The sequence below is a fragment of the Synechococcus sp. OH30 genome, from assembly GCF_047462175.1.
Taxonomy (GTDB): Bacteria; Cyanobacteriota; Cyanobacteriia; order Thermostichales; family Thermostichaceae; genus Thermostichus.
In genome coordinates, this window is sequence record NZ_JANSIP010000003.1 from 53,750 (window position 1) to 109,916 (window position 56,167).

Sequence of the window (56,167 nt, forward strand, 5' to 3'; positions counted from 1 at the left end):
CTACCCCTTCCCGCGCCTGTCTAACCCCAACCGGGTGAACTTGGCCCCCAGTTCCGGCCTCACCTTCGATACTCCCGGCAGCGAACAGGATGCTCTAGCTCGCTACCTGCGGCAGATCGGGGTGTTTACCCAAGCCGACACACCGGCTGCCCAGGATACCCGCATCCAGAACCTCTCGGTGCGCCAGGACACAGTGCTGCAAGGTCTGTAGTTTGAGCCGTTGTCCAGCCAGTTGCCCCTCTCCTTCGTGGGGGAGGGGTGTTGGCTTGGGAGAAGGACTTTTCCGGTTGTCGGAAAGACTTGATTCCTACCACCTTGTTGACAGATTTTGGGCAAGGATTGGAACTACACTACTAGCGAGAGAAATTGACATTTTTTTTGTATGACGCTGGAAACGTTTTTCACGCAGCTCAACACCAACGGCCCAACAATTGCCATCTTGCTCTTTGCCGCCCCCTGGTTGGTTTGGGTTCTCTGCCACTGGATCCCGGGGCAGTGGGAAGAGCCTTTTTTGCTTAGCTTAAACCTTGGCCTAGCAGCAGTAAGCCTTGTCCTCTGGGCTGGCTACCTGGCCTACGCCACCAACACAGCTAGCTGGCAGGCAGTGGTCAAGCAGGCGGATATGTTCCTGTTGCTGGTGCCTCCCTACTATTTTCTTGCCTCCATCTGGGTGGCCCGCCAGCGCATGCCGCTCTCGCGGGTGCCGGCTTTCCGCACTCTGCAAGGGATCGGCCTCGTGGCAGCGGCCTATCTCATTCTCTCTTGGCTTAGCCGCCGGGTCTATGTGATCTTTTTTTCCTATCTGCCCTTCTCGACCTTCTTGTGGATTCTAGCGGGGCTGGTGGGGGTGGCCTACATCGGCTATCGCCTCATCTTTGGGGATCCGCCCCAGTACCCGCCCGAAAGCTGAGGGGACTAAGATATCGAGGAAGACCTTCGGCAACTGGGCAATGGTAGCTGTGCCTCTGATTTCGGCCCTGAACATCGACTACCGGCCTTTGCAGGAGCTGTTGTTGGCAGGAGCCTGGCGGGAGGCGGATCGCCTAAGTCTACAATTGCTGTGTCAAGCAGCAGGAGAGGGGGCACTGCGGCGGGGCTGGTTGTACTTTTCTGAGGTAAGCCGGATCCCAGTGGAGGATTTGCGCACCATCGATGCCCTGTGGCGGGCGGCTTCTGGGGATCGCTTCGGCTACTCGGTGCAGCGGCAGCTGTGGCTGGGGGTAAATCGCAATTGGGAGCGCTTTTGGTCGCTCATTGGCTGGAAGCAAGGCTACCACTGGACCCGCTATCCTGAGGAGTTTACCTGGGATCTCTCTGCTCCCAAGGGTCACCTGCCCCTTTCCAACCAACTGCGGGGGGTACGGGTGCTGGAGGAGTTGCTCACCCACAGGGCTTGGGAAGAGTCGTCCGGCTAAGTGTCTTCTAGTGGGATTGGACTGTGGCCGAGCACCTACAACTAACCCAATTTCCCCACTTGCCTGTCGACCTGGCCCAGGCCTGTGAGCAGGCCATTCAGGCCACGCAGCTGGCCATACAGGCGGGGTATCGCCGTTTGCTCATTGAGCTTCTTGCTCCTGAGATTAAACCAGAGGTCTTGGCCCGGCCGTTCTTGCAGCTGCTCCAGCCACCAGCTTTGGTGTTGTTTAGCGATGCCGGCGGAGCAGCCCTAGCCCAGCGGGAGTGGGGATCCCTTCCCGAAGGAGTGCAACTGCAGAGCCTGACTGCCCGCACCCAACCTACACCAGAACAGAGCCTCCTTTTCGTCATGCCAGCAGTCTACAACTTGGACCAGGTGGAGCGGGTCTGCCAGGCGGTCAGCGGCGGGGATCCGGCCAAAGGCCGGGATCCCAAGCCTGTTGTGCTCCTCAACCCCCAGCTTCAAGACGCCGCCACGGTGGGAGTGGGGTTGGCGGGCCGGCGGCTGCGGCAGCGCTTCCTGAGTACCTTTGAGACCAGCTACTATCTGCGCTCACTGGTGGGAGGGGCTCTGTTTCGCGCCTATCCGGATCCCTGGAGTGTGTGGCAGGAGGAGGAAGACGGCTGCTACAGCGTCCTCCAGACCTTTAGGGCTCGGCCCAGCGGCGAAGAAGTGGCCGAGCTGTTCCGGGCCCGCAGAAGAGGGGCTCCCTGGTGGAGCTGGCGGCGCTGGTTGGGATCCCTTTGATGCGCTTTGATGCGCTTGCGTTGGCCGGGCGGCGCACCATTGTTCCCCAAGTAGCCTGGCCAGAGCTCCTGCCTAGATAGCTTGCACCCTCTGCAGGCCTAGTCTCAGCTGAGAATAAAGTTAAGATTAACTTAGATTTCGCCAAACCATCCGAGGGGGCTGCTTCCCCAGGCTCCTGGAAAGGGAGGATGTTGCCCGAACGCAACTCCTCAGGTGTTGATTAGCTGGGAACAACAATGCCTCTTGACAACCTGCGCGGACTCTACCAACAAGTGATTCTCGAGCGCTACAGAAAGCCTCGCAACTTTGGCAGGGTAAATCCGGTTCACCGCCACCAACGCGGCCATAACCCCTCCTGTGGCGACACAGTTGATCTCACTTTGCAGCTGGATCCCAACCAGGAGCAGATTGTCGATGTCAAATTCGAGGGGGAAGGTTGCGCTATTGCTATGGCTTCTGCCGATTTAATGGCTGATGCTGTGCGGGGGCGTACTATTCCCGAAGCGCTGCAGTTGGTGGAGCGCTTTCAGGCCATGATGCGCGGCGGCGAAGAATTTCCCCGAGAGTACCGCTTCCTCAATGCCATGAAGGGGGTCGCCCAGTTCCCAGTGCGCATCAAGTGTGCCAACCTGGCATGGCATGCTCTCAAGCACGCGCTGCAATCCCCTGGCTCTGCAGAGGAGTCAGGGTTTGTAAGCAACGAAAACGTTGAGTGACCTCCTCCTGCCCTCCTGCTAGTCCCTCCACGAGGGGGCCAGGGAGGTCCCACGGCGGGGCTGTAGGGCAGCCTACCCTATCTTCGCGGGGGGTGTCTACGAGTCCAGGGCGAGGCTCATAGCCACATCCAGTAGCAACAGAACTCTGGCTGCTGCAGAAGCCCCGTTTGTGAAGGCAAGCGCTAGGCAACGAGAACCGCTTAAAGTTGAAGACAAAAAAAGAGCCAGAACTTTGGCTGGATAACGTTGGCCGAAGCAGAGATTTTGCAATGAGAGCCATTCTAGTAGCAGTCACGATTGGTTTAACCGGGATCCCTGGCCTAGCCTCTCTGCCAGTGGAGGCCCAGACCCTTTTTGAATTGGGTGCCTACCGTCTTGACCAGGGGACCCTTATCCCCGTCGGCAGCCTCAGCAGCGAAGGGCCGCAGTACTTTTACCCGGACACCCTCTATCCCCTAGAGGTGGCCGTTACGCAGAACATTTTCGACAGCCAGGGGCGCTTGGTGATCCCAGCCGGCAGTCGCGTTTTCGGGCAAATGGAGCCAGCAGCGGGCGGATCCCGCTTTGTGGCCACTTCCATTGTCCTTGGCGGTCGCACCTACAGCCTGCGGGCTTCTTCCAGCGTCCTTCCCGACGAGAAGGATCCCCGCCACTCCACGGCTGAGGCCATTGCCCAAGATGCGGCTATTGGGGCAGCGGCGGGTGTGGTGCTAGGGGCACTCACGGGCAACCTCTCGCTAGGTAACGTTCTGGGGGGCGCGGTGGCGGGAGGGGTGGTGGGCAATGTCACGGCTCCCCAGGTGGTGGTGCTACGCCCTGGCCAGTCTTTTTATTTGACCTTGGAAGCTCCACTGGCTTTGTAGGAGCTCCGCCGAAAACCGTTGGTGGCTTCTCCACTGACCTGCCCGCAGCTTGTGGTCCCCCTGGTGGATCAAGGGGGAAGCCGGCTGCTCTAGCCACTAACGCGAAAGAAGCAGGTTGGAAGAGATGGATGGCCGGCAACTTGTGATTGACTGGGGATCGGTTAGATTGCGGATCCCTGACACCTATGGCGGTAGAACCCAAGTCCACCCCTGCCCTGCACACCACTGAGCACACCTTTACCGCTGGAGGAGAGCCCTTCCCCTACAAGGCCTTGGCTGGTTGGCAAAGGCTCTTCCGCCGAGAAAAGCCAGTAGCGGAGATCTTCCACGTCGCCTATTTGCGCCAGGACGCTGAGCCCCAGCACCGCCCTCTTACTTTTGTTTTCAACGGAGGGCCAGGGGCAGCCTCTGCCTATCTGCACATGGGTGCGCTGGGGCCGAAACGCATTCGCTTTGGGCCCAACGGCAGTCTGCCCCCCTCGCCGGTACACCTTGTGGATAACGCCGAAAGTTGGCTGCCCTTTACCGACCTGGTCTTTGTCGACCCAGTAGGGACAGGCTTTAGCCGCGCCATCTCGGAGGACTCCCCATCTTCCAAAGAGTCTCAGGGAGCTGGGGCAACCTCTGCCCCCAAGCCCACTCAGCCGCTAGACAAGGAGGAGGAGCCTCCCAAGGAAGCGCCCTTCTGGGATGTGGAGCGGGATCTGCAGTCCTTAGGCGAGTTTATCCAGGGCTTCCTCTCGCGCTACAAACGCTGGCTCTCTCCAATTTTTATTGCTGGTGAGAGCTACGGTGGGTTTCGGGTGGCACGGCTGGCCAAGGAGCTGCAGTCCAGGTTTGGGGTCGGCCTGTCAGGGGCCATTCTCATTTCGCCAGCGCTTGAGTTTGGGTTGTTGGAGACCAACGATTACAACCTCAGCAGCTGGGCAATGCTTTTCCCTTCCTATGTAGCCACAGCAGCCCATCATGGGCGGTGTGGTTGGGGGGAGGATTTGCAGATCCTGCTGCCCAAAGCAGAAAGCTTTGCCCGGCAACGCCTGTTGCCGCTTCTGGCCATGGGGGAGGCAATGCCAGAGGCAGAGCGGCAAGCCATCTATGCAGAGATGGCGGCAGGGATCGGACTCTCACCTGAGTATGTGGCCCACAAGGGCGGGCGGATCGACCCGGCCAGCTTTGCCCGCGAGCTGTTGCGCTCCCAGCGGTTGGTGTTGGGGCTCTACGATGCCTCGGTAACCACCGTGGATCCCTTTCCGGATCGGCCTACCTTTGCAGGATCCGATCCCACCTTGGATGGGGTGGATCGCCTGTTTACTGCCGCCATCAACAGCCACCTGCGGGAGACCCTCCAGGTGGACACAGACTTGACCTACCACCTCCTCAACCTAGAGGTGTTCAAGTCCTGGCGCTTTACCCCCAAAGGGGAGCTCAAGCAGGGGTTCATTGGCGCTATGGACGAGCTGCGCAGCAGCATGGCTCTCAATCCCCACTTGCGGGTGAGCATTCACCACGGCTTCTACGATTTGGTTACGCCCTACTTTGCCTCTAACCACCTGGTGGACTTGATGAAGCTGGATCCTCGCCTTAGGGCCAACCTCCTCTTGCGCCACTACCGCGGCGGCCACATGTTCTACACCTGGGATCCCTCGCGGGTGGAGTGGTTTGCTGAGATGCGCCAGTTCTACCACAAGGCCATTGCTAGCCTTTCGGGGTAGGCGGCTCACCTCAGGCTTCCTACTCCCGCAGCCAACGGGTGGTGCCATCTTTTTGATCGATGAGGGTAATCCCCAGGGCCTTTAGCTGCTCTCGAATCCGATCCGCCTCGGCAAAGTTTTTCGCCCTGCGGGCAGCCGTGCGCTGCGCCACCAACTCTTCGATCTGCTCCTGCGGCAGAGGCAGCCCCTCTTTCTGGAGGGCGCTTGCCTGGCCTGGAGCAGCTACAGCCGGCTGCAACCAGCAAAAGCCCAGCGTAGCTAAGATCTCCAACAGGGCAGCACCCTTTTGCCCGAGTACCTGCGGCTCCAGCTGGGTGTAGCCCTGGTGGGTCAACAGGTTGTGCTCACGGATCAGTTCCTTGGCCAGTTCAAAAGCAACAGCCAGGGCCCCAGGGGTGCCAAAGTCATCGTCCATAGCCGCTTGGAAGGCTTGCATCGCCTTGGGATCAGGGGAGGCTGTCTCCCCTTGGCAAAACTGCTCGGCGCAGTGGATCCCTTTCTCGAGGGTTTCCCAGCCGCGGCTAGCCGCCTGCATTCCAGCCTCGGTGAGGTCAATCGGGCTGCGGTAGTGGGTCTGCAACAAGAACAGCCGCAGGGCCATAGGGTGATAGACGGCAAGCGCCTGGCGCAGGGTGGTGAAGTTGCCCAAAGATTTGGACATCTTCTGGCCGTTGACGTTGACAAAGCCGTTGTGCAGCCAGTACTTGGCCAGCGGCTTGCCGGTAATCGGCTCGGATTGGGCGAGCTCATTCTCGTGGTGGGGAAAAATGAGATCGGCCCCGCCGGCGTGAATGTCGATGTGATCCCCCAAGTTTTCCCGCACCATGGCCGAACATTCGATGTGCCAGCCCGGACGTCCCCAGCCCCAGGGAGACTCAAACCCCGGCTCGGAAGGGGGAACCGCTTTCCAAAGAGCAAAATCCCAGGGATCTCGTTTGCCAGCCCCTTCCTCCCCTACCCGGCCACTGGCCCCTGCCTCCAGCTCCTCCAGCTTGCAACCGGAGAGTTGACCGTAGTCTGGGAATTTACGGACAGTGTAGTAGACGCTATAGCCTGGGATTTTCCCCTGCGGATCCCGTACCCGATAGGCAAAGCCCTTGAGCTCTAGCGCCTGGATTAGCTCGAACATTGCCGGCAGGGATTGGGTTGCCCGGGGGTAGAGATCGGCCCGCTTGACGTTGAGGCGATCCATGTCCTGGAAGTACTCGGCGATGAAGCGTTCCGCCACCGCCTGCATCGATTCGCCCCGCTCCAGTGCCCGCTTGAGGATCTTGTCGTCCACATCGGTAAAGTTCTGCACATACTTGACCCAGTAGCCCCGCCACTCTAGGTAACGGCGCACCATGTCCCACACCACATAGGCGCGCGCGTGACCCAGGTGGCAGAGGTCGTAAACTGTAACACCGCAGACGTACATCCGCACCAGTGGCTTTTCCCCCTCCGCCACCTCACTAGCAGCAAGGGGCTGGAAGACTTCTTTGCGGCGAGTCAAAGTGTTATAGACAACTAAAGTCATGGAAAGCCCTAGCTTGTAGTTGTAACTTTAAGTACAGCAAAGTGGACTCTACTTTCCAAGGCGCCGTCCTCCCCGGGATAAGGCTAGGCAAAATTGCAAGAGGTAGAAGGCTGAAATCATCGTAGTGCAACCATCGTAGCTGGAATTACCTGCGAAGACTTGTCTAGATTTACCAACTACGGTAACCTAACCAGAGTGCAAACTGATTCGTTACATTGGCTTGAGCCTTGCTGCTTTCAAGCGAGGCGCGGGGCCAAGAGGTTACTTCTTCTCTTGCACTCTACCTAGTGGTGTGAGGATGCCTCCAAAATTAACCTTCTCAGATTCTCAGAGGGAGGAGCTAGATACCCCTAGGACTTTCTCTCCGGCTGAGGATTCGGTAGGAATCCCGCCAGCTCCAGATCCCTCTGGGGAAGGAGGCAAGGAGTGGGATCCTGAAACGTTCTCCGCCCTATCCAGACGTTGGTGGGCTGGCTTGGCCCTCTCTCTCAGCTTAGCCAGCCTGGTGTGGCTCCTAAAGCTGAAGGCGGATCCCAGAGCAGAGGTTTGGCAGGAGCCGCTGCCGAGTTCCGCTGAGGAGCCGGGCTCCTCCGAGAGGGCAGCTCCCTCGCCGGGGGTTGCTTACCGAGGGTATCCAGCCTGGGCCACCGGTCTTTTACTCATGTTGGGTGTGGCGGGGGCTGCTACTCTGCAGCAACGCCAGCTGTCTCGTTACCCTTTGGGAGCAGAGCTAGCCGAGCTGATCCCACCCTCAGTGCATACCCTCTCCGGCGCCCTGCAGCAGAACTACGAGCTCAAAAAAGCCCAACTGCGGCAAGCCCTCGAGGCTGGTCAAATCCCAACAGGGGAAGGGCCCCGAGGCATTCTCGAGCATGAGGTGCAGCCAGGAGAAACCCTCTGGCACCTAACCCAGAGGTATCAGCTCGATGCTGCTGCCATCGCCGTTTCCAACGGCCTGCAGGCTAGAACTGAGCTAAAGCCAGGGCAGAAACTGCTGATCCCTAGCCAGCCGGGGTTAATCTACACCGTCAAGGCAGGCGATACCCTGGAAGGTATTGCCAAGCGCTATCAAGTTCCGCAGCAACGAATTATTGAGGCCACCCCTCTGGAGCGGCCTGAATATTTACGTATTGGCCAGCGGCTGCTCATCCCCGGTGATGTGGGCGAGCTAATCCGGCGGGAGAAGGAGAGAATTGCCGCTCAAAAAGCCCGCGAAGCGGAAGAGCGCCGCCGCCAGGAAGAGGAAGCCCAGCGCCAAGCAGAGGCACAAGCTCGCTTACAAACTGAGCGGCCACGCCGAGCCCAGCAGAGGCTGCCAGCAGGGCAGGCCCTTTTGACCCACACCGTGAGAGCCGGCGACACCATCGAGCGGATTGCTGCTCGCTACGGGGTGACGCAGCGGTCAATTATCCAGGCTAACAACCTGCCCAACCCCCATTGGCTGCGCATTGGCCAGCGCCTAACGATTCCCGCCCCCCGCCCGCAGCCCACCGCCACCCCCCTTCGAAGAGCCCGCAGTCAGCCCCAAGCTCGGCCAGGGCCAGCAGCTTCTCTTCCGCCTCTTCCCCCAGCCCGCCGCAGCGGCTTCATTTGGCCGGTTTCGGGGCAAGTCACCTCTGGCTTTGGCTACCGTCGGGGTCGCTTCCATGCGGGGATCGATATCGCTGGCCCGCTGGGATCGCCGGTGGTAGCCGTTCAGGAGGGGCTGGTGACCTTTGCCGGCAACGCTGGAGATGGCTACGGCAATTACGTGGACATTCGCCATCCTAACGGGATCGTTACTCGCTACGCCCACGGCCACCAGATCTATGTGTCCGAGGGCCAGTACGTGCAGCAGGGCCAGGTCATCATGAGCCGGGGCAACACGGGCTACAGCACAGGACCCCACCTGCACTTTGAAGTCCGCCCTGGCGGAGGCGCGCCTGTCAATCCCCTGCCCTACTTGCCCTGATCCCCCTAGGGCCAGCCTAGAACAGCCAGTCCAGAGGATAAATTGCTAGCCTAAAAGAGCGAGCTCCCAACCTCTAGGAACGCACCGATGCAGTGGGCGAACGCACTCTCCCAGCTCCCTTCCCTGGAAGCAGCTCTGCAACAGGTGGTGGAGGAAGCCAAGGCTCAACTTCAGGCAGCTCAACTGAAAAATGCCCTGACGCAACAGGTGCAGGGGGTGGGCTCCGGCAGCTTGCCGGGGCTGCTTACTGGCTACCTTCCCCCTCAGCCGCTACGGCCCAACTTAGGGATCCTATTTGTGTCAGCGGCCTTTGCTAGCGAGTACGTTCGCGTGCTGCCCTTGCTGTCCGACTTGCTCGAGGTGGACGTTTTAATTGGCTGCTCAGGGGGTGGCATTGTTGGCGGCGGCCAGGAAATTGAGGAGGGGCCGGCTTTGTCGCTTTCTTTGGCGGTGCTGCCCGAGGTGGCCCTGCACCCCTTTCATCTGCGCGGGGATCAACTGCCTGATTTGGATGCACCTCCTTCGGCGTGGGTTGAGCAAGTAGGGGTTGCGCCGCAGGCCCAGCCCCATTTCTTGCTCCTAGCCGATGGATTTTCCTCCCGCATCTCCGAGCTGCTGCAGGGGCTAGATTTTGCCTATCCCGGCGCCGTCAAGGTGGGGGGATTGGCCAGCGGTGGCCGCGGTCCTCGGGGCAATGCTTTGTTTTTGCTGGATGCACGTACCCCCACGCCCCGCTGCGAGCTGTATCGGGAAGGCACAGTGGGGCTGGCGCTCTCCGGCAACGTGGTGCTGGAGGCAGTGGTGGCCCAGGGGTGCCGTCCCATTGGGGATCCCTTGCGCATTACCGAAGCAGAGGGCAATGTCATCCTCAGCTTGGAAGGGCGACCGCCCCTAGCGGTCCTCCAGGATTTGTTCGAACGCCTGAGCCCCGCGGATCGCCAGTTGGCTCGCCACGCCCTCTTCATTGGCTTGCTGATGGATGAGTTTAAGGCGGATCCAACACCAGGGGATTTTCTCATTCGCGTAATCCTCGGCGTTGACCCGCGAGTGGGAGCCATAGCCATTGGGGATCGGGTGCGCTCCGGCCAGACAGTGCAGTTTCATCTGCGGGATGCCCAGGCCTCGGCAGAGGACCTGCGGTGGGCTCTCAGCCGCTATTGCTTTGAACGCAACTTGGGGCGAAATTCTGCCTCAGAACGTTCCTCCCAGCTAAGCCCGCAGCCTTGTGGGGCGCTAATGTTCGCCTGTTTGGGGCGAGGCAAGGGGCTATATGGCGTCCCCAACTTTGACTCGCAGCAGTTTCGAGAAATCCTGGGAGAGGTGCCATTGGGGGGCTTTTTTTGCAACGGGGAGATTGGCCCAGTGGGGGGATCCACCTTTTTACATGGCTACACTTCCTGCTTTGGTATCTTCCGGCCCGCCTGCTGGCTTCCCTCTGGCGGGGGAGCCAGTTCCTAAGCAAGGCCCTAGAAGGCCGAGCTAGGTGTACTCCTCAACTGGAGGCTATGCCAGCCTCGCTTGCCTGCTGCAATGGATGTAGAATTCAGTAAACTTTGAGGTGGAAAGCCTCAATTCTTTGTTAGCGCCTTTAACAAAACGTTTTATCCGAGTTTGGGCTGCAACCATCTATGGCTCGCATACTCATCATTGAGGACGATCCTTCAATCCTAGATATTCTACGTATCAATCTGGAGTTGGCGGGCTACGAAGTTGTCAAGGCTACTGACGGAGTTCGTGGGCAGGCGCTAGCTCTGCAAGTTCTCCCCGATCTCATCATTCTCGACCTAATGCTACCCCAAGTGGATGGACTAACGGTTTGCCAACGGCTGCGGCGGGACGAACGCACCAGCGACATTCCCATTTTGATGCTTACCGCCCTTGGCCAAACCCAGGACAAGATCGAGGGCTTCAACGCCGGTGCTGACGACTATCTGACCAAGCCCTTTGAGGTGCAGGAGCTACTGGTACGGGTACGGGCTTTGCTGCGCCGTGCCGATCGCATCCCTCAGACGGCTAAGCACGGCGAGATCCTCACCTATGGCCCCTTGACATTGGTGCCGGAGCGGTTTGAGGCGGTGTGGTTTGGCAAAACCATTAAGCTCACCCACCTGGAGTTTGACCTGCTCCACTGCCTCTTGCAGCGGCACGGCCAGACGGTTTCCCCCAGTGAAATCCTCAAGGAGGTATGGGGCTACGATCCCGACGATGACATCGAAACCATCCGTGTCCACATCCGCCACCTGCGCACCAAGCTGGAGCCGGATCCCCGCCACCCTCAGTACATCAAAACTGTCTACGGGGCAGGCTATTGCCTAGAGTTGCCCAACATTGCCGAGCCCCTTCCGTCCCAGCCGGAGCTGGCAAAAGACTCCTCCTCATGAGGGTGCCCCCACAGCAGGGGCAGTTGCCGGTAGGAAGGTAAGCAAGCGCTGCCTGGCCCGCCCATGAAAATCATTAGTCTACTCACGGATTTTGGTCTCCAGGATCCCTACGTCGGCATTCTGAAGGGGGTGATTTGGGGGATCGCGCCACAGGTTCAGTTTATCGACCTCAGCCACGCGATCCCGCCCCAGGACGTGGCAGCGGCCCGTTTTGCCCTGATGACGGCCTATCCCCATTTACCTTCTGGAACCATTCACCTGGCGGTGGTAGATCCGGGGGTGGGGAGCAGCCGAAGGGCGGTGGCCATCCAAACCGAAAGAGGCTATTTGGTCGGCCCTGACAATGGTCTCTTCAGCGGCGTTTTGGAGCAATCCCCACCTCTGGCTGCGGTGGAACTCAACCGACCCCGCTACTGGCGCACTCCTTCTCCCAGCCGTACCTTTCACGGGCGGGACATTTTTGCCCCTGTGGCGGCCCACTTGGCCAACGGGATCCCTTTGGCAGAACTGGGGGATCCCTTAGACGTGACCGAGCTGGTTCGCTGGGACTGGCCGCCACCGCAGCTGGAGAGCAACGGCTGCCGGGGTATCATCCAGGCCATCGACCACTTTGGCAATGGCATCACCAATCTGCCGGGTCAGTGGGTGGAGGGACGGCGCTGGAGCGCCTGGATCAAAGGCCTCCCCATCCGCTCTGCCACCACCTTTGCCGAAGGAAGGGAAGGCGAGCTGCTGGCCTTGGTGGGCAGCTCGGGCTGGGTGGAGATTGTGCAAAACCGCGGCAACGCCAGCCGTAGCCTCGCTTTCAAAGTAGGGGAGGAGGTGCGCCTGCAGTGGGCTGGCTAGCGTCCTCACCCCTCTCCCCCTGCAACGGGAGAGCCTAGGCAGGCTGGCTTTCCACCGTCACAGCTTCCGGTGCAGTGGGGCCCACCTGGACTTTGACAACCCGTGCGGCATCGGCTTTGGGCAAGGTGAGGGTGAGAATGCCATCCCGATAGGTGGCCGAGACTTTCTCCGGCTGAATAGCTTTGCCCAGTCGGAGGAGGCGCTGAAAAGGCTGTGGCTCCACCTCTTGATAGAGCAACTCGGCCCCTTCAGGGCCTTGCAGCCGAATCTCGCCGCTGATGGCCAATTGCTGAGCAGTGGTCTCGATGCGGAAGCGCTCCGGATCAGCTCCCGGCACCCACACCTGGACAGTGTAGGCTTCGCCGCTCTCCCAAACCTGGAGTGGCACCGTGAGGAAGTGGCGAGGGCGCTCGCTGGAACGCTGCTGCCTTGGAAGGTCAAAGGGGCTGAAGTAAACCAATTCCATTTCCATGATGCCTCCTTGGGTAAGCCAAGCCATCCACCAATGGCGCTTGGATCCCACTTCTCTCCAGAAGTTTGGGAAGAGCGGGATCCAAACCCACTTCCATCCTCCAAGACTGCTGTTGTTACAAAGGAGGGCAAGCCGATCCCAGTAGGGAGGGATCCCTTTACCTCACTGGCTGTAAAAGCAGCCGCAGACGCTCCAGAGCGCGTTGGTTTTCTTCAGGGGTGCCCACCGTTAGGCGCAGCCCACCGCCGGTACAGCGCACACAGGTTCCTAGCTCCTGCCAGGCCTGCTGCAACGCTTGGGGATCCCAGTTGGCTACCCGAAAGTAGAGAAAGTTGGCTTGGCTGGGCCAAACCCGCACCCCCGGCAGCTCCTGGAGGGCCTGGTAAAGCGCTTCCCGCTCCTGACGGATGAGGGCTACGTCGGCCAAAAGTTCCTCGGCATGCTCTAGGGCAAGCCGGGCAGCCCACTGGGAAATCGCCGAGAGGTTGTAGGGCAGGCGGATGGCTTCTAGCACCTGGATGAGCTGGGGATGGCCAATGGCGTAGCCCACCCGGTGGGCTGCCAGGCGAAAGGCTTTGGAGAAGGTGCGCAGGATAACCCAGTTGGGGTGCTCTGCCAACTTGGGCAGGGCCGTGTGCTGGCTAAACTCGAAATAGGCCTCGTCCACAATCACCAGAATTTCTTCCGGCAGCCCTTCCACCCACTCCCACTCAGCTGCCGTTAGGCCATTGCCAGTGGGCGAATTGGGATCCACCAAACACACCACCCGCACCCGCTGCTCGGCTATGGCCTCCTGGCACCGCCCCAGATCCAGGGCAAAGCTTTCGGGGTGGCGGGGCACGCGCACCACCGGGATCCCCAGGCTCTCAGCCAGAATAGCGTACATAGAAAAGGTAGGCTCTGGCACCAAAATGCCGCCCCTTCCGCCCAGGCAGGTGGCAATGAATAGGGATCGGATGAGCTCGTCGGAGCCGTTGCCTACACTAATCTGCTCAGGCGCTGCCCCCGCATAGGCGGCGATGGCCTGCTTGAGGCGCCACTGCTGGGCCTCGGGATAGCGGTTGCTTGGGATCTCCTTTTCCCAGAGAAGGGAGAGTTTCTGCTTAAAGCCCGGCGGCCAATCCCAGGGGAACTCGTTGGCATCCAACTTGTCAGCCCCTGTGGCCAGGCCAGCATCGTAGGGCTGCAGCTGAAGCAAATCTGGGCGCAGATACCGCAAGGCAGATCTCCCTGACGGGGCAGGGTACCTATGATAGCAGGGCTAACCTTTTTGCCAAAGTAAGCTAGAGTGTTTCTAATCTGGACGGGGCTGACGGGGCTCGAACCCGCAACTTCCGCCGTGACAGGGCGGTGCTCTAACCAATTGAACTACAGCCCCAGGAGCTACAAGTACCTATTCTGACCTAGATAAGGATGGTTGTCAATCATGGTACCTAGTCTAGCGGCCCAGGCCGCAACCTTAGTGGAGGCAGCCCCGCAGAACGGGATCCCGGCCACAGCAATGCAGCAGGTGGCGTCGGTGCTGACCCAGGTGGCCCAACATTTGGATCACCTGCAGTACACCATCTTGCGCTATCCCGATGGCGGCTGGCTAACGGCACGACTGGTGGAAACCTCTCCTGGAACGGAGCCCATCAGCCATCTTTGGATCCCGGCTTTTGGCCATCTGGAAGATGCCCAGGCAACCCTGGCAGAGCTGCGGGAGCAGGCACCGGAGTTGGAGGCCGCCTCTTTCCAGGTTTTGGAGCTGCTGTTGCTGTCTTTGGGGTTTTCCCGCGCCGAAGGCATTGTCTTTTACGACCAGGCGGGGGAGCGGCGGCAAGGGAAAGCTGTCAATTGTCGGCTTTTGGTGGAGCAGATCAACCAAGCCCTGCGCCAGGTCATTCCTCCACCCCTAGCCTAAGGCGGAACCTCAGTCCAAGAGAGCCCCCTGGCGGCGGGCAAACCTACGCAACTTCTCCTCCATCTGGGCCCCCCGCAGATCGGCTTTGGAGAAGTTGGTAAAGCGCTTGCCCCCTTCCTCGCGCAGCAGGAAGGTGCTGCTGCCTACAGACCAAAGCACCGAGCTGGCCGCTACCATTGCGATCCCGGCTGCCCCTAGGGCATAGACCACATTGCGCGCGGTAAAATGAACGAGCAAAAACGCTAGGCCGCCTGCTCCCAGGAGCCCTCCCAGGCCTGCTAAGATCCCGCCCAGGGTTCGGGCTGACCCAAGAAGCCGGTTTAGAAGACGCAGCCAGCCGGGCTGAGGCACGTTGAAGCGGACGCCGCGCAGATCTGCCCCTTGCAGATTGGCTCCTGAAAAATCAGCCCCCCGCAGATCGGCGCAGCGCAAGTCATAGCCGGCCAGGTTCTGGTTGGCAAAGGACTTGCCCCGCAGATCTGCCCCCGCCAGAGACGGCAGCCGCGGCGGGGTGGCCGGCCTCATCCGCCCACTGCCGGTGATGCGGCTGGTGGGGCCGAGTTGGGTAAAACCAGGGGGAGCAGATCCCCCGGGCAGCAGGCCTCCCGCGCCGGGCCGAGGGAGCGGTGTAGGCGAGAGTCCATCTGTTTGGGGCAGGGGGGGAGAGGTTGAGCGGCGTCTGGCCCAATGGTCGGAGATTAACAAGGGGCTGGAGGCGGTAGTCAACGGAGAGCGAGGCAGGAGGATTGGCGAGGAAGGCGAGCTCTCTTCCATCCCCTGTAGAGCCCGCAGCACCTCAGTAGCCGTGGCAAAGCGCTGGCTGATGGCCGGCTGCAGCATGCGGCGCAAAATGGCGTCGAACTCAGGGCTAAGCTGCAGGCGATCCGACCAATCCCATTGGCCAGTCTGGTGGTTGTAAAACTTGGCCGGCGACTCTAAAGTCATCAAGTTAATACAGGTAGCAGCCAGCGCGTAGAGATCGCTGGCGGGGCCTACTGCTTGACCGGCCACCTGCTCTGGGGGAGAAAAGCCCAGCGAGCGGATGGCTGTATATTCTTCCTGGGCCTCATGGCCTGGCCCCAGCTGCTTCACCGCCCCAAAGTCAATCAGCACCAAGCGGCCATCTTCTTTGCGGCGAATGAGATTGGCCGGCTTGATGTCGCGGTGGACGGTGTTGTGGCTGTGGACATAGCTGAGGATGAGCAGCACCTCCTGCATCACCTGCCGGGCTTGTTCTTCAGAAAAGGGCCCGTTGCGCCGCGCCTCCTGGGCGAGGGTGATCCCCTCGATAAACTCCTGCACCAAGTAAAACTTGCCACCTTCCTGGAAGTGGGCGTAGAGCCTGGGGATTTGCGAATGCTCCCCCAGGCGCTCCAACACCTTGGCTTCGCGGTTAAACAGCTCCTCTGCCAGTTTGGCCAGTTGGGGCGAATTCCCCACCGGGCGCAACTGCTTGATCACCCGCCAAGGCTTGGAGGGCAGGTCTTCATCGCGGGCCAAGAAGGTGGCGCCAAATCCCCCCTGCCCCAGGCGCTTGAAGGCCCGGTAGCGATTGCGCACTAGCAGCGGCTGGCCACAGGAGGCACAGATGGAAGCATCCGGCGGATTTTCTGGCTGCAGACAGTCAGGATTGAGACAATAGCAGGTGAGCATACCCCTCCAAAGGCTACCGGTGACCTCTAGGTAACCAAGACGGGGCCGCTGGGGGGGCAAGCGCGTTAGACATCTAGCCTAGACCCACATCTGGTTCCAACAGGCTGATCCTAGCGTTTGCCCACGCGAGCTCAAGCGGAGAAATCGCATAGATTTTGCTGCCTTGACAGGTGGTGCCGGCAAAATCCAGGCCCCGAGGGTTCAACTGCTCTAGCAACAAAAAACCTAGAATTGAATACAGTTACTCTTCGCCTTGGCCATGTCTCCATCCTTCTCCGGTGCCGCTATCCGGCAGGCTTTTCTAAACTTCTACGCCCAGCGGGGCCACCAGGTACTGCCCAGCGCCTCCCTGGTGCCGGAGGATCCCACGGTGCTGCTGACTATTGCCGGCATGCTGCCCTTCAAGCCCATCTTCCTGGGGCATCAAGAGCCACCCTATCCGCGGGTTACAACGGCCCAGAAATGCGTGCGCACCAACGACATTGAGAAGGTGGGACGGACGGCCCGCCACCACACGTTTTTCGAGATGCTGGGCAACTTTAGCTTCGGCGACTACTTCAAAAAGGAGGCCATCACCTGGGCCTGGGAGCTGCTAACAGAGGTGTTTGGCCTGCCGCCGGAGCGCCTGGTGGTGAGCGTCTTTCAAGAAGATGAGGAGGCCTTTGCCCTCTGGCGCGAGGAGATAGGGATCCCGCCCCACCGCATCCAGCGCATGGGGGAGGAGGACAACTTCTGGGCTGCCGGCCCCACTGGTCCCTGCGGCCCTTGCTCCGAGATCTACTACGACCTCAAGCCAGAGCTGGGGGATGAGCAGATTGACCTGGGGGACGACTCCCGCTTCTTGGAGATCTACAACCTGGTGTTCATGGAGCTCAACCGGGACAGCGAGGGCCGCCTCAGCCCCTTGGCCAAGCAAAACATTGACACTGGCCTAGGGCTGGAGCGGCTGGCTCAGGTGCTGCAGGGAGTCCCCAACAACTACGAGACGGATTTGATCTTTCCCATTGTGCAGAAGGCGGCCGAGATTGCCCAGGTGGACTACTTCCGGGCCAGCCCTGAGCAGAAAGTCTCCCTCAAGGTAATTGGGGATCACGCGCGGGCGGTGATGCATCTCATTGCCGATGGGGTGATCCCCTCCAATGTGGATCGGGGCTACGTGCTGCGGCGCTTGATCCGGCGGATGGTGCGCCACGGGCGCCTCTTGGGGATCGGCGAGCCCTTTACCTGGCCAGTGGTGGAGACGGCCATCCAGTTGGCGGAGGCGGCCTATCCCGAGGTGCGGGAGCGGGAGGCGGTGATCAAAGCCGAGCTGCAGCGGGAAGAGGAGCAGTTTCTCAAGACTCTGGAGCGGGGGGAACGGCTGCTGTTTAATCTGTTTGCAGACGTTACCGCCACTGGCGCGCCAAAGCAGATCTCCGGTGCCGCCGCCTTCAAGCTCTTTGACACCTATGGCTTCCCCTTGGAGCTGACCCAGGAAATTGCCCAGGAGCACGGCTTCAGCGTGGATGTCCAGGGCTTTGAGCAAGAGATGGAAAAACAGCGGCAGCGGGCCCGCGCCGCCCACCAAACCCTCGATGTCATGGCTCAGGGATCCCTGGACGAGCTGGCTGAGTTTTTAATCGAGACGGAGTTTCTCGGCTACAGCCAGTCCTCTGCCCGCGGCGTGGTGGAGGCGCTCCTAGTGGAAGGGAAGTCGGTGCCTCAGGTAGAGGCCGGGCAGGTGGTGCAGGTGGTTTTGGATCGCACGCCTTTTTATGCGGAGTCCGGGGGGCAAATTGGCGATCGCGGCTACCTGGCCGGGGAGGGCGTGTTGGTGCGGGTGGAGGATGTGCAAAAGCGGGGGGATCTGTTTGTCCACTTTGGCCGGGTGGAGCGGGGGATCCTGCGGGTGGGGGATCCCGTGCAGGCCCAGATTGACCTGGCCTGTCGGCGGCGCGCCCAGGCTCACCACAGTGCCACTCACCTCCTGCAGGCAGCCCTCAAGAAAGTGGTCGATCCCTCCATCAGCCAGGCGGGATCCCTGGTGGCCTTTGACCGGCTACGTTTCGACTTTACCCTCTCGCGTCCCCTTACCCCCGAGGAGCTGGAGCAAGTTGAGAACTTGGTTAACACCTGGATTGCCGAGGCCCATCCGGCTCAGGTAGCCATCCTGCCCCTAGCAGAGGCCAAAGCCAGAGGGGCAATAGCCATGTTTGGGGAAAAATACGGCGCTCAGGTACGGGTGGTTGATTTTCCGGGGGTGTCGATGGAGCTCTGTGGCGGCACCCACGTCAGCAACACGGCTGAGATTGGCCTGTTTAAGATCATCTCCGAAACCGCCGTAGCCGCCGGGATCCGCCGCATCGAGGCTGTAGCGGGGCCAGCGGTGCTGGAGTACCTCAACGAGCGCGACAAGGTGGTGCGGGAGCTAAGCGCCCAGTTCAAGGCCAAGCCGCAGGAGATCCCAGAGCGGGTGGCGGCTCTGCAGGCGGAGCTGAGGGCTACCCAGAAGGCGCTTGAGGAGGCCCGCAGCCAGCTGGCCCTGCTCCAGGCAGAGCAGCTCTTGCCCCAGGCAGTATCGGTTGGGAACCTCAGGATCTTGGTGGCGGAATTGGGAGCCACTCCCCCTGAGGCCCTCAAAGTTGCCGCCGAGCACCTGCTCCACAAGGTAGGAGAAGGGGCAGTGGTGCTGGGATCGGTGCCAGAGGCGGGCAAGGTGAGCTTCGTAGCTGCTTTTAGCCCGGCGGTTCAGCAACTTGGCCTCAAGGCGGGCTCCTTTATTAGCGAGATTGCCAAACTCGCTGGCGGTGGTGGGGGTGGGCGGCCCAACCTGGCCCAGGCCGGTGGCAAGCAGCCCGAGAAACTGGCGCAAGCCTTGCAGGTGGCCCAGGAGCGGCTGCGGGCAGAGCTGGAAAAGGGAGCGCAGAAACCTGCAAGCTCGAGCAGTTAGAAGAGGAGCAGCCCCTCTGCCCCATAATGGAAGCCGGGAATTTTCCGCACTCACCATGACGCCCAATAGTTGGTCCAGTGCCATCGACCTTAGCCAAAAGCGCATTTTGCTCACCGGAGGGAGTGGCTTTTTGGGCAAACATGTGCTGCAGCAGTTGCAAGTGCTGGGGGTGAAGCCGGAGCAGGTGCGGATCCCGCGCTCCCGCACCCACGACCTGCGCCGCTGGGAAGTCTGCCAAGAGGTGGTGCAGGGGCAAGATGTCGTCATCCATTTGGCGGCCCATGTGGGCGGCATCGGCCTCAACCAGGCCAAGCCGGCGGAGCTCTTCTACGACAACCTGATCATGGGATCCCAGCTCATCCACGCCGCTTATCTAGCCGGGGTGGAGAAGTTTGTCTGTGTGGGCACCATTTGCGCTTATCCCAAGTTCACCCCCGTCCCCTTCAAGGAAGAGGATCTCTGGAATGGCTACCCGGAGGAGACCAACGCCCCCTACGGCATTGCCAAGAAAGCCCTGCTGGTGCAGCTGCAGGCCTACCGGCAGCAGTATGGCTTCAACGGCATCTACCTCCTGCCGGTGAACCTCTACGGCCCCATGGACAACTTCGATCTTGAAACTTCCCACGTGATCCCGGCCTTGATCCGCAAGGTGCATGAAGCCCAACAGCGGGGCCAGAACTACGTGGAGGTGTGGGGAGATGGCAGCCCCACCCGCGAGTTTTTCTACGTCGAAGATGCGGCCCGGGGTATTCTCCTGGCCACTCAGCTCTACAACAGCCCTGAGCCCCTGAATTTGGGCACGGGCGAGGAGATCTCCATTCGGGATCTCATTGCCCTCATCTGCGAGCTGATGGAGTTTCGCGGCGAGATCCGCTGGCAAACGGACAAGCCCAACGGCCAACCCCGCCGCTGCCTAGATGTCTCCAAGGCCCGCGAGAGGATAGGCTTTGTGGCCAAGGTGGGGCTGCGGGAAGGGCTGCAGCGCACCATCGACTGGTACCGCCGCCACGCCTCCAACGGGGCAAACTAGGCAAGGGGCTGGCTCTCCAGCCTTCCATCCTCCATGTGCAGCACCCGGTCGGCAATATCAAGGATGCGGTTGTCGTGGGTCACCATCAGGATGGTGCAACCCTGCTCCCGCGCCAACTTCTCCATCAGGGTCACCACCTCGCGGCCCGACTTGCTATCCAGGGATGCCGTTGGCTCATCCGCCAGCACCAGCTTGGGGTGGCTGACCAGGGCCCGCGCAATGGCCACCCGCTGCTTTTGCCCTCCCGAAAGCTGCTCTGGGTAGTAGTGGACGTGATCCCCGAGGCCCACTGCTGCCAGCATCGCTTCTGCCCGCTGTTGGGCTTGCTGGCAAGAAAGGCCATTGTGCAGCTCCAGGGCCATGCGCACATTTTGGGCTGCCGTCAGGGAGCGCAGCAGGTTGTGGGCCTGAAAAATATACCCGATTTTGCGGCGGACCTGGACAAGCGTGTTGGGCTTGGCTCCCCGCAGCTCCTGCCCCAATACCTGCAAGCTGCCCTCCTGGACCGAGCGCAAGGCTCCCAGGAGGGTGAGCAGCGTGGTCTTGCCGGAGCCAGAGGGGCCAGTCAACAACACAATCTCCCCCGGCTGCAGAACAAAGTTGATGTCAAAAAGCACTTGCCGGCGCAGGGATCCCTCTCCGAAATAGTGGTTTAGCCCTTCGACTTTGACCACTGGCTCAGCAGTATTTTGAGTAGGAGTGGGAGCAGCTTGATGAAGAAGAGAAGTTAGCATAGGAAGCTCAAAATCCCAGAACTTTGCATTGACAAATCACTAACTAGGCCATCCTCTAGATTGTTGCCGCAGCAGTAGCCAGAACTGCTAGAAAATATCAGCAGGATCAGCAGCCCGCAGCCGTCGTACCGCAATTGCTCCTGAGATAAAGCACATACTCACTGTTAAGCCTAGGACCAACATTGCTCGGTTGAAGGTCATGGCAATAGGCAAGAGAGTGGCATTGGCTGTCAAATCGTAGAGCAAAACTGCTAGGGCAAAAGCGGGAATGTAGCCCAAGACAGCCAGCAAAAGAGCCTCCTGAAGTACTACCCCCAACAGATAGGTGTCGGTGTAGCCCATGGCCTTGAGGGTGGCATACTCTGCTAGGTGGTCGGAGACATCGGTATAGAGAATCTGATAGACAATAACAATGCCGACGATAAAGCCCATGGCCACCCCCAGACCAAAAATAAAGCCAATAGCCGTGCCTTCCTCCCAATAGCTCCGCTCCATGTCAATAAACTCTGCCCGCGAGAGTACCCGCACATCCTCCGGCAGCAAAGCTCGCATCTGCTCTAGCAGTGGCTCGGGATCTACCCCTGGCTGGAGTTGCACCACGCCAATGTCTATCAGGCCACGCTCGCGCTGGGGAAAAATGCGCAGGAAATTGAGGTCACTGGTAAGGATGGTGCCGTCGGCGCCAAAGGTGGCTCCCATCTCAAACAGGCCCCCCACCTGGACACGGCGGTTCCCCACCTCGGTAACCACCTCCTGTCCCTCCTCAAACCATTGGGCAATCGGACCAAACTCGCTGCGGGAGCGGCGATCAAAGAGCACTACGTCCATCTTTTTAGTCTCCTCCAGCTCCTCGGGGGTCAGCCCTGGCAAATCCAACAGGTCGGCAGAGGGATCCACTCCCACTACAAAAATGCTGCGGGTGCGACGGGTCTCGGGGTTTTTCCAGAGGGCAAAGCCCAAATACACTGGCGAGATGGCTCGCACTCCCTCAAAGCCCAACGCCTGATAGAGCCGCCGCTGGGAAAAGGGGTTCATGGCAATGAGGGCGTTGGACTGGGGACTGACTAGGAAGATCTCCCCCTTGAGAGCAACATGGAAGCGGATGGCACTCTCCAGCAGGCTGTCCTGGAAACCCAACTGCATGAACATAAGGATGCAGGCAAAGGTAATGCCTGCAATGGCCACCAGCAGGCGGATCTTCTCCCGCATCAACTGCAGCCAGGCTAGGGGGATGCGGTGCCCAAGAATACCAAACAGGCTGGACATCGCTCCCTCTACCCCTCGACCTCGATGGCCACATCCACCTGCAGGTTGGTCAGGCCAGCTACGCGGGCACTGCTTTCTGGATCCAGGCGGATGTACACTTCCACCACCCGAGCATCCACATCGGCAGCAGGGTCAGTGTTAAGCACATCTTTCTTGCCAATTTGCAAGCCCACCCGCTCCACCCGGCCCTGTAGGGTTTCTGGCAGCGCGCGGTTGCTGATGGTGGCCCGTTGTCCGGGCCGCACCCGCAGGATGTCGGTTTCGTAGACCTCCGCCACTACCATCATCTGGTCGGTGTTGCCCAGCTCGAGGATCCCTTTGTCAGCAGTGATGATCTCCCCTGGCCGAGCGTGGATTTTCAGCACCTGGCCGGCACGGGGAGCACGGATGAGGGTGCGCTCTAGGCGGGCTTCCGCCAGCTCCAGGTTGCGGACTAAAGACTGCAGCTGCACTTGTGCCTGCGCCCGCCTCAACCCCGCTTCAGCAGCCTGCACCTGGGCTTGGGCGTTGCGCAGATCCCGCTCGCGGGCTATGCGCAGTTGGTTGAGAGTGGCCTCGGCAGCCTGCAAGTCCTCCTGGCGCTGCCGCACCAGAAGAGCCTTTTGATCGAGTTCCTGTTGAGAGATAGCCCCCTCCTGCCAGAGAGCCTGAAAGCGAGCCAGGTTAGCCTCTGCATCGGCTAGCTCCGCCCGCAGGCGCTTCACCACTGCCTCCTGGGATCGGATCTGCAACTGTTGCGGTTCGTCTAGGCGTTTGAGGCGAGTGCGTGCTTCTTCAATTTGAGCCTGGCCAAAGCGGGTCTCAGCCTCTAGACGAGCGCGGGCTTCTTGCAGTTGAGCAGCAGCATACTCCCGTTCTGCTAAGCGCTCCCTGTAGCTTTCCAAACGAGCCAATACTTGCCCGGCCACCACCCGCTCCCCTTCGGCTACCCACAGCTCCCCCAGGCGTTCGCCGGGAGGGCCAGCAACGCGGATGACTTCTCCTTCTGGTTCTAGGCGGCCCAGAGCTCCAACATAGCTGGCTGACGACGTTGGCTTGGCCCCTGCCGGAGTTGCTGCTGGCGGCGTTGCTTCTTGAGGAGCTGCTTGTTTGCTTAACCCGAAGCTAGCTAGCGCTACCCAGCTGGCCAGCCCAGCTCCTAGCAGTAACCACAGCACTCGGGGGCTCATTTTGCCGTCAACTTCAAGGCCACGGCTACCCTGTTTTTAAGAAATATAAAGCTTAGTAGACAGATGTGTCAAGTTCGAGATCACACCTTTAAGCAGCTCATTTGCCTCAGGCTTTGCTGCAGAAGGCAAAGAACTGCTGATATGATCTGGCTTGCCTAAGCCTCTAACAGGCAGCAGCTTTTGTTCTGGGTGTGTGCGAGGAGTGAGGGAAAGGTGCAATGGTAGAGACAGTCGGGGGAGAAGATCCCGTCATCTCGGCGCGTGCTCCGTCTTCATCTCTGCTTGGGCAAGGTTTGGATCCCTCGAACTCCTCCCTTTCGGCTTATCACTTCGTGGGGATTGGGGGGGTTGGGATGTCCGCTTTGGCCTACATTTTGGCTAAGCAAGGGTTTCGCGTTTCCGGATCAGATATTGTTGCTAATGATCGCACTCGCCGCCTAGAAGCTTTGGGGGTGCGCGTTATTCAAGGTCACACAGCGGAGGGGCTGGTTGGGGATCCCCAGGTGGTCTACTCCAGTGCCATTCGCCCCAGCAACCCGGAATTGGCAGCGGCTCTAGACAAGGGACTAAAGGTTTGGCATCGAGCCGATTTACTGGCTGCCCTGTTTAACCATCGCCCCAGCATTGGTGTAGCAGGCACCCATGGCAAAACCACCACCAGCAGCATGATTGGCTATGTGCTGCTGGCAGCAGGCTGGGATCCCACCTTAATCATTGGCGGAGAGATGGACGCCTGGGATGGCAACGCCCGTCTGGGCCAGGGGGAATACCTAGTAGCCGAGGTGGATGAGTCGGACGGATCGCTGGTGCGGCTTTACCCCAAGATTGGCGTGATCACTAACATTGAGCTAGATCACCCGGATCACTATGCCAATCTGGAGCAGGTAATCCGGGCCTTTCAGCAGTACGGGCAGCAGAGCCAAACCCTGGTGGCTTGCCTAGATTGCCCCAACGTGGCTGCTCATCTAGCGGTGAATGTGGGCTACAGCATTGCTGGCCATCCCCAAGCTCAGTACCAGGCCCGGGAGATTGTCTACGCCGCGGATTTTACCTCTGCTGAGATCTGGGAGAGGGGATCCCTCCTTGGCCAGCTCCAGCTGCAGGTGCTGGGATCCCACAACCTCAGCAACGCTTTGGCCGCCGTTGCCGTTGGGCGACAGTTGGGCTTGGAGTTCCCCGTGATTGCCTCTGCTCTGGCCCAGTTTCGGGGGGTGCAGCGCCGCTTTGAAGCCAAGGGCGAGGTAGGCGGGGTCACTTTTATCGATGACTATGCCCACCATCCCAGTGAGGTTCGCGCTACGCTGCAGGCAGCACGGCTGCAGCAGCGGCGGGTGGTGGCCGTGTTTCAGCCCCATCGCCACAGCCGCTTGGCTGCCCTATTCCAAGATTTTGCCTGCTGCTTTGAGAAGGCAGATGTGGTGGTGATCGTGCCCACCTATGGGGCAGGAGAACCGGCGCCGGAGCGTTCTGACAGCTTGCAGCTGGCCGTGGCGGTGGCGGAGCACCATCCGCAGGTGCACTATGTGTCTTCTTTGCCGGAATTGCCGCAGGTGTTGGCCTCTGTTTTGCAGCCTGGAGATCTCGCTGTCTTTTTGGGTGCAGGTGATCTCAATCAGCAGATAGCCGCTACGATGCGGGCATATGCAGCCCAGGTAGGGGAACAGCTCCGGCCTGCTCCGGAGGGGGACTAGCCCGGGCAAGCCAAAAATCCCAGCTTTTAGCTAAAGAGATGGCTGCTTGCAAGGTATCGATATCATGACGACAGCTCCGGTGGTGCCCTCCTGTGGGTCTGACGCTGCGGACCTTCCTGGCGACAAGGAGCTTCTCCTCACGGAGCAAGCAGCGCTGCTGTCTGGACGGATTCGCGCAGGGATCCCCTTGGCTCCTCTAACCACCTTCCGCGTGGGCGGCAAGGCGGAGTGGTATTGTGAGCCCGGCAGCAACCGGGAACTGCAGCAGTGCTTGGCCTGGGCGCGGACGCAAGGGATCCCTGTCACCCTGTTGGGGGCAGGTAGCAACCTGCTCATCAGCGATGCGGGGTTGAGGGGGCTAGTTATCCACACCCGGCGTTTGCGCGGGCTGCAACTGTTGGAGGGGGGAAGGATCTGGGCCGCTGCCGGAGAACCTTTGGTCAACCTGGCGCGGGTAGCTGCCAAGCAGGGCTGGAGCGGCTTGGAATGGGCAATTGGGATCCCAGGCACGCTGGGGGGAGCGGTGGTGATGAATGCCGGCGCCCACGGGCGCGCCATGGCGGATGTGCTGGTGGAGGTGCAGATTTTGGATGAAGACCAGAAGCCCTGCCGCTTGGAACCTGCTGCCTTGCAATTTGGCTACCGCCGCTCTCGCCTGCAAGACTTGCCCTGGACGGTTATAGGGGCAACCTTGCAGTTGATCCCAGGCCGGGATCCAGCCCAGGTGCAGTGGGAAACCCAGCGCAACCTCAACCAGCGTCTCAGCTCTCAGCCCTACCATCTACCCAGTTGTGGCAGCGTCTTTCGCAACCCCGAAACCTACCCTGCCGGCTGGTTAATTGAGCAGGCCGGTCTAAAGGGCTACCGGATTGGCGGGGCCCAGATTTCCGAGCGCCATGCCAACTTCATCCTCAATTGCGGCCAGGCCAGCGCCAGCGACATCTATCGCCTGATTCGCCTAGCGCAGGAAAAGGTTTATCAGCAGTGGTCAATACTTCTGGAGCCAGAAGTACGGATTCTAGGCTCCTTTGAGGAAACTGGTTAGAGGGCCAGTACCCCGCAATGGTTGCTTCGAAGGAGCCCCTGGGGGTTGCCACCCACTCCAGAGCTAGCCAAGCCATAGGCAAGCGGCGAGCCAAAGAGAGAGTACTCCCCTTCCCCGTCCGCAACAGTTCCATCGCTTTATGAAAACCCAGAGACAGTGTCTAGCTTTGCACCTAGGAACGTGGCAGGGCCTCTTTTCCAACTACCGACCCACGGCTCATGGTTGGGAGCGGGTGGGCCAAAAGCGCAGCCTCATCACCTTTGAAGCTTTGGATTTGGGCGGGATCCGCCAAACCAATGCCTACTACCCCCTAGAGGGATCCCCTACCCCAGAAAGCCACCAGAGCTGGGTTTATCAGGATTTCTCGCCCGGCTTGCGCTTTTTCCCCGATGGCTCCTTTTCCAACGGGCGGCTGCAATTGGCACCATTTGGCGATTTTGCCGTCGAGCAGGGCTTCCTCTGGGGGGATCGCAAGGCGCGGCTGGTGCAACAGTGGGACCCCCAGGGTCGCTTGGTGGGGGTGACTGTCATCTTGGAGCGGCGCGGCCAAGCGCTGGATCTTGCTGCCAACTTTCCCTCACTTACCAAGGCGCAACTAAGCCTGGCCCTGCAAGGGCGATGGCGGGGGATCGCCCAGAGCTTTTCTGCCTCTGACAGCCTGCTCAGCGAAACTGAGGTGTGCTTTTCAGAACCAGACTGGATCAGCCCCTGGGATCCCTTGCCGGGAGGGCTATGGATTGGCGGGCCGGATCCCTTGCCCATCCCTATCCTGCATCGGGATCGCCGCTTTTCTGTCAGCCTAGGCTGGTTTCCGGAAGGGCCGGAAGGCCGCCACCTGCTGCACTTGGTGCGCGACTACGACGAGCGTGGCGCCTGGCAACGGGTTACGCTGATCCGGCTGGAGCGGGATCCTGGGTGAGAAAGGCGCAGACCTGGGCAAACACCGTCTCCCGCTCACAGTCCAACGTGAGAATGTGGTCGGAGTGCTCCAGCCAATGCAGGCTCTTCTGGGCGGATCCCAGTTCTTGATAAAGCCACGCTGCTTGTTCAGGATCCACCACCGTATCTTGGCGCGGCTGCAGGATAAGGGTGGGAACCTGGACCCTGGCCACCTCCCCCTTGACCCGCTCGATGAGCTCAAGGGCGCTGCGCACTGCCGTCAGATTGAAGCTGCGAAAATAGGCCACTTTTTCTGCCAGCGCGCGGACATCGCCATCCCGAATCGCCAGGCGGAAGCGAGGGACATCTTCCAAGAGCCAGCCCAGGCTGTGGAGGTACTGCTCCGGGCGAAAGAGATAGTACCAGTGGTGGCGAATGGCAAAAAACGGCGCCAGCAGCACCAATTTGTGGACAGGATGGGCAAAGGCCAGGTGCAGCGCCAACAGGCAGCCGGTGGAAAACCCCACCAGCGAAACACGCGGGTACTCCTGCCGCAGGGCTAGGTAATGCTCCAAAACCCGCCCGTACCAGTCGGTCCAGCGGGAAGGGGGCATGCGGGGTGCTGGACGCTCATGGCCAGGGTAGTTAAACCCCTGCACCGTCAAGCCGGCTGCCAGCAGCCGCTCCGCCAGCCACTGCAACTCGTAGACGCCACCCCCCAACCCATGGAGCAGCAGGCAGGCGTGCTCCCTTGATCCCCGCCACAGGAAAGGCTCGTTGCTCAGCATCAAAACCTCGCCTCAAGACTTGACCCAGGGGGGACGGGATCCTTTTTAGCTTAATCGGTGGGAAGCCCCGCACTGTATACTCAAGAGCCAATCAGTGTCGGGATGAAAGCCATTCGTGCTTCAATTGAGGAGAAAAAGTTTCCCGCCGTGGGTTGCTCGGTGGCCGCTGTACCAACAAGTCTGGGAAGCGGGAAGCCCGTACTCTATCGGTTCGCGCAGCGTGGCGTAAGCCATGTTGCGTTGACTCAACGAAGAGGAGTGCCAGGAGTACGTCACCCCAGGGCAATATCCAGCAGCAGCATCACCACAAACCCACTGAGAACGCCAAAGGTGCCCTCCCGCTCCAGCCCCCGCCGGTGCGACTCGGGGAGGATCTCATCCGAGATCACAAACAACATTGCCCCGGCAGCAAAGGCCATGCCCCAGGGCAACAAGGACTGCGCCAGAGAAACCACCGTCGCTCCCAGGATGCCGCCGATGGGCTCCACCAGTCCGGTCAGCAGGGCAATGGCAAAAGCAAACAGCCGCGAGTACCCCTGGCCTGCCAGCGACAAGGCCACCACCAGCCCTTCCGGCATGTTCTGCAGGCCGATCCCCAGGGCCAGCACCAGCCCATTGCCGACTTGGCCGGTGGCAAACCCCACGCCCACCGCCAAGCCTTCCGGGAAGTTGTGCAGGGCAATGGCGATGATAAAGAGCCAGATCCGCTTTAGATGGGCGCGGTTCTCCCCTTCGATCCCTTTAAAGAAGTGCTCGTGGGGAAGAAGCTGGTGGGCACTCTCGAGGAAGATCGCCCCCAGCAACAAGCCCGCCACCATCACTACGGCTGCCCCCAACTGGGAATATCCCAGTGCCAGCGCCGCCTCGGTGCCCGGCACCAGCAGCGAAAACGAGGTGGCAGCCAACATTACCCCACCCCCAAACCCCAGCAGGATCCCTTGCACCCTCGCCGAGAGCGAGGGAAGAAACAGCGCCGGCAAAGCCCCCAGCCCCGTTGCTAACCCGGCCACAAAGCTGGCCAGGGATCCCGTTGCAATTGGATGCACAAGCCACTCTCCGCCAAGGCCCAATGCCTCTTAATTTTCCCCTTTTTCTGGTTAATTCCCATCCACCAGCTCTTTTTCCTCGACGGCTGAAGATGGTTCTTTGGCTGCTGAGGCACAGCTTGCGACCTTCCCCACCAGCGTCGTAGGCGGATCCCTGCTCTGGAGCTCGTCACCCTGCCAAGCACCAGACAACCCGGGTGTCAATGTTTTTCGTCACTTTCAATAAACTCGTCTTGGTGCTAGGCTCTCTGGAACTGAGCTGCCGCCCCTGCGGAGAGCGCGCTGCCGATTACAGCGTCTAAAGGTGTTCAGTTAGCAATGACCAGGGAGGAGACTGAAGATGAGGAAAACAGCGATTGCCACTCTTGTAGTCTGGGAGGAGTTTGCTTGGGGCTAGCCGGCTGCGGCGGCGGCGGAAGCAGCGGAACGACGATATTGCCGACACCCACGCTAACACCCACACCAACACCGGCTCCGACTGCTCCGACTTTTGCCAAGGCATTTAGCCCCACCTCAGTGGCTGCCGGCCCCACCGCCAAAACAACCCTGACCTACACAATTACCAACACAGCCGCCCTGCCGCTGACCGGCCTCTCTTTCTCCGATCCGCTACCTGCCGGCTTAATTGTCGCCACTCCCAATAACTTGAACAACGGCTGCGGCGGGACGGTGGCCGCTCCGCCAGGGGCAAATTCCATCTTGCTGGTCAACGGTTCGCTAGCAGCTAACGCCAGTTGCACCATCAGCCTAGACCTTCAAGTTACGGCCACCACAGCGGGATCCCTGACCAGCCCAGCGGTAGTCCTCAGCAGCAACCAGGCGCCCAATGCTACCGCTGCTGCTATCAACCTGACGGTAACGGTGCCAGCTCCCACCTTTACCATGGCCTTTTCTCCTAACCCGCTTGGACCAATTGGCCCGGCCCCTGTTACCGGCACTGGAACGCTCACCTTTACCATCATCAACAACGCCGCTATACCCCTGACCGGCGTGAGCTTTAGCCACACCTTGCCGGGAGCGCCGTCTTTGACAGTAGGGCCTGGCGCACCTCCTCCCTTACCTGCTGCCTGCGGTGCTGGAGCTAATCTCGCAGCTACCGGGGGTGGGAACACCATTCAAAAGCAGCTCGGCAATTTGAATGGCGTTGAGGGCTGCTCCTTTGCGGATCTGATCCCCGCACAGCCACAGCTCTAGGGCTTTGGGCTCGGAGATATCCTGGCGGATGCGGCCCACGGCCACTTCGTCTTTGCCGGCTACATCAATGGGCATGGGGAAGCGGTTGCGTTCCCAATCTTCGATAAGCACCACCCCAGGAGCCTGGGCCAGAATTTGTCGGGCTTGTTCCACCGGGAAGGGCTGCTCGAACTCCAGGTTGAGGGCCTCGGCATGGGTGCGCAGCACCGGCACCCGCACGCAGGTAGCCGTCAGCCGTAGGTGGGGGGATCCCATAATCTTGCGGGACTCGTTGACCATCTTCATCTCTTCCTGGCAGTAGCCGTTTTCTTGCAGGGGGCTGTTGTGGAGGAAGAGGTTGAAGGCAATGGGATAGGGGAACACCTGCGGCTGCAACGGCTGGCCTTGCAGGTAGGCGCGGGTTTGCTCCTCCAGCTCCACCATGGCGCGGGCCCCGGCCCCGCTGGCGGACTGGTAGGTGGCAGCCACCACACGGCGCAGCGGGATGTGGCGATGCAGTGGGTAGATGGCCACGCACATTAGGATGGTGGTGCAGTTGGGGTTGGCGAGGATCCCCTGGTGGCGAAAGGCTTCTTGGGGGTTGACCTCCGGCACCACCAGGGGGACATCGGGATCCAGGCGGAAGGCGCTGGAGTTGTCAATTAGCACTGCCCCTGCCTCGACGATGGTCTTGGCCCAAGTTTTGGAAACACTTGCCCCGGCAGAGGCCAAGACCAGGTCCAGACCCCGAAAGGACGCTTCTGAAACCGGCTCCACCGGGATCCGTTCTCCCTTGAAGGTCAAGTAGGTGCCCGCCGAGCGGGGCGAGGCCAACAGCTTCAGCTCTGCCACCGGAAAGCGGCGCTCTTCCAGCAGCTTCAGCAGCTCCACTCCTACGGCTCCTGTGGCCCCTAGGATGGCTACCCGTTGTTGCCGTCCCATGCTTTCTTGTCCTCAGCTTTTCCTAATTCTAGGGCTCAAGAGGTTGCCGTCATCGCCGCCAGAGCGGCCTGCACATCCGCCAGCTCGACTTGATCGGTCAGCTCCGCTTGGCCAATCCGGCGGGGCAGAACGAAGCGGATTCGCCCTTGCTTGACTTTTTTGTCCGCCTGCAGCGCCTGCAGCACCGCCTCCCAAGGGATCCCGGCGGGCCAGTGGCTGGGCAGCCCTGCCCTTTCGATAAGGCGTCGCTGCCGCTCGGCCTCAGCCGCGCTCCACCACCCCAGGCGACGGGCGATCTCCCCCGCAGCCACCATGCCAATGGCAACCGCCTCCCCGTGCAGGTAGCGGCGGTAGCCGGTAACAGTTTCCAGGGCATGGCCGAGGGTGTGGCCATAGTTGAGGATGGCCCGCAGGCCCCCCTCTCGTTCGTCCTGCTGCACCACCCAGGCTTTGCACTCGGCACAGCGGCGCAGCAGATAGTGCAGATCTGCGGGAGCAAAGTCGGCATAGCGGCTCAGCCTGGGCCGGTCTTCCAAAAACTCAAACAGGTCGGCAGCCTGGATGACGCCGTACTTGATCACTTCGGCTAGGGCTGAAGTAAACTCCCGCCGGGGCAGGGTCTGCAACACCGTTGGATCAATCCACACCAGGCGCGGCTGGTAGAAGGCCCCAATTAGGTTTTTCCCCCCGGGATGGTTGACCCCGGTCTTGCCGCCAATGGCCGCATCCACCATGGCCAAAAGCGAGGTGGGCACCTGCACCCAAGGGATCCCGCGCAGCCAGGTGGCGGCAGCAAACCCCACCATATCCCCGATTACCCCGCCTCCTAGGGCCACGAGGGTGGAGGAGCGCTCCAGGCCAAAGCTCAAGGCAGCATCATAGATCTTGGCCACCGAGCGCAGGGTCTTGTAGCGCTCGCCGGCGGGCAACAGAAAAAGATGGGCGGCAAACCCGGCTTGTTGCAACCCTTGCATCAACTTTTCGGCAAAATGCTTGGCAATACCCGGATGGCTCACCACCAGCACCTTGCCGGCTAGCCCCAAAGCTCGCAGCTGGGATCCCAACTGCCTGAGGCTGTGGCCGCTAGGGCCTGCGGAGGACTGGATGAGAATGTCGTAGGAGCTGTGGGGAAGCTTGACAGGGATTAGACAGGGATCCATGGGCGCTGCTATTGGAAGATGGGATCCAGTGTGGCATGTTCCGGTGCTTCCCATTCTCCCCTCCCTAGCTGGCTTGCTGGAGCTCACGGCCTGCTGGTGGGAGCCGGCCAGTTGGTTTTGCGGTGAGGTTCCTAGCTCTGGGCTGCCCCCGGCTGCTGGCTTGTAACGTTTTCTCCTGCCTGGCTCCAGGAGGAGTTCCCGGCAGGTTGGGGTGGGATCTGGCTTTAACTTGTAGTTGGGCCTCGAAGTCCTTATGATTGAGGTATAGACTCAAGAAGTTCAAAAAGCGCCTTTGCCCTTACCGCAGGGAGGAGTTTCATGGCTGGCAACACCGGAGAGCGACCTTTTGTTGACATTATTACCAGTGTCCGCTACTGGGTTATTCATGCCCTGACCATTCCCGCCTTGTTTTTGGCCGGCTGGCTTTTTGTTAGCACCGGCCTAGCCTATGATATTTTTGGCACGCCGCGCCCCAATGAGTATTTCACCGCAGAGCGTCAGGAGTTGCCAATTGTAAGCGACCGCTTCAACGCTCTCGAGCAGCTGGAGAGGCTAACGCGCTAGGGCAAGGCGAGGGTAGCAGCTTCGTAACTGTTGCAGTTTGTAATGTCCTAAGAGGCGAGGTCTGAGCGATGGCAACTAAACCAGCTACCAAATCTGATGAGCCTGTTTTTTATCCTGTTTTTACTGTCCGCTGGTTGGCAGTACACACGCTGGCGATCCCAACGGTCTTCTTTCTGGGAGCCATTGCTGCAATGCAGTTTATTCAACGGTGAAACCCTATGGCTGATCAACCTGAAAGGAACCCCAATACCCAGCCGGTAGAGCTAAACCGCACCTCCCTCTACCTGGGCTTGTTGTTGGTGTTTGTGCTTGGCCTGTTGTTTTCTAGCTACTTTATCAACTAAGGCTTAGGTTATCTCTGCTTCTGACAGTCAGTTGAAGAAAAGCGGTAGGGAGGTAGGCTTACCTTCATCCCTCCTTGGGGCTGCAGCTTTCCTTAGAGATCTACTTCTTGTGGAGGCCAGTTGCTATGACCAGTCAGGCAAGGATTCCCCTGTGGATAGTAGCTGTGGTTGTTGGTCTGGGTGTGATTACGGTGGTGGGGCTTTTCTTCTATGGCTCCTATGTGGGCCTTGGCTCGGGCTTCTAGTTCTACCCAACTCCCAGCGTAGTGGTGTCAGGTTTGCTAATGGGCCTAGCTGAAAACAGTTAGGCTTTTTTGTTTTCCGCCGGAACGGGGATCCCTGGGCGGTAGACTAGCTGGAGATCCCGCTTCTGTCGGGCTGGCGGGAAGAGGGGTTGAGGCTAATGGAAACGGTGCCAATGTCCTGGAGGCTTGAGAGGGGCTATATCTCTGTTAAGCAAGCATGAACTTTTTTAACGATCCGGATGGCGGCTGCTGAGAGGGGAACTGAGGCCCCGTAGAATGAATCCCAAAATTCCAGGCAGGACCTTCGGACATGGATTACATTCGCACCTTCAACGACGATCCCTGCGAGGGCCACCTTTCGACGCCGATTAGCGACTCTCCTGTTACACGTCTGTTCCTCAACAATCTTCCCATCAACCGTCCTGGGCTGTCGCCGCTGTTGCGGGGGCTGGAGATTGGGCTGGCGCATGGCTATTTCTTAGTGGGACCGGAAATCGTGGTGGGCCCGCTGCGGGACTATCCTGAGGCAGCTAATTTGGGTGGTCTGGTCACGGCGATGGCCCTGGTGCTGCTGGGAACCGCCTGCATGTCCGCCTATGGCAGCGTTACCTTCGGAAACAAGCCGGAAACGCCGGGAGCCAATCCTCTATCTACAGCCCGTGGCTGGGGGGATCTGACGGCAGGATTTTTCCTGGGAGGCATGGGCGGTGTGTTTGCTGCCTACTTCCTGTTGGAGAACTTTGCCGGGATCGACGCCATCTTTCGAGGGTTGGTGAATTAGTTGTCAAGCTTGTCAAGACACTGGAGAGGAGCAAAACTATGACCGGTTCTTACGCTGCTGCTTATCTTCCTTGGATTTTCGTCCCCATTGTCGGTTGGCTGCTGCCGGCAGTGGCCATGGCCGTGCTCTTTTTGTACATTGAGCGCGACTAACTTGTTCTAGTCTCAATGGGTCTTAGAAGAGGGATCCCTGGGGAAGGGATCCCTTGCTTTTTGGGGAGACCTTTATCCCCGCTGCCGTCTTCCCAAAAGCTAGGGCAGTACCCGGCAAAGGTTGAGTCTTCTTGTCTTTGGGAAAGGGAAACTTCCAAAGCGTCTTAGCTCCCCTACCACCGTCCTTGATGCTGCCTATGCAATCTAAAAGCAGGAGCTCAAAAAGTTCCGCGAAGACATTGACTACGTCAAAGGAGCAACTGGCCTAGCCATTGCTTATAGATGGTCTTGACACTCCTCCGACTAAAGTCGGCTCTCCCAGGGGGATCCGCCCTCACCCCCAGCCCCTCTCCCAGAGGGAGAGGGGAGCGGGAGAAAGGGCTCCGCATCCCTACCACAGGCAACTGTGCCAGCCAGGCATATTGCTGCTTCAAGAGATCATGCGCTCGAGAGCAAGTTGCAAATCTTGAGTTAGCTCGGCTACTGCCTGTCTGGCTTCCTGGCGGCCTTGGCGGTACTGGCGTTCCCATCGCTGGCTCACCCAGATGGGATCCCCCACCGTAACTTGAACTTCTCGCCAACCCAGGCGAGGCCGGGCCGGGTAGGGATCGCCGCGCAGGCGGGCCAAGACATCAAACAGGATCAGGGCACTTTCTGCCAGCCGCTCAAAAGAAGGCTTACTCAGCAAGTACTCTTCTTGCACAGCCACGCAGCTTTCCACCAGGCGCATGTGCTGCAGGTAGAGGGTGGCCTGCTGGGCTTTCCAGTTGAGCAACCCCCGCTGCAGCGGAGCCAGGGATCCAGGATGCCGCAATTCTTCTCGGTAGATCTGGGTCCAGGCGGCTTCTTCGATGCGGCGGCAGCGGCTGTTCCAATCCCCTTGGGGAGATAGGCCAAAGTAGGTCTCGGCCGTCTGCAGCGCCGTGTGGAGCAGCCGCTCCAGGCGGGCGTTGAAAGGCTCCCCAGAGGGAAGAGGGGGAAGGCCGTAAAACGTTTCCATCTGGGCCAGCAGGTGGTGGGCCAGGCCACAAATCCGCTGAGCCCAGTGGCGGTTTGCGGAAGGCTTGAGAGCCGCCGGCGGCGTCAGGCCACTGAGGCGCTCGAGGTGGCTTAGCAGGCGCTCCAGCTTTTTCCAAGAAGGCTTCAGGTAGCGGTATTGGATCCCGATGGGCACCACAACCACCTTCTCCGAACGACCGGCTTTGGCCAGGTCTTCGGCGCACCAAAAGGCCAGTTGCGCCGTTCCCGGCTCCAGAGGATTGACCCGCTCGCTGTGGCCATTGGTGGCCCCTTCCGGCGCGATCCCAAAAGGAAACTGGCCCTCCAGCAGTAGGCGCCGCGCCGCCGCCAGCGCCAGCCGATCCACCCGCCGTCCCCGGTGCACAGGGATCCCGCCTAGGCGAGACAGAAGCCACCCTAGCCACTCACCCCCCCAAAGAGGCATGCCCCGGTCGTAGAGAAAATGGGCGTGAATGGGTTTGCGGAGGGGGATCCCTTGGCGACGGGCAGCCTGGGGCACCAGGCGAGAGAGCACGTAGAGGCCCACCAGGGGGTCATCCACCTCCACATGGCGGAAAGCGAGGATCAGCCGAATCTGGCCCGCCTGAAACTGGTGGTAGAGCTGCGCCAGGGTCTCCACGCCCCTAGCCTCGATTTTGGCAATGCCGGAAGGAAGCCAGGGCCGCACCCTCAGCCGCAACAGCAGCGGCAGGATCCCGTGGACAAGCCGCAGCACCCAGGGGCTGTAGGCCGGCGGGATAAAGTCCAGGGGGGGACGGGCAAAAGAGGGGGGTGGTGGTGGAAACAAGGCTTTTTCTCAAATACTGAATTGCTCAAGCTAGGCCCAACAAATCCCCATCCAACCGATCGGGTTATAGTCTTTTCAAACAAACATAGGACACTTTGCCGCCAAGCCAAGCGCCCAGCCCCTCTCCCTCAGGCAGAGGGGAGGAGGGTCAGCTGTTTGGGTTTTGGTGCGATAAGAGGCTAAGTGCCTTTCTTTAACTCAGGGTGGCTACGGGCTGGGCCTCTACCAAAAGCTGCTGGGTTTGCAAGTCGAAGATAGTGGCCAGCAGCCGCCGCGAGGCATCGACGGCAAATTCCACCTTGAGGCGATCTTCTCCTGCGCGGCCTGGGGGCTGCAGGCGGGCCAGGCAAGCCGGCTCGGCGCCGGGGGCCAGGGATCGAAAATCGGTTTGTCGAGTGAGTTGGCGGCTGCTCATGCGCCCCAGCTCGTCGTAAACCACCTCGGCTTGGGCCACCTGAGCCACTTCTCCCACATCGAGGCGAATTTCGGTTTGCCCATCGTTGGCCACCTGCAAGATCAAGGGCTCGGAGCGTCGGCAGGGGTAGGGGCTGCCCCGCTCAAACAGAGGGTAGTAGATATAGCTTTTTTGCAAGGGATCCCAGAGGCGGATGGCGTAGCTGTGGTGCAGGCGATCCTCCAGCTTAACTTGGCGGCCCACCTGCAGGGCGCCCAGGGCCACGGCGTCGAAGGGGCGTTCGCAGCGGACTTTCTTTTTGCCAAAGTAGGAGCGGAGCAGCTCTTGGACTGCCGGCAGTTGGGAGCTGCCTCCCACCAGGAGCACCTGCTCAATTTGGCCTTTGCCCACTCCCCTGGCCTGGGCAGTGAGGAGCACCTCGTCTAGGCACTGGCGGATCTGATCCAAGAGCTGGTGGGTTTCTAAAATCTCCTCCAGCACCTGCCGATCCAACTGCAGCTCATAGGCGGTTAGGGCTTCGTCGTCAAACCAACTGCCCACCGCCTTGGGCTGGGTAGAAAGGGTAATCTTGAGCTGTTCTGCCTGCTCCAAAAGGGTAATCCAGCTCAGGGCTCCCATCTGCTGCCGGCTCAGCCCCAGTTGCCCCAGCAGGTATTCGGCAATCCAGATGTCGATATCCACCCCACCCACGTAGGCGTCGGCCTTGGCAATCACCTCCGCCTTGAGGACGGGGTTGCCCGGCTGAGGGGGAAGGGTGCGCACCAGGCTGAGATCCAAGGTGCCGCCGCCGAAATCCACCACCAGCACAAGGGATCCCGGCTGGTCAACCGCATAGCCCAGGGCAGCAGCCGTGGCCTCGTCCACAATCTGAATGGGATCCCCGGCCACCCTCCGCAGCCAGTTTAAGTAGCGCTCAAAAGAGCCGACGGGAGCTGTAAACACCACCTGTTGCGGCTGCGGGTATTCTTGCTGGATGGCTTCCATCACTGCCTGCAAAAAAGCCTGGGCTACCCTCTCGGCATCGTAGCGCTCTCCATCGAGAACTCGCGGCGGGGGGACAAACTCCGCCACCAGATCCCGCTTGAAGCCCTGAAACAAGCGCTGCGGATCCACTGCTCCCCACCGCCCGGCGCGCACGGTTTCCCCCACCAAGAGCTGGCCTTTTCCCTTGACGTAGACCAGGCTGGGAATGGCCGCGTAACCGGGGCGGGAGAGGCCGGGAAGGCTGAGCAGGCGAGGCGCTTCTTGGACGGGATCCCAAACCGCCACCACGGTGTTGCTGGTGCCAAAATCAATAGCCAGCGTCGCTTTGGGGACGGGTGCCATCAGCTCAATCCTCCGGGCAGGGAGCGACTAACTTTGGCTGGGCAGAGAATGCGATCGCCGCAGCGGTAGCCAACAAAGCGGATATAGACAGGATCCCCAGGCCGAATGTCCGGCTGATCCGGCTGGTGCAGTTGCGGGTCGAAGGGGACAGATTCAAGAGGGCTGCCGATGGCTTCATACCCCCACTGCTGCAGCAGGGCATCCAGCGACCGGAACAGAGCTGTCACGTTCTGGGCCGGCCAATCCGGCTTGCGCCGGGCAATCTCGCGGACAGTGGGGTAGCTGGTCAGTAGCGGCTGCAGCAGGGAGAAGATTGCCTCTGCATTGTCAGAGCCCCTTCCGCCGCTAAGTAGGGATCCCACGTCCCACTGGAGAGCGGCAGCCAACTTCTGCAGTTGCTCCAGGCGCAGGGATCCCCACCGCCCTTGGCGCACCTGCTCGAGGGCGCGGCGGCTGATCCCTGCCCGGGCTTGCAAGGCCCGCCATGAGGAAAGGCCAACGGCTTGCATCCGTTCCCGCAGCCAACTGTCCAGCGGTCTCTCGGCCATTGGTTTTGCCAGGGATCCCTATGATCATGCCCCAACTGGGGCCTGGGTCAGGGAGCCACCGGGCTATGGCTTCCCCATCCCGGTCGTAACGGTCGCGCCGGCTGGCCAGATAGACCAATTCAAAGCCGGCCTCTAGAGAGGGGCGGACGAGCTTAAAATCCGCAAGCTGCCTAGCTCGTAGCCGGAGACCCCAAAAAATCCTGACTGGCAACTTGAGAGGTAACCCGGCGTCGGCTTTCTCGGCTGCGCTGCAGCTCCTCTTGCAGGGCGCTGGCGGGCGTTGCTTGAAAAACCCACCCCAAACCCGCAGCTCGGCCCCCTCTTCGCCGACAAACACCTGGCCGTCGCTGCTATCGGATTCCCCTTGGGGGACAAAGTCAGCCGGATAGTCGAGGCATAAGAGCGGGTGAGGCTAGAGCCGGGGTCCCTTTTCCCACCAGGAGACTGGCAAGCAGCGGTTTTCAGAACTGGGGCCATTCTAGGCTCCTTTGTCCTAACCTGCTCCCTCACCCCCGACTCGGAGAGTAAGGAAGGGTTTCCAGCTTGTTAATCTGCCGGTCGCTATCGAGGTTTTGCCCGGAGCGCAGCAGTTCAATTTTTTCTCTAGCTCGCTGGATGGCGGCGCAGTTGTCCACTACTTCCAGGGGGAGAAACAAACAACACGCCGTTCGCGTCAGCGGGACGGATGCACCCCCCCAAAAAGACCTTCAGCGCTTTCCATCACCGTGCAAAAGCTAGCAATAACGACAAAGAGACTGCCACTCCTTTGAGAAAGGGTATAGTGCGGCGCAACTCCTCGTCTATGCGCTTTTGCTCTTCTTGCTGGAGCAACTCTTGCAGATGCTTGTCCATACAAAATCGGACGGCCTCATCTACTCAAAGCCGGTTTTGGCGGGATCCCACCTTCTAGGGCAGCAAATAGTCGCCTTCCTGCGTTTCCGACTTTTGTAGAATAGGGAAGCCTGTCTCCTATTGCCGGCTGCCCAGCCCGCAGCAACGGATTTGCCATGACCTCAACTCCTCTTGCTGCTGCCCACGCTGTTGCTTGGGATCCCCTTGACCCCCAGGTGCGCCCGGATCCCCAGGGCCGGTTTGGGCCGTTTGGGGGCCGCTTTGTGCCGGAAACCCTGATGAGCGCCCTGACGGAGCTGGAGGAAGCCTTTGAGCGGCACTGGCAGGATCCCGAGTTTCGCGCCGAGTTTCACAGCTTGTTGCGGGATTTTGTCGGTCGGCCCAGCCCGCTTTACTTTGCCCAGCGGCTTACCGAACACTACGGTGGCCCCCAGATCTACCTCAAACGGGAAGACCTCAACCACACCGGCGCCCACAAGATCAACAACGCCCTCGGCCAAGTGCTGCTGGCGGTGCGCATGGGCAAGCGGCGGATCATCGCCGAGACCGGCGCCGGCCAACATGGGGTGGCCACGGCAACGGTGTGCGCCCGCTTCGGCCTGGAGTGCGTCATCTACATGGGGGCGCTGGATATGGAGCGGCAGGCCCCCAACGTGCAGCGGATGCGCCTGTTGGGCGCTGAGGTGCGCGGGGTGGAAGCCGGCACGGCCACCCTCAAAGATGCCCTCTCCGAGGCCATCCGCGACTGGGTAACCCATGTGGAGACCACCCACTACGTCATTGGCACGGTGGCCGGGCCCCACCCCTACCCGAAGCTGGTGCGGGCCTTTCACGATGTCATTGGCCAGGAGACGCGGCAGCAGTGTCAGGAGAAATGGGGAGGGTTGCCGGACGTGCTGCTGGCCTGTGTGGGCGGCGGCTCCAATGCCCTGGGCCTGTTCAACGAGTTTATCCGCGATCCTCAGGTGCGGCTCATCGGTATTGAGGCTGCCGGGGAGGGTTTGCACACATCCCGCCACGCCGCCACCCTCAGCCGCGGTCGCATTGGGGTCTTGCACGGGGCCATGAGCTACCTGCTGCAGGACGAGGAAGGCCAGGTGCAGGAGGCCCATTCCATCAGCGCCGGTCTGGACTACCCTGGCGTAGGGCCGGAGCACAGCTACCTAAAAGAGATCGGGCGGGCCGAGTACTACGCGGTTACCGACGACGAGGCGGTGGAAGCGCTGCTGCTGCTGTCGCGCCTGGAGGGGATCATCCCCGCCCTGGAGACGGCCCATGCCCTGGCCTACCTGAAGACTTTGGCGCCGCAGCTTGGCCCCCAGCAGCGGGTGGTGGTCAATTGCTCCGGGCGGGGCGACAAGGACTTGAACACCGTTTTCCAGTACCTGCAGCAGCGGGGGCGTAGCCTAGCCTAGAGTTGGGTTGCCAACCCTCTCTCCCTTGCCAAGGGGATCCCTGCCCATGTCCACCTTTGCCGTTCGCCTGCTCGGCCTGCTGGCCTTGTTTCTGGGGGCGGGGCTAGAGCCGCTGGTTGGATCCCGGTCAGAGGTTTCCGGGCGCGTTGGCGGGATCCCGTCCCCGGCCACGACTTCCTGGGCAGGCGCCTTGGTCGGCCCCAGGGAGGAAGAAGGGATCCCTGCTCCCGTCCAGCCGCCACCCCTTCCTGTTTGCGCAAGCGGGACGGAGTCCCTGACGCTGCCGGCCCCTGCGACCTGGGGAGCTGGAGTCGGCGTCCATCCAGGTGGCCATCCCCTCGCTGGAGCAGGTGGATCCCACCCGCATGGGCTTATTTGTCCGAGTGGGGACGCGGGGGGCGGTGCTGCTGCCTGGAAAAGCCCTGACAACGGAATGGCAGCTTTCCACCGCCAAAAAGTTAGCCGGGATCCCTGCGGATCAGCCGGTGGAGCTGTTTTGCGGGGAGGCGGAGCTGCTGCATGAGTTTTGAGGCCCAACCCGACCGGTGGCTAGCCGCGGTGCTGGGCAACACCCACGTGCGCTGGGGCTGGTTTGTGGGGGAGACCTTGGTCAAGGTGGAACAGTTCCCTGCCCACCAGCCTTTGTCCTGGCCGGAAGAGACGGAGCTGTGGCTGGCTGCTGTTGGCTCCGCCCCTTTGCCGCCGGGATCCCCGTGGGTGCATTGCCTTGAGCTCTCCCAGGTGCCGCTGCGGGATCCCTACCCCAGCCTGGGGCTGGATCGGGCGCTGGCCGCCTGGGCTGCCGGCATCCACTACGGCTGGCCCTGTCTGGTTATCGACGCCGGCACCGCCCTGACCCTGACGGGGGCTGACCCGGAGGGATCCCTAGTGGGGGGGGCGATCCTGCCCGGCCTAGGGCTACAGGCGCAGGCACTGGCCGACCACACCGCCCGCCTGCCCAAAGCGGAGTGGGAGGCGGCGGATCCCTTGCCCCCTCGCTGGGCTAGGGACACGGGGGCTGCCATCCGCAGCGGCATTCTCTACACCCTGCTGGCCGGCTTGCAGGACTTCATCGCCGACTGGCGGCGCCGCTTTCCCCAGGGGCCCCTGCTAGTAACCGGCGGCGATGGCAAGCTGCTCTACCCCCACCTGCGTCCCCTTGACCCAGAGCTGCGCTGGGATCCCCACCTAGTGTTGCGGGGGATCGCCGGCTGTCGTCAGTTGCACCGCGCTGCTCGGCAGTTCCCTGGTGCAGAATAAAAACAGTCCCTCAAGGGTCAGACCCTCTCCAAAGCGGGCAGGTTTTCAACTTTCGGCAACCCAAGGATCCCATGGCCAACGGCAACTCCTTCGGCGTCTTGTTTTGCGTCACCACCTACGGCGAGTCCCACGGGGGGGCGGTGGGGGTGGTGGTGGACGGCTGCCCACCGCGGCTGCCCTTGAGCGAGGCCGACATCCAGGCGGAGCTGGATCGGCGCCGCCCTGGCCAGAGCTCCATCACCACGCCGCGCCAGGAGGCGGATCGCTGCGAGATCCTCTCCGGGGTTTTCCAGGGCTTTACGCTGGGCACACCCATCCACATCCTGGTGCGCAACCAGGATGCCCGCCCCCAGGACTACCGCGAAATAGCCACCACCTTTCGCCCTTCCCATGCTGATGCCACCTACCAGGCCAAGTACGGCATCCGCAACTGGCAGGGGGGAGGACGGGCCTCTGCGCGGGAGACCATTGGCCGGGTGGCCGCTGGGGCGATTGCCAAGAAGATCCTGCGCCTGGCGGCAGGGGTGGAGATCCTGGCCTACGTGCAGCGGGTCCAAGACGTGGAGGCGCAGGTGGATCCCAGCTCAGTAACAGCCGAGCAGGTGGAAGCCAACATCGTCCGCTGCCCAAACCCAGAAGCGGCGGCGGCAATGATTGAGAAAATCGAAGCAGCGGCGCGGGAAGGAGATTCTCTCGGGGGAGTGGTGGAGTGCGTGGCCCGCAATGTGCCCCGCGGGCTGGGCTGCCCCGTGTTTGACAAGCTAGAAGCCGACCTGGCCAAGGCGGTGATGTCGCTGCCGGCCAGCAAGGGGTTTGAGATTGGTTCGGGGTTTGCCGGCACCTACCTGACGGGCAAGCAGCACAACGATGAGTTCTACATGACCCCCAGCGGCTGGCGCACCCGCAGCAACCGCTCCGGCGGCATCCAGGGGGGCATCAGCAACGGGGAAGATATCGTCCTGCGGGTGGCCTTCAAGCCCACTGCCACCATTCGCCAGCCTCAAAACACGGTCACTCTCGACGGCCAGGAGACGGTCTTGGTGGCGCGGGGGCGCCACGATCCCTGCGTGCTGCCGCGGGCGGTGCCGATGGTAGAGGCGATGGTGGCTTTGGTGCTCTGTGACCATCTGCTGCGCCACCACGCCCAGTGCGGATCCCTAGTCTTGCCAGAGGTGCCCATGCCTGCCGTTCCTATGTCCCCCAGCTAGCGGCAGCCGGTCGGAGCCCTTGCGGAGATCCTGATTGCGCCAGCGGGATTGAGTCTTTGTAGCCTGAGAAAGAGGCGGGATCCCTGCTCATGGCCAAGGCCAAAACCGTCTGGGAGTGTAGCCAGTGCGGCGAGCGCTATCCCAAGTTTTTGGGCCGCTGCAACAACTGTGGCGCCTGGAATACCCTGACGGAGGTGGTCGTCGCTCCCTCCCCCCAGTTTGCGCCACCGCAGCGTCTTGTCCCCCCGCGCAGCCGCGGCAACGGGATCCCCCAGGCAGCCCTCCCTCTTACTCAGGTGCGCTTGGATCGCCACCCCCGCCTTTCCTCGGGCTTTGGCGAGTTTGACCGTGTGTTGGGGGGCGGCATCGTGCCGGGATCCCTGGTGTTGATCGGCGGGGATCCGGGCATCGGCAAAAGCACCCTGCTGCTGCAGACTGCTGCTCATCTAGCCAAGGGCGGACCTGTCTTGTACGTGTCGGGGGAGGAATCAGCCCAACAGATTAAGCTGCGTGCAGATCGCCTCGGCGGGACGGAGTCCGAAAGCGAGCAGCTCTACCTACTGGCCGAGACCGAGCTAGAGGCCATTGTGGCTGAGATCCAGGCTCTGCAGCCCCAGGTGGCCATCATCGACAGCATTCAGGCCATCTTCTGGGGGCAGCTCAGCTCAGCGCCGGGATCCGTCTCCCAGGTGCGGGAATGCACCAGCCTCTTGATGCGGGTGGCCAAAAAACTGGGGGTGGCCCTGCTCATCGTTGGCCATGTTACCAAAGATGGATCCCTGGCCGGGCCCAAGGTGCTAGAGCACTTAGTGGACACCGTCTTGTACTTCGAGGGGGATCGCTTTCAAAGCCACCGGCTGCTGCGCGCCGTCAAGAACCGCTTTGGGGCAGCCCAGGAAATCGGCGTTTTCGAGATGACCGCCTCTGGCTTGGGGGAGGTAGACAACCCCTCGCAGCTTTTTTTGAGCAGTCGGGATCAAGCCACGCCGGGAACGGCCACCATCGTCGCCTGCGAGGGCACCCGCCCTTTGGTGGTCGAGGTGCAGGCCCTGGTCAGCCCCACCAGCTACAGCTTCCCCCGCCGCACTGCCACCGGCCTCGAGCTCAACCGTTTCCTGCAGATCTTGGCGGTGCTGGAGAAACGGGTGGGGATCCCGCTTTCCAAATACGATGCCTACATCGCCTCTGCCGGCGGCATCCAGGTGGACGAGCCGGCTGCCGATTTGGGGGTGGCGGTGGCCGTGGCCGCCAGCTTCCGGGATCGCCAGGTGGATCCCTTCACGGTCTTGATTGGCGAGGTGGGCCTGGGGGGGCAGGTGCGCCCGGTGCCGCAGTTGGAGCAGCGCCTCAAGGAAGCCGCTAAGCTGGGGTTCCGCCACGCCATCATCCCCAACAGCCCCGTTTTGGCCGACTTTGGCCTGCGCCTCAGCCGGGTGCAGCGGCTGCTGGAGGCCCTGCTGGTGGCTCTGCCCGGCTCCGAGCCCGGCCAGTGAGAGGGGATCGCCAAGGTTGGCAGTCGATCTTCCGCCGAGAACCAACCTGCGGGAGTATCTCTAATTTATGTAAGGACGGCGACTCGATTCCTGATCGGGTGGGCACCCTATCCTACAGACACTAAAGATGCTGACCAAGGATCGACCTATGGCGTTGCTAGCCCTGTTTCTCTTTGTGGTGTACCTGGTTGTCTCCCGCTTGAACGCCCAGGCAGAGCGCTAGCTGCTTTTCCTCTGACAAAGGGGCTACAGGTTCGCGTCACCGGTACGTAGCTAACTGCTCTCCTGCTGGAGGGTGCAAGGCCACCCCAGGAGGGGGTTCTAGGCTGTCTAGGTTGACTCGGCGTAGCCAGAGGCCGGGGCTGGAGAACGGGTTTTTTGGTAGAATTCGGTAGTCCCTCGCGGCTGGCGGGATCCCAAAGGAGCAGCGGCGGTCCGCGAAGTTTGCTTATTTAGAAGGGTTCCAGGGTGAGGTCAGCTCGTGCGAATTGCAGTTGATGCCATGGGGGGCGACTACGCTCCCGAGGAGATTGTCAAGGGCGCCCTACTGGCCCAGCAGCGGCTGCGGGTGGGGATCACGCTGGTTGGTCGGCCAGAGGCTCTTGAGCCTTTTTTGCCCAGGCCCCTGCCTCCCAAGGTTACCCTTGTGCCTGCTGAGGAAGAGGTGGGCATGGCCGAGGAACCGCTGGCGGTGCGCCGAAAGCCAAAAGCCTCCATCAATGTCTGCATGCAGCAGGTGCGCGCTGGGCAGGCAGATGCAGTGGTGGCTGCCGGCAACACGGGTGCTGCCATGGCGGCGGCCTATCTCAACTTGGGTCGCCTGGCCGGGATCGACCGCCCAGCCATTGCTGCTCTTTTGCCCACCCTCAAGGGAAAGCCGGTGCTTTTGCTGGATGTGGGCGCCAATGTGGATTGCCGGCCCCGTTTTTTGGAGCAGTTTGCCCGCATGGGATCCCTCTACTGCCAATGCGTGCTGGGGATTGAGAGGCCGCGGGTGGGCCTGCTCAACATCGGTGAGGAACCCAACAAGGGCAACGATCTAGCCCTGGCCACCCACCAGCGCCTGGCCCAGTTGCCAGGGATCCACTTTGCTGGCAATGCCGAGGGTCGGGACGTGTTAACTGGGAATTTTGACGTGGTGGTCTGCGACGGCTTTGTCGGCAACGCCCTGCTCAAGTTTGCTGAGAGTGTTGGCCAAGTGATCACCCAGGTGCTGCGGGAAGAGCTGCCGCGGGGCTGGCGCGGCAAGCTGGGTTGCTGGCTGCTCCAACCTAACCTCAAGCAGGTCAAGCGGCGCATGGACTATGTGGAGTACGGCGGCGCCTTGCTGCTGGGGGTTAACGGCATCTGTGTTATCACCCACGGCAGCTCCAAGGCGCCAATGGTGTACCACGCCATTCGCCTAGCCAAAGAGGCGGCAGAGCAGAAAGTCCTGCAGCGGCTGCAGGCGGAAATGGTCGATACTCGCGAATCTCAAGCCAGTGCTGGGCAGCGCCCTGTGAGCCTTCGGAGCGGCTCTACCTCCGGCCCCTTGCCCTTGGGATCCCTGGAGCGGAGGGAAGGGTAGTGCCCATGCCCAGCACTGGCCTCCCAAGCGTACGCCTAGTGGGGGTGGGGGCTGCCCTGCCGGATCCCTGCCTAAGCAACGACGACCTCAGCCAGATTGTTGCAACTTCCAACGAGTGGATTTGGCCCCGCACCGGCATTCGCCAGCGACGCATCCTGCCCCCTGAGCAGAGCGTGGTGGATCTGGCGGCTCAGGCGGCAAGAGCTGCTCTAGATCACGCTGGGATCCTGCCGCAGGAGCTAGATTTGCTTCTGCTGGCTACTTCCACTGCCGTCGATCGCTTTGGCTCGGCCCCACGGGTGCAGGCAGCCCTGGGGGCAAGTCGGGCAGTGGCCTTTGATCTGACGGCAGCCTGTACAGGGTTTGTGTTTGCGGTGGCCACAGCCGCCCAGTTTCTACAAACCGGGCTGTACCGGCGGGCCCTGGTGGTGGCAGCAGATGTGCTCTCCCGCACCGTCGATTGGACAGACCGCACCACCTGCATTCTGTTTGGGGATGGGGCAGGGGCAGTAGTGCTGGAGGCGGGAGAAGCAGGAGCTGATGGGATCCTCAGCATTGAGCTGCGCAGCGATGGCAAGGGCAGCGATCTGCTTAGCTTGGCCATGGCCACCGAGGCTAAGCCCCTGGTGGGATCCCTGCAGGTGGGACAGTACCGCTGTTGTCCCATCGTGATGAACGGCCGCGAGGTCTATAAGTTTGCTGTCCAGGCGGTGCCGGAAATTATCGAGAAAGCCCTCCTTCGGGCCGGAATCCCAGCTGAGGCAGTTCAAGGCTACTTCATCCACCAGGCCAACCAGCGCATCCTCGATGCCGTGGCCAAGCGCCTGCAGTTGCCTACCCAGCAGGTGGCCAGTGTTCTGGAGCGCTACGGCAACACCTCAGGGGCCTCGGTGCCTATCGCCCTGGCCGAATGGATTGCTCAAGGGCGGTTTGGCCCTGGGGATCTGGGGGTGATGGCAGGCTTTGGCGCCGGCCTCACCTGGGGAGCCATTGTCTTTCGCTGGGGCAGATGAGTTAAGGAGAGGTGGTTGATGACCATTGCCTGGATCTATCCCGGCCAGGGATCCCAACGGGTGGGCATGGGAAGGGATTTACAGGACTGGCCAGGGGCCGCCCAGAAGCTGGCTTTGGCGCGTGAGGTGCTGGGGTGGGATCCGTTGGCCCTCTCAGAAGAGCAGATCCACCAGACCAGCTATACGCAGCCGGCCTTGTTTACCGTGTCGGCCCTCTTGAGTGACTACCTCTATGCCCAGGGGCAGGCTCCCGCCTGTACAGCCGGCCACAGCCTAGGCGAGTACAGCGCCCTCTATGCTGCTGGGGTGTTTGACTTTGAAACCGGCTTGCGGCTGGTGGCGCTGCGAGGCCAACTGATGGAGCGGGCGGGAGATCCCCCTGGCGGCATGGCAGCGGTGATTGGGTTTGACCGCGCTCAGCTGGAGCACCTCTGCCAGATAACCCCCAACGTTACCATTGCCAACGACAACAGCCCGGAGCAGGTGGTGATCAGCGGCTCTGTAAAGGGGGTGCAGTCTGTCTGTGAGCAGTTGCAGGCCAAGCGCACCGTTCCCCTCAACGTCAGCGGCGCCTTCCACTCTCCTTTCATGCAGAGGGCAGCAGAAGAGTTTGCCCACAGGTTGCGCGAAGTTGACTTTCAGACACCGCGGGTGCCGGTCTACAGCAATTGCACCGCCACTGCCAGCCGCGATCCCCAGGTTCTCAAACAGGCGCTGCTGGCCCAGATGACCTCTCCGGTGCGTTGGCGAGAAACGGTGCTGCAGATGGCGGCCGACGGCGTCCAAGAGGTGTGGGAAATTGGCCCTGGCAACGTGCTGACCGGCCTGGTGAGGCGGACAGTGCCCAGCTTGGGACGGCGCACTATTAGCAGCCTCAGCGACTACGGGGGATCCCAGCTTCTCAAGAGCAGCGAATAAAACTCCCGCCCCCTGGAGTTCGCAACAGCAGCCCAGAGCGCTGGGACAGGGGCTCAATCTGGTTTGAGTTGGTCTGGAGGGGATCCTTCCGTGCTATATGTGGGCGGGGTGGATTTTGGTAAACCATGGTCGGAAACTCCATTCGCTTTGGCACCGACGGCTGGCGAGCCGTGATTGCCGAGGGCTTTACCTTTCAGAACTTGGCCCTTGCCGCCCAGGCCAGTGCCCAGGTGTTGGCCCGCACCTATCCTGGCGAAGGGATTGTGATTGGCTACGACAACCGCTTTCTCTCCGAACGCTTTGCCGCCCACGCCGCTGAGGTGGTGGCTCGCTTGGGGATCCCCGTCTACCTTTCAGCCTGTGTAGCCCCAACGCCAGCCTTCAGCTGGGGAGCCAAAGAGCGGGGCTGCCACGGCGCCTTGGTGATCACCGCCAGCCACAACCCGCCCCACTATTCCGGCCTTAAGGTCAAGGGCGGCTTTGGCGGCTCCGTGCCTCCAGAGGTCACTGCCGCCATCGAGCAGGAGCTGCACCACCTCCAGCCCCTGGGATCCAACTCTGCCCCCATCCACACCTGGGATCCCTGGCCCGGCTACCTGGAGCAGCTCAGTTGCTTTGTGGATCTGGAAAAGCTCAAAAGCTCCCCGGCCAAGATCTGGGTGGATGTCATGTTTGGCTCCGGCGCCGGTGGCCTCAGCCGCCTGTTAGGGGAAAAAGTCATCGAGTTGCAGGCACGGCGAGATCCTTTGTTTGGGGGATTTCCCCCTGAGCCGCTGCCGCAAAACCTGCAAGCTTCTGCCCAGATCATTGCGGCGGATCCCGCCCCCCTCAAAATGGGGCTGGTCTTCGATGGCGACGCTGACCGCATTGCCGCCCTCGACGGACAAGGTCATTTTCTCAGCCCCCAGGTGCTCATCCCCATCCTAATTGACCACTTGGCGGGGCGGCGCGGCTTGCGGGGGGAAATTGTCAAAACCATCAGCGGCTCGGAGCTGTTTGTCAAGGTGGCCAAGCGCTATGGCTTGCCGGTTACGGAAACGCCCGTGGGCTTTAAGTACATTGCCGAGCGCATGCTAAGCACCCAGGTGTTGCTGGGGGGAGAGGAATCGGGCGGCATCGGCTATCTGGGCCATATCCCCGAGCGGGATGCCCTGCTTTCTGCCCTGTATCTGATCGAAGCCGTTACCGAAACCGGACAAGATCTAAGCGCCCTTTACCGGGCTTTGCAGGAACGGGAGGGGTTTAGCTCGGTTTACCAGCGCCGCGACCTGCACCTGAAGGATCAAAACCAACAAACCCAGCTGTTCCAACGGCTACAGAAGGATCCCCCATCTGAGATTTTGGGGCAGAAGGTAATCCAGCATTTTCATCGCGACGGCCATAAATTTACCCTGGCCGACGGCAGCTGGGTGATGATCCGGGGTAGCGGCACCGAGCCTCTGCTGCGGCTGTACTCCGAAGCCAAAACCCCAGAAGCAGTCGACCGTCTGCTGGACTGGGCAGCCGGCCTGGTTGCCCAAGTTGCTTGAGGGAGTCCCACCCCTCCTTGGCTTTCCCCGCCAGTGGCCGCCAGCTCAAGCAGTTGCTTCTGCTGTCTCGGCTTTGACTGGGTCAAAGCAGCCCGGCGGTTCGTACAAAAACTCAAACAGATTGCCATCGGGATCCTTGCCGTAGAAGGAGGCGGTGCCATCCCGGTGGGTGTGAATCTCGCCCACTGGGATCCCTTGGGCTTGCAGGCGGCGATGCTGTTCCTCCAGCTCCTCCCTGGTGCTGAAGACAAAGCCAAAGTGGGGCCCTGCCGCCCGGTAGCCCGGCCCCAAGAGTGCCAGCCCGTCGTCCCCAGCCTTCATGTAGGCCCAGTCGGGATCCTTCCAGACATTGACCATTCCCAACTTTTCGTAGAACTCCACCGCTTTGGAGATGTCCCCTACACGGATGGCCACATGTCCAAGTTGCTTAAGTGCCATATCCTCCTCTCTGGTCAACCCAACCAACCATCAGAGTTCCCTATAGCCCAGCATAGCCTGGGCAAGGGATTCCCTCTTTCCCCAGCAACAACTTGCCCCTGGAGGGCTTATCCCGTTGGCTGTTTGGCCAAGAAGTGCTCCAGTTCGTTTAAGGCTTCTGCATCCAGTTTGGTTTGCATAGGGCAGAACTTGGGCCCACACATCGAGCAAAACTCTGCCGTTTTGTAAATATCTGCCGGCAAGGTCTCGTCGTGGTATTCGCGAGCTCGCTCTGGGTCTAGAGACAACTCAAATTGCCGGTTCCAATCAAAGTTATAGCGGGCTCTAGCCATCTCATCGTCGCGATCCCTGGCCCCGGGACGATGGCGGGCAATATCGGCGGCATGGGCGGCAATTTTGTAGGCAATGAGGCCGTTGCGCACGTCCTCTGCATTGGGCAAACCCAAGTGTTCTTTGGGGGTGACGTAGCAGAGCATTGCCGCCCCATACCAACCGGCCAAGGCCGCCCCAATAGCGGAGCTGATGTGGTCGTAGCCGGCAGCAATATCAGTAACCAGTGGCCCCAAAACGTAGAAGGGAGCCTCGTCGCACTCCTCCATTTGCTTGCGCACGTTAAACTCAATTTGATCCATTGGCACGTGCCCCGGCCCTTCCACCATCACTTGCACATCGTGCTCCCAGGCCATACGGGTCAACTGGCCCAGAGTTTTCAACTCTGCCATCTGGGCTTCGTCAGAGGCATCGTGTAAGCATCCCGGTCGCAAAGCATCGCCCAGGCTAAAGGAAACGTCGTATTTCTTGAAGATCTCGATGATGTCGCGGAAGTGGGTATAAAGCGGGTTTTGTTTGTGGTGTGCCAACATCCAACGAGCCAGGATTCCACCGCCGCGAGAAACAATGCCGGTTAGCCGGTTGCGCACCAACGGCAAATGTTGGATGAGGATCCCAGCATGAATGGTCATGTAGTCCACCCCTTGCTGAGCCTGCTTTTCAATGATGTGCAAAATATCCTCTGCCGAGAGTTTTTCGACATTCCCATGGACGCTCTCTAGAGCTTGGTAGATAGGCACTGTGCCAACAGGAACCGGCGAGGCTTGGATAATGGCCGTGCGAATTTCATCCAAATTGCCGCCGCCGGTAGACAGGTCCATAACAGTATCGGCGCCGTATTTGATAGCCAACTTTAGCTTTTCCAGTTCTTCAGCCAAGCTGGAGGAAGTGGGAGAAGCACCAATGTTGACGTTGACTTTGCAGCGGGAGGCGATCCCAATACACATCGGCTCGAGGTTGGTGTGGTTGATGTTGGCGGGGATGATCATGCGACCCCGGGCTACTTCCGAGCGGATGAGTTCCGGCGGCAGCTTCTCCCGGCGGGCCACATACTCCATCTCTTCGGTAATGATGCCCTGGCGGGCATAGTGCATCTGAGTTACGTTTGCTTGCCCACGACGGCGGGCCACCCATTCGCTGCGCATGTCCTAACTCCGCTGCTCACTTACCTATGCTGGTATAAGACAGATCAAGTTCTGGGGATGGGAGCCCCCAGACACTCCCAGCGTGCTGTGATCCTATCACCGAATTTTGGGACTTTCGGAAATTGGGGCCTTCCCTCTGGCTGCAGCTTTGAGGAAGGCAGAGTAGGTTACCCTACAGCCATTCCTTCTGCCAAACGTAGCCCTACCGGTAACAAGCCGACGGCCCCCCTGCAGGAGACAGAGGAGAGCGGGTCTGGCCTACAGCGCCCCAGCTAGAGCACCCACCTTGGCCTCTGCCCCAGCACCGGTGGACACAGCGGGGTAGCTTGGTAAAGCACGATTCGTGCGGGGCGGAAAAGCCCGTTCGCGTGAGCGGGACTTAGTCGGACCTTGAGTCGCTCGCCAATAATTCCCCGCTGAAAGACCCGGACAGTGCTATAAGTCAACAAGTAGGCGGAACCTTGAGACTGGGTTCCAAGGGATCGTCTGGGGGCGTCTTGACAGTGTCTGTCCCCCGACTAAGGACTACGTCCCGCTTTGGCAGGGGGTTGCCGCTAGCCCCAAGAAGAGAACTCACGCGGACTGACAGGGGCTTTGACAAAGCCTTGCTAGGTCTAGGGAGCTTTGCGGTACCAGGTCACCCTTTCTTGAGGACAGAGCTTCCCCGCCGCGTTTTTGGGGAGGGGAGGAGCTATTGCGCAGGAGGGCTCTCGCTTGGTTCTGGCAGGTAGAGCCGGTCTTCTGAGGCATCGTATTCAAAAAGCTCCGCATAGCGCCCCCAGTCAATAGCCGTGGCAAACTGCCGCTCGGCTTCGTCGGGAGGAAAATGTTCATCCCAGAGATCCAAGAAGAAGTCCGCCCGCATGGAGCGGCTGTTTTTTTCTTCCAGAGTCTGCAGGATGCTGCGAAACACGGGCACCCGCGCCAAAAGCTGCTGCCGGAAGAGATCCTTACTGCGCAAGATGGTGGTGTTGGCAAAATCCTGGCCAATCTCAGTGAGCTGTACCACCCTGCCGCTTACCTCAGCAAAGCCCAGCAGCACTGCCGCATCCAAAATCGGCAGCAAGTCATCCACCGCCAGTTGCAGCCGCTCGGCCAGCTCAGCAATCTCGACCCGCCCTTGCGGCCATTCCACGATTAGCTCCAGCAGACCGCTGATCCCGCCCACTCGCGCATGGGGTAGGGGCAAGGCGTAGGGAGAGGGTGCCCTGGGGCTCACCGGGCTGGGGGCAGCCACCTCGCTGGTTACCGGGATCTCCGGATTGGTCATGATCTCGTAGATGTAGTCCACCAGGGACTTAAATCGAGGATCCGTGCGTTCATGGGGCCGCGGCAGGTCGATCTTCACCTCTCCCCGGATCCGCCCCGGCTTGGATCCCAGGATTACCACTCGATCTGCCAAAAACACCGCCTCTTCAATGTTGTGGGTAACAATGAGAATGCTCTGGGAAGGGAAGGCCTGGGTGTTCCAGAGCTCGTCGATTTCCCCCCGCAAGTTCTCTGCTGTCAGCACGTCCAGGGCACTGAAGGGCTCGTCCATAAACAGCACCTTGGGCTCTAGAACAAAGGCGCGGGCAAAGCCAACCCGCTGCTTCATGCCCCCCGACAGTTCCTTGGGGTAGGCATTCTCGAATCCGTCCAAGCCCACCAGGTCGATGGCTTTGAGAGCTTTTTGCCGCCGGATCTCGCGCGGGATCCCTTGCGCTTTCAACCCCAGCTCCACATTCTCTTGCACTGTCAGCCAGGGCAAGAGAGCAAAACTCTGAAACACCATGGCCACATCCGGGTTGGGGCCCCGCAGGGGACGTCCATTGCTCAACACCCGCCCTTCGCTAGGCGGGATCAACCCCGCCATGATGCGCAGCAGAGTACTTTTGCCACTGCCGCTGCGGCCCAGCAAAGCCAAAACTTCTCCTGCCCGCACTTGCAAATCAATCTGGCTCAAAACTGTAAACTCGCCCTTGCCCTCCGGCAAAGGAAAGCGCTTGTAGACCTTCTCAACCTCGATTAGAACAGGAGAAGCTGCAGAACTCATATGAGATAGCCTCAAGGATTAAAGGTGATACTTTTCTTCTGCCAATTGATACAACCGCCGCCAGAAAAAGCGATTGATGCCCACCACAAACAAACTCATCATGCCAATGCCTAAGGTAATGCGCGGCCAATCTCCTACTGCTGTTGCTTCTGCAATATAGGCACCGAGGCCTGTAGCTTTCAGAGTTGTCGATCCCCAGGTTACAACCTCGGAGACAATGCTAGCATTCCAGGCCCCGCCGCTAGCCGTTATTCCTCCAGTAACCCAGGCAGAAAAGATCCCTGGAATAATTAGCTTTTGCCAGAGCTTCCATCCCTTTAAACCCAAATTCATAGCCATTTCTCGCAAATCAGTGGGGATGCTCTGGGCACCGGCAATGGAGTTAAAGAGGATGTACCACTGCGCTCCCAGAGACATAAGCAAAATGCTGCCCCACTCAAGGCTGATCTGGGCGCGGATAAAAAACAAGGTGGCAAAAGGAAAAAGGAAATTGGCCGGGAAAGCTGCCAGAAACTGCACCAGGGGCTGCAGCAGTTTTGCTAGGCCTGGGTTAAAACCAATGGCTACCCCGATTGGTGTCCAGATCACGGTGGCCAAAACCAACAGCCCACTGACCCGCAGCAGGGTGAGGATCCCCAGGCCAAAGGCTAGCATGACCTCCCCTAAACCGACAGTGGTGGCCACAAAATAGACAATCCAGGCCCCAAGGCCCCCAATGGTCAACCAGGAAAGCTGGGTCAATAGCCGCTCACGGCGCCGCTCAGCCTCGGGGCTGGGGGGATCCACCCAGCGGGGGCGGGTCAGGTAGGCCAACAGCTGATCCACCTTCTCTGCCAAGGGGGCAAGCCTCCTGCCAATCAGCCGTGGGATCCGCGCTGTGGTTAGCAAATCGTACAGCCACGATTCGGGGGTAGCCGCGCCAGCGCTCTGCTCCAGGCGAAACTTATCCGACCAGGCCACCAAAGGCCGCCAAAAGAGCTGATCCACCAGCAGAATCACCACCACCATGGTCAAGAGCGCCCACCCCAGCTTGGGCAGATCCTCTGCTTGGATGGCAGCTTCCACATAGGATCCCAACCCCGGCAGTGTATACTCCTGGTTGAGTACGCTGATGGCCTCGCTGGCGGCCACAAAGAACCACCCCCCGCCAAAGCTCATCATGGCGTTCCAGACGAGACCAACCATTGCTGCCGGCACTTCCAATTGGGTAAAGCGCTGCCAGCCTGAGAGGCGATACAAGGTAGCGGCCTCCACCAGCTCCTGCGGCAGAGTGCGCAGAGATTGGTAGAAGGAAAAGGTCATGTTCCAGACCTGGCTGGTGAAGATGGCAAAGATAGAAGCTGCCTCCAGTCCCAGCAAGCTGCCAGGAAAAAGGGCAATGAAGCCGGTGACCGTAATGGAGAGAAACCCCAGCACCGGCACTGACTGCAGGATGTCTAGCAGAGGAATCAAAATTCGCTCCGCCCAGCGACTTTTCGCAGCAACATACCCATAGACCAGGGTAAAAAGAGTGGAAAAGGCAAGGGCAATAAACATGCGCAGGGTGGAGCGGAGGGCGTAGTAGGGCAGGTTGCGCGGATCCAGGTCAATGCGGGGCACCACGGCCGGCGGCTGAAACTGCTCAAAAGCACCTGCCCCCACATGGGCTACCCCTGCCAGGAGAACCAGTGTGCCCAGAATGATGGCTCCATCGGCAGCTCCTGCTGGCAACTGCCGGCGAAGCACCTCCGGTGAAGGAAAAGTCCGCATTTCTTCCGCCGCAGCCTGACGTTCCCCCTCAGTGTACCCTTTCCCAACTGCCGCCCTAGAATTCCCCGCTAGCGAGGCTAGTAGCGGAACTTGGGGCGGAAGAGGTGGGCGTGGTCAGGGCTGTAGAGCCGCGAGCGAGCTGAGCCCCCTCCTGCTAGGCCCTGCAAGGCAGGGCTGATTAGATACAGCACCGTGCGTTCCAGACCAGCGTGCCGGCTAAGAGCAGCCATCTCTCCCAGGGATCCCAGCCAGATCTGCTCATCTGGCCACCCCAGACGGTAGCAAATGGCCACCGGGGTATCGGCAGGATAGTGGGTTAGGAGATCCGCCTGGGCCTGTTCCACATGGCGGGCGCTTAGGTACAGACACAAAGAGGCACGGTGAGCCGCCAGACTGGCCAGGGCTTCTGCTGCTGGCACGCGCGTCCGGCCGCTGGCGCGGGTAAGGATCACTGTCTGCACCAACTCCGGTACCGTTAGCTCCACCTGGAGACGAGCGGCTGCCAGCTGGAAGGCACTCACCCCCGGCACGATCTCAAAGGGGATCCCCGCCTCAGCCAACCGGAGCAGTAACTCGTGCAAAGCGCCATAGAGGCAGGGATCCCCGTCCTGTAGCCGCACTACGCGCAGCCCCGCCCTGACCCGTTCCACAATTTGTGGCAGCAGCGTCTCCAAGGTGAGGGAGCGTGTGTCGATGGCCTCAACCCCAGGGCGACAGTGAACCAGTATTCCCTCCGGCAGCAAAGAACCTGTGTAGAATACTGCATCTGCCTGCGAGAGGACTCTCTGACCCCGCAGGGTGATTAGCTCTGGATCCCCAGGCCCAGCGCCGACAATGTAAACAGGCCAGTAGGGCGAAGTGGGTTCGCGCATGCGCTCTCTTTTTCCTCCGGCAGCGTGCATCCTAGCAGCAGAAAGCTGCCTTGGCTCAACGGACGGGATCGAGGCGCTGCTGCAAGATTTGCGCTGCCAACAGCACATCCAGGGGGGTGGTCAGCTTTAGGT

53 protein-coding genes and 1 tRNA gene (2 of these 54 cut by a window edge) are annotated in these 56,167 nt (G+C 60.6%); 33 read left to right on the forward strand and 21 right to left on the reverse strand.

Features of this window, described 5'->3' with window-relative positions:
- The 7 genes from NW830_RS04545 to NW830_RS04575 form a co-directional block, all read left to right on the forward strand.
- Positions 1-211 carry the 3' end of a bifunctional metallophosphatase/5'-nucleotidase gene (locus tag NW830_RS04545; RefSeq protein ID WP_414360583.1) on the forward strand. Its footprint begins 1,787 nt before the window's first position, so the window shows 211 of its 1,998 coding nt (coding positions 1,788-1,998); its start codon lies beyond the left edge, outside the window; it ends in the stop codon at positions 209-211.
- A 171-nt stretch (positions 212-382) separates the two neighbouring features.
- A complete protein-coding gene (locus NW830_RS04550; protein WP_414360581.1) occupies positions 383-910 on the forward strand; it encodes a hypothetical protein in 528 nt (175 codons plus the stop codon).
- A 40-nt stretch (positions 911-950) separates the two neighbouring features.
- Positions 951-1,415, forward strand: coding sequence for a GUN4 domain-containing protein (locus tag NW830_RS04555; protein WP_414360580.1), 465 nt, complete (start codon positions 951-953; stop codon positions 1,413-1,415).
- Positions 1,416-1,438: 23 nt separating this feature from the next.
- Positions 1,439-2,164 (forward strand): DUF1995 family protein, encoded by a 726-nt coding sequence (locus NW830_RS04560; protein ID WP_414360579.1) that lies wholly within the window; start codon positions 1,439-1,441, stop codon positions 2,162-2,164.
- Positions 2,165-2,400: 236 nt separating this feature from the next.
- Positions 2,401-2,880 (forward strand): Fe-S cluster assembly sulfur transfer protein SufU, encoded by a 480-nt coding sequence (gene sufU / locus NW830_RS04565; protein ID WP_414360577.1) that lies wholly within the window; start codon positions 2,401-2,403, stop codon positions 2,878-2,880.
- A 269-nt stretch (positions 2,881-3,149) separates the two neighbouring features.
- Positions 3,150-3,743: a hypothetical protein gene (locus NW830_RS04570; protein ID WP_414360575.1), complete on the forward strand. Its 594-nt coding sequence runs from the start codon at positions 3,150-3,152 to the stop codon at positions 3,741-3,743.
- 185 nt (positions 3,744-3,928) lie between these two features.
- Positions 3,929-5,455 carry a S10 family peptidase gene (locus NW830_RS04575; RefSeq protein ID WP_414360573.1) on the forward strand — a complete coding sequence of 509 codons (1,527 nt, stop codon included), beginning with the start codon at positions 3,929-3,931 and terminating at the stop codon, positions 5,453-5,455.
- 19 nt (positions 5,456-5,474) lie between these two features.
- Here NW830_RS04575 and cysS read toward each other — a convergent pair whose 3' ends face one another.
- On the reverse strand, positions 5,475-6,971 hold the full coding sequence (gene cysS / locus NW830_RS04580; protein WP_414360572.1) for a cysteine--tRNA ligase: 1,497 nt from the start codon (positions 6,969-6,971) through the stop codon (positions 5,475-5,477).
- A gap of 475 nt (positions 6,972-7,446) precedes the next feature.
- Here cysS and NW830_RS04585 point away from each other — a divergent pair, with 475 nt between their 5' ends.
- The 4 genes from NW830_RS04585 (at position 7,447) to NW830_RS04600 (ending at position 12,149) form a co-directional block, all read left to right on the forward strand.
- Entirely contained in the window at positions 7,447-8,922 is a 1,476-nt protein-coding gene (locus NW830_RS04585; protein WP_414360569.1) for a LysM peptidoglycan-binding domain-containing protein, read from the forward strand.
- Between the two features lie 87 nt (positions 8,923-9,009).
- Positions 9,010-10,380, forward strand: a complete 1,371-nt coding sequence (locus NW830_RS04590; RefSeq protein WP_414360568.1) for an FIST N-terminal domain-containing protein — start codon at positions 9,010-9,012, stop codon at positions 10,378-10,380.
- A 170-nt stretch (positions 10,381-10,550) separates the two neighbouring features.
- Entirely contained in the window at positions 10,551-11,303 is a 753-nt protein-coding gene (locus tag NW830_RS04595) for a response regulator transcription factor (protein ID WP_414360566.1), read from the forward strand.
- A gap of 63 nt (positions 11,304-11,366) precedes the next feature.
- Positions 11,367-12,149, forward strand: a complete 783-nt coding sequence (locus NW830_RS04600; RefSeq protein WP_414360564.1) for an S-adenosyl-l-methionine hydroxide adenosyltransferase family protein — start codon at positions 11,367-11,369, stop codon at positions 12,147-12,149.
- Between the two features lie 34 nt (positions 12,150-12,183).
- On the opposite strand, the gene NW830_RS04605 is transcribed toward NW830_RS04600, so the two are convergent.
- The 3 genes from NW830_RS04605 to NW830_RS04615 all read right to left on the reverse strand — a co-directional run bounded on the left by NW830_RS04605 (position 12,184) and on the right by NW830_RS04615 (position 13,999).
- Positions 12,184-12,672: an Hsp20/alpha crystallin family protein gene (locus NW830_RS04605; protein WP_414360561.1), complete on the reverse strand. Its 489-nt coding sequence runs from the start codon at positions 12,670-12,672 to the stop codon at positions 12,184-12,186.
- A 106-nt stretch (positions 12,673-12,778) separates the two neighbouring features.
- A complete protein-coding gene (locus NW830_RS04610) occupies positions 12,779-13,840 on the reverse strand; it encodes a histidinol-phosphate transaminase (protein WP_414360558.1) in 1,062 nt (353 codons plus the stop codon).
- An 85-nt stretch (positions 13,841-13,925) separates the two neighbouring features.
- Positions 13,926-13,999 (reverse strand) — tRNA-Asp (locus NW830_RS04615).
- Between the two features lie 48 nt (positions 14,000-14,047).
- Here NW830_RS04615 and NW830_RS04620 point away from each other — a divergent pair.
- Entirely contained in the window at positions 14,048-14,524 is a 477-nt protein-coding gene (locus NW830_RS04620) for a hypothetical protein (protein ID WP_414360556.1), read from the forward strand.
- A 9-nt stretch (positions 14,525-14,533) separates the two neighbouring features.
- Here the strand turns inward: NW830_RS04620 and NW830_RS04625 are convergent, their stop codons facing one another.
- Positions 14,534-16,177 carry a protein kinase domain-containing protein gene (locus NW830_RS04625; RefSeq protein WP_414360553.1) on the reverse strand — a complete coding sequence of 548 codons (1,644 nt, stop codon included), beginning with the start codon at positions 16,175-16,177 and terminating at the stop codon, positions 14,534-14,536.
- A gap of 259 nt (positions 16,178-16,436) precedes the next feature.
- On the opposite strand from NW830_RS04625, the gene alaS reads away from it, so the two are divergent.
- Positions 16,437-19,106, forward strand: coding sequence for an alanine--tRNA ligase (gene alaS, locus NW830_RS04630; RefSeq protein WP_414360551.1), 2,670 nt, complete (start codon positions 16,437-16,439; stop codon positions 19,104-19,106).
- A gap of 55 nt (positions 19,107-19,161) precedes the next feature.
- Positions 19,162-20,136, forward strand: coding sequence for a GDP-L-fucose synthase family protein (locus NW830_RS04635; RefSeq protein WP_414360548.1), 975 nt, complete (start codon positions 19,162-19,164; stop codon positions 20,134-20,136).
- On the opposite strand, the gene NW830_RS04640 is transcribed toward NW830_RS04635, so the two are convergent.
- The 3 genes from NW830_RS04640 to NW830_RS04650 form a co-directional block, all read right to left on the reverse strand.
- A complete protein-coding gene (locus tag NW830_RS04640) occupies positions 20,133-20,870 on the reverse strand; it encodes a DevA family ABC transporter ATP-binding protein (protein ID WP_414360545.1) in 738 nt (245 codons plus the stop codon). The two genes, NW830_RS04635 and NW830_RS04640, sit on opposite strands and share 4 nt — an antisense overlap.
- Before the next feature lie 87 nt (positions 20,871-20,957).
- On the reverse strand, positions 20,958-22,136 hold the full coding sequence (gene devC, locus NW830_RS04645; protein ID WP_414360542.1) for an ABC transporter permease DevC: 1,179 nt from the start codon (positions 22,134-22,136) through the stop codon (positions 20,958-20,960).
- 8 nt (positions 22,137-22,144) lie between these two features.
- Positions 22,145-23,293, reverse strand: coding sequence for an ABC exporter membrane fusion protein (locus NW830_RS04650; protein ID WP_414360540.1), 1,149 nt, complete (start codon positions 23,291-23,293; stop codon positions 22,145-22,147).
- A gap of 305 nt (positions 23,294-23,598) precedes the next feature.
- Here NW830_RS04650 and murC point away from each other — a divergent pair, with 305 nt between their 5' ends.
- From murC to NW830_RS04665, 3 genes are all read left to right on the forward strand, one after another.
- On the forward strand, positions 23,599-24,996 hold the full coding sequence (gene murC, locus NW830_RS04655; protein ID WP_414360808.1) for a UDP-N-acetylmuramate--L-alanine ligase: 1,398 nt from the start codon (positions 23,599-23,601) through the stop codon (positions 24,994-24,996).
- Between the two features lie 64 nt (positions 24,997-25,060).
- Complete coding sequence (gene murB / locus NW830_RS04660) at positions 25,061-26,041, forward strand: UDP-N-acetylmuramate dehydrogenase (RefSeq protein WP_414360538.1); 981 nt, start codon at positions 25,061-25,063, stop codon at positions 26,039-26,041.
- Between the two features lie 139 nt (positions 26,042-26,180).
- Entirely contained in the window at positions 26,181-26,960 is a 780-nt protein-coding gene (locus NW830_RS04665; RefSeq protein ID WP_414360536.1) for a DUF3598 family protein, read from the forward strand.
- Here the strand turns inward: NW830_RS04665 and NW830_RS04670 are convergent.
- The gene (locus tag NW830_RS04670; RefSeq protein WP_414360533.1) at positions 26,926-27,708 is read right to left on the reverse strand and encodes an alpha/beta hydrolase; all 783 of its coding nucleotides are present in this window, start codon (positions 27,706-27,708) and stop codon (positions 26,926-26,928) included. The genes NW830_RS04665 and NW830_RS04670 overlap by 35 nt on opposite strands.
- A 272-nt stretch (positions 27,709-27,980) precedes the next feature.
- Positions 27,981-28,754 (reverse strand): ZIP family metal transporter, encoded by a 774-nt coding sequence (locus tag NW830_RS04675; protein WP_414360530.1) that lies wholly within the window; start codon positions 28,752-28,754, stop codon positions 27,981-27,983.
- Positions 28,755-29,137: 383 nt separating this feature from the next.
- Here NW830_RS04675 and NW830_RS04680 point away from each other — a divergent pair, with 383 nt between their 5' ends.
- Positions 29,138-29,260: a hypothetical protein gene (locus NW830_RS04680; RefSeq protein ID WP_414360528.1), complete on the forward strand. Its 123-nt coding sequence runs from the start codon at positions 29,138-29,140 to the stop codon at positions 29,258-29,260.
- A 550-nt stretch (positions 29,261-29,810) separates the two neighbouring features.
- On the opposite strand, the gene NW830_RS04685 is transcribed toward NW830_RS04680, so the two are convergent.
- Both NW830_RS04685 and aroB read right to left on the reverse strand, forming a co-directional pair.
- The gene (locus NW830_RS04685; RefSeq protein ID WP_414360525.1) at positions 29,811-30,869 is read right to left on the reverse strand and encodes an aspartate-semialdehyde dehydrogenase; all 1,059 of its coding nucleotides are present in this window, start codon (positions 30,867-30,869) and stop codon (positions 29,811-29,813) included.
- Between the two features lie 35 nt (positions 30,870-30,904).
- Complete coding sequence (gene aroB, locus NW830_RS04690; RefSeq protein WP_414360522.1) at positions 30,905-32,029, reverse strand: 3-dehydroquinate synthase; 1,125 nt, start codon at positions 32,027-32,029, stop codon at positions 30,905-30,907.
- A 318-nt stretch (positions 32,030-32,347) separates the two neighbouring features.
- On the opposite strand from aroB, the gene psbE reads away from it, so the two are divergent.
- From psbE to NW830_RS04720, 6 genes are all read left to right on the forward strand, one after another.
- Positions 32,348-32,593, forward strand: coding sequence for a cytochrome b559 subunit alpha (gene psbE / locus NW830_RS04695; RefSeq protein ID WP_414360519.1), 246 nt, complete (start codon positions 32,348-32,350; stop codon positions 32,591-32,593).
- A 68-nt stretch (positions 32,594-32,661) separates the two neighbouring features.
- Positions 32,662-32,805, forward strand: coding sequence for a cytochrome b559 subunit beta (gene psbF / locus NW830_RS04700; RefSeq protein WP_414360516.1), 144 nt, complete (start codon positions 32,662-32,664; stop codon positions 32,803-32,805).
- A 6-nt stretch (positions 32,806-32,811) separates the two neighbouring features.
- Positions 32,812-32,937, forward strand: a complete 126-nt coding sequence (locus NW830_RS04705; protein ID WP_414360515.1) for a photosystem II reaction center protein L — start codon at positions 32,812-32,814, stop codon at positions 32,935-32,937.
- Positions 32,938-33,062: 125 nt separating this feature from the next.
- The gene (locus tag NW830_RS04710; protein WP_414360513.1) at positions 33,063-33,182 is read left to right on the forward strand and encodes a photosystem II reaction center protein J; all 120 of its coding nucleotides are present in this window, start codon (positions 33,063-33,065) and stop codon (positions 33,180-33,182) included.
- A 310-nt stretch (positions 33,183-33,492) separates the two neighbouring features.
- A complete protein-coding gene (locus NW830_RS04715) occupies positions 33,493-33,963 on the forward strand; it encodes a photosystem I reaction center protein subunit XI (RefSeq protein WP_414360511.1) in 471 nt (156 codons plus the stop codon).
- Between the two features lie 38 nt (positions 33,964-34,001).
- Positions 34,002-34,115 (forward strand): photosystem I reaction center subunit VIII, encoded by a 114-nt coding sequence (locus NW830_RS04720; protein WP_414360509.1) that lies wholly within the window; start codon positions 34,002-34,004, stop codon positions 34,113-34,115.
- A 430-nt stretch (positions 34,116-34,545) separates the two neighbouring features.
- On the opposite strand, the gene NW830_RS04725 is transcribed toward NW830_RS04720, so the two are convergent.
- From NW830_RS04725 to NW830_RS04735, 3 genes are all read right to left on the reverse strand, one after another.
- Entirely contained in the window at positions 34,546-35,922 is a 1,377-nt protein-coding gene (locus NW830_RS04725; protein WP_414404569.1) for a 1-acyl-sn-glycerol-3-phosphate acyltransferase, read from the reverse strand.
- Positions 35,923-36,115: 193 nt separating this feature from the next.
- Entirely contained in the window at positions 36,116-37,663 is a 1,548-nt protein-coding gene (locus tag NW830_RS04730; RefSeq protein ID WP_414360505.1) for an Hsp70 family protein, read from the reverse strand.
- Entirely contained in the window at positions 37,663-38,211 is a 549-nt protein-coding gene (locus tag NW830_RS04735; protein ID WP_414360504.1) for a helix-turn-helix domain-containing protein, read from the reverse strand. The genes NW830_RS04730 and NW830_RS04735 overlap by 1 nt, the downstream gene beginning before the upstream one ends.
- 1,007 nt (positions 38,212-39,218) lie before the next feature.
- On the opposite strand from NW830_RS04735, the gene trpB reads away from it, so the two are divergent.
- The 9 genes from trpB to NW830_RS04780 all read left to right on the forward strand — a co-directional run bounded on the left by trpB (position 39,219) and on the right by NW830_RS04780 (position 49,466).
- Positions 39,219-40,478: a tryptophan synthase subunit beta gene (gene trpB, locus NW830_RS04740; protein ID WP_414360502.1), complete on the forward strand. Its 1,260-nt coding sequence runs from the start codon at positions 39,219-39,221 to the stop codon at positions 40,476-40,478.
- Between the two features lie 326 nt (positions 40,479-40,804).
- Positions 40,805-41,008, forward strand: coding sequence for a hypothetical protein (locus NW830_RS04745; protein WP_414360499.1), 204 nt, complete (start codon positions 40,805-40,807; stop codon positions 41,006-41,008).
- On the forward strand, positions 40,998-41,738 hold the full coding sequence (locus NW830_RS04750) for a pantothenate kinase (protein WP_414360497.1): 741 nt from the start codon (positions 40,998-41,000) through the stop codon (positions 41,736-41,738). Before NW830_RS04745 ends, NW830_RS04750 begins: the two co-directional genes overlap by 11 nt.
- A gap of 71 nt (positions 41,739-41,809) precedes the next feature.
- Complete coding sequence (aroC, locus tag NW830_RS04755) at positions 41,810-42,946, forward strand: chorismate synthase (protein ID WP_414404570.1); 1,137 nt, start codon at positions 41,810-41,812, stop codon at positions 42,944-42,946.
- 89 nt (positions 42,947-43,035) lie between these two features.
- Complete coding sequence (radA, locus tag NW830_RS04760) at positions 43,036-44,439, forward strand: DNA repair protein RadA (protein WP_414360492.1); 1,404 nt, start codon at positions 43,036-43,038, stop codon at positions 44,437-44,439.
- 481 nt (positions 44,440-44,920) lie between these two features.
- A complete protein-coding gene (plsX, locus tag NW830_RS04765; protein ID WP_414360491.1) occupies positions 44,921-46,006 on the forward strand; it encodes a phosphate acyltransferase PlsX in 1,086 nt (361 codons plus the stop codon).
- A 5-nt stretch (positions 46,007-46,011) separates the two neighbouring features.
- Positions 46,012-47,019, forward strand: a complete 1,008-nt coding sequence (locus tag NW830_RS04770) for a beta-ketoacyl-ACP synthase III (protein WP_414360488.1) — start codon at positions 46,012-46,014, stop codon at positions 47,017-47,019.
- A gap of 18 nt (positions 47,020-47,037) precedes the next feature.
- On the forward strand, positions 47,038-47,937 hold the full coding sequence (gene fabD, locus NW830_RS04775) for an ACP S-malonyltransferase (RefSeq protein ID WP_414360486.1): 900 nt from the start codon (positions 47,038-47,040) through the stop codon (positions 47,935-47,937).
- A 125-nt stretch (positions 47,938-48,062) separates the two neighbouring features.
- Complete coding sequence (locus NW830_RS04780) at positions 48,063-49,466, forward strand: phosphoglucomutase/phosphomannomutase family protein (protein ID WP_414360483.1); 1,404 nt, start codon at positions 48,063-48,065, stop codon at positions 49,464-49,466.
- A gap of 45 nt (positions 49,467-49,511) precedes the next feature.
- Here NW830_RS04780 and NW830_RS04785 read toward each other — a convergent pair whose 3' ends face one another.
- From NW830_RS04785 to ispD, 6 genes are all read right to left on the reverse strand, one after another.
- Positions 49,512-49,904 (reverse strand): VOC family protein, encoded by a 393-nt coding sequence (locus NW830_RS04785; RefSeq protein WP_414360481.1) that lies wholly within the window; start codon positions 49,902-49,904, stop codon positions 49,512-49,514.
- A gap of 107 nt (positions 49,905-50,011) precedes the next feature.
- Positions 50,012-51,379 carry a phosphomethylpyrimidine synthase ThiC gene (gene thiC, locus NW830_RS04790; RefSeq protein ID WP_414360478.1) on the reverse strand — a complete coding sequence of 456 codons (1,368 nt, stop codon included), beginning with the start codon at positions 51,377-51,379 and terminating at the stop codon, positions 50,012-50,014.
- A gap of 691 nt (positions 51,380-52,070) precedes the next feature.
- The gene (locus tag NW830_RS04795) at positions 52,071-53,414 is read right to left on the reverse strand and encodes a nitrate/sulfonate/bicarbonate ABC transporter ATP-binding protein (protein WP_414360475.1); all 1,344 of its coding nucleotides are present in this window, start codon (positions 53,412-53,414) and stop codon (positions 52,071-52,073) included.
- An 18-nt stretch (positions 53,415-53,432) separates the two neighbouring features.
- Positions 53,433-55,163, reverse strand: coding sequence for an ABC transporter permease (locus tag NW830_RS04800; RefSeq protein ID WP_414404571.1), 1,731 nt, complete (start codon positions 55,161-55,163; stop codon positions 53,433-53,435).
- 77 nt (positions 55,164-55,240) lie between these two features.
- Positions 55,241-56,035 (reverse strand): precorrin-4 C(11)-methyltransferase, encoded by a 795-nt coding sequence (gene cobM, locus NW830_RS04805; RefSeq protein WP_414404572.1) that lies wholly within the window; start codon positions 56,033-56,035, stop codon positions 55,241-55,243.
- Between the two features lie 55 nt (positions 56,036-56,090).
- A protein-coding gene (gene ispD, locus NW830_RS04810; protein ID WP_414404573.1) for a 2-C-methyl-D-erythritol 4-phosphate cytidylyltransferase crosses the window boundary here: on the reverse strand, positions 56,091-56,167 show its 3' portion. The gene runs 631 nt beyond the window's last position; the window shows 77 of its 708 coding nt (coding positions 632-708); its start codon lies off the right edge, out of view; it ends in the stop codon at positions 56,091-56,093.

What these genes read in the sequence shown, in the direction of transcription:
- NW830_RS04550 (WP_414360581.1), top strand. Translation starts at nt 383, where the DNA reads ATGACGCTGGAAACGTTTTTCACGCAGCTCAACACCAACGGCCCAACA.
- NW830_RS04555 (WP_414360580.1), top strand. Translation starts at nt 951, where the DNA reads ATGGTAGCTGTGCCTCTGATTTCGGCCCTGAACATCGACTACCGGCCT.
- sufU (WP_414360577.1), top strand. Translation starts at nt 2,401, where the DNA reads ATGCCTCTTGACAACCTGCGCGGACTCTACCAACAAGTGATTCTCGAG.
- NW830_RS04570 (WP_414360575.1), top strand. Translation starts at nt 3,150, where the DNA reads ATGAGAGCCATTCTAGTAGCAGTCACGATTGGTTTAACCGGGATCCCT.
- NW830_RS04575 (WP_414360573.1), top strand. Translation starts at nt 3,929, where the DNA reads ATGGCGGTAGAACCCAAGTCCACCCCTGCCCTGCACACCACTGAGCAC.
- cysS (WP_414360572.1), bottom strand. Translation starts at nt 6,971, where the DNA reads ATGACTTTAGTTGTCTATAACACTTTGACTCGCCGCAAAGAAGTCTTC.
- NW830_RS04590 (WP_414360568.1), top strand. Translation starts at nt 9,010, where the DNA reads ATGCAGTGGGCGAACGCACTCTCCCAGCTCCCTTCCCTGGAAGCAGCT.
- NW830_RS04595 (WP_414360566.1), top strand. Translation starts at nt 10,551, where the DNA reads ATGGCTCGCATACTCATCATTGAGGACGATCCTTCAATCCTAGATATT.
- NW830_RS04600 (WP_414360564.1), top strand. Translation starts at nt 11,367, where the DNA reads ATGAAAATCATTAGTCTACTCACGGATTTTGGTCTCCAGGATCCCTAC.
- NW830_RS04620 (WP_414360556.1), top strand. Translation starts at nt 14,048, where the DNA reads ATGGTACCTAGTCTAGCGGCCCAGGCCGCAACCTTAGTGGAGGCAGCC.
- NW830_RS04625 (WP_414360553.1), bottom strand. Translation starts at nt 16,177, where the DNA reads ATGCTCACCTGCTATTGTCTCAATCCTGACTGTCTGCAGCCAGAAAAT.
- alaS (WP_414360551.1), top strand. Translation starts at nt 16,437, where the DNA reads ATGTCTCCATCCTTCTCCGGTGCCGCTATCCGGCAGGCTTTTCTAAAC.
- NW830_RS04635 (WP_414360548.1), top strand. Translation starts at nt 19,162, where the DNA reads ATGACGCCCAATAGTTGGTCCAGTGCCATCGACCTTAGCCAAAAGCGC.
- NW830_RS04640 (WP_414360545.1), bottom strand. Translation starts at nt 20,870, where the DNA reads ATGCTAACTTCTCTTCTTCATCAAGCTGCTCCCACTCCTACTCAAAAT.
- devC (WP_414360542.1), bottom strand. Translation starts at nt 22,136, where the DNA reads ATGTCCAGCCTGTTTGGTATTCTTGGGCACCGCATCCCCCTAGCCTGG.
- murB (WP_414360538.1), top strand. Translation starts at nt 25,061, where the DNA reads ATGACGACAGCTCCGGTGGTGCCCTCCTGTGGGTCTGACGCTGCGGAC.
- NW830_RS04665 (WP_414360536.1), top strand. Translation starts at nt 26,181, where the DNA reads ATGAAAACCCAGAGACAGTGTCTAGCTTTGCACCTAGGAACGTGGCAG.
- NW830_RS04670 (WP_414360533.1), bottom strand. Translation starts at nt 27,708, where the DNA reads ATGCTGAGCAACGAGCCTTTCCTGTGGCGGGGATCAAGGGAGCACGCC.
- NW830_RS04685 (WP_414360525.1), bottom strand. Translation starts at nt 30,869, where the DNA reads ATGGGACGGCAACAACGGGTAGCCATCCTAGGGGCCACAGGAGCCGTA.
- aroB (WP_414360522.1), bottom strand. Translation starts at nt 32,029, where the DNA reads ATGGATCCCTGTCTAATCCCTGTCAAGCTTCCCCACAGCTCCTACGAC.
- psbE (WP_414360519.1), top strand. Translation starts at nt 32,348, where the DNA reads ATGGCTGGCAACACCGGAGAGCGACCTTTTGTTGACATTATTACCAGT.
- psbF (WP_414360516.1), top strand. Translation starts at nt 32,662, where the DNA reads ATGGCAACTAAACCAGCTACCAAATCTGATGAGCCTGTTTTTTATCCT.
- NW830_RS04705 (WP_414360515.1), top strand. Translation starts at nt 32,812, where the DNA reads ATGGCTGATCAACCTGAAAGGAACCCCAATACCCAGCCGGTAGAGCTA.
- NW830_RS04710 (WP_414360513.1), top strand. Translation starts at nt 33,063, where the DNA reads ATGACCAGTCAGGCAAGGATTCCCCTGTGGATAGTAGCTGTGGTTGTT.
- NW830_RS04715 (WP_414360511.1), top strand. Translation starts at nt 33,493, where the DNA reads ATGGATTACATTCGCACCTTCAACGACGATCCCTGCGAGGGCCACCTT.
- NW830_RS04720 (WP_414360509.1), top strand. Translation starts at nt 34,002, where the DNA reads ATGACCGGTTCTTACGCTGCTGCTTATCTTCCTTGGATTTTCGTCCCC.
- NW830_RS04730 (WP_414360505.1), bottom strand. Translation starts at nt 37,663, where the DNA reads ATGGCACCCGTCCCCAAAGCGACGCTGGCTATTGATTTTGGCACCAGC.
- NW830_RS04735 (WP_414360504.1), bottom strand. Translation starts at nt 38,211, where the DNA reads ATGGCCGAGAGACCGCTGGACAGTTGGCTGCGGGAACGGATGCAAGCC.
- trpB (WP_414360502.1), top strand. Translation starts at nt 39,219, where the DNA reads ATGACCTCAACTCCTCTTGCTGCTGCCCACGCTGTTGCTTGGGATCCC.
- NW830_RS04750 (WP_414360497.1), top strand. Translation starts at nt 40,998, where the DNA reads ATGAGTTTTGAGGCCCAACCCGACCGGTGGCTAGCCGCGGTGCTGGGC.
- aroC (WP_414404570.1), top strand. Translation starts at nt 41,810, where the DNA reads ATGGCCAACGGCAACTCCTTCGGCGTCTTGTTTTGCGTCACCACCTAC.
- radA (WP_414360492.1), top strand. Translation starts at nt 43,036, where the DNA reads ATGGCCAAGGCCAAAACCGTCTGGGAGTGTAGCCAGTGCGGCGAGCGC.
- NW830_RS04770 (WP_414360488.1), top strand. Translation starts at nt 46,012, where the DNA reads ATGCCCAGCACTGGCCTCCCAAGCGTACGCCTAGTGGGGGTGGGGGCT.
- fabD (WP_414360486.1), top strand. Translation starts at nt 47,038, where the DNA reads ATGACCATTGCCTGGATCTATCCCGGCCAGGGATCCCAACGGGTGGGC.
- NW830_RS04780 (WP_414360483.1), top strand. Translation starts at nt 48,063, where the DNA reads ATGGTCGGAAACTCCATTCGCTTTGGCACCGACGGCTGGCGAGCCGTG.
- NW830_RS04785 (WP_414360481.1), bottom strand. Translation starts at nt 49,904, where the DNA reads ATGGCACTTAAGCAACTTGGACATGTGGCCATCCGTGTAGGGGACATC.
- thiC (WP_414360478.1), bottom strand. Translation starts at nt 51,379, where the DNA reads ATGCGCAGCGAATGGGTGGCCCGCCGTCGTGGGCAAGCAAACGTAACT.
- NW830_RS04795 (WP_414360475.1), bottom strand. Translation starts at nt 53,414, where the DNA reads ATGAGTTCTGCAGCTTCTCCTGTTCTAATCGAGGTTGAGAAGGTCTAC.
- NW830_RS04800 (WP_414404571.1), bottom strand. Translation starts at nt 55,163, where the DNA reads ATGCGGACTTTTCCTTCACCGGAGGTGCTTCGCCGGCAGTTGCCAGCA.
- cobM (WP_414404572.1), bottom strand. Translation starts at nt 56,035, where the DNA reads ATGCGCGAACCCACTTCGCCCTACTGGCCTGTTTACATTGTCGGCGCT.